The organism is Photobacterium halotolerans DSM 18316, from assembly GCF_000425165.1.
In the GTDB taxonomy this organism is placed as follows: Bacteria; Pseudomonadota; Gammaproteobacteria; order Enterobacterales; family Vibrionaceae; genus Photobacterium; species Photobacterium halotolerans.
This window is the reverse complement of sequence record NZ_AULG01000023.1, coordinates 57,294-103,297: the sequence shown is the minus strand read 5'-3', so window position 1 is coordinate 103,297 and position 46,004 is coordinate 57,294. Positions and strand designations below refer to the sequence as shown.

General features: G+C 53.9%; 43 protein-coding genes, 1 rRNA gene and 1 riboswitch (1 of these 45 only partly in view). Of the genes, 14 read left to right on the top strand and 30 right to left on the bottom strand.

Features of this window, described 5'->3' with window-relative positions:
- Window positions 1–149 (bottom strand): 16S ribosomal RNA (locus tag H511_RS0106350); the annotation flags it as partial.
- Window positions 150–718: 569 nt separating this feature from the next.
- On the opposite strand from H511_RS0106350, the gene H511_RS0106345 reads away from it, so the two are divergent.
- Window positions 719–1,162 (top strand): RNA recognition motif domain-containing protein, encoded by a 444-nt coding sequence (locus tag H511_RS0106345; protein WP_027251547.1) that lies wholly within the window; start codon window positions 719–721, stop codon window positions 1,160–1,162.
- Here the strand turns inward: H511_RS0106345 and murI are convergent.
- The 3 genes from murI to H511_RS0106330 form a co-directional block, all read right to left on the bottom strand.
- Window positions 1,143–1,937, bottom strand: a complete 795-nt coding sequence (gene murI, locus H511_RS0106340; protein ID WP_027251546.1) for a glutamate racemase — start codon at window positions 1,935–1,937, stop codon at window positions 1,143–1,145. The two genes, H511_RS0106345 and murI, sit on opposite strands and share 20 nt — an antisense overlap.
- A gap of 78 nt (window positions 1,938–2,015) precedes the next feature.
- Window positions 2,016–2,693 (bottom strand): Dph6-related ATP pyrophosphatase, encoded by a 678-nt coding sequence (locus H511_RS0106335; protein ID WP_027251545.1) that lies wholly within the window; start codon window positions 2,691–2,693, stop codon window positions 2,016–2,018.
- A gap of 39 nt (window positions 2,694–2,732) precedes the next feature.
- The gene (locus H511_RS0106330) at window positions 2,733–4,673 is read right to left on the bottom strand and encodes a TonB-dependent receptor (protein WP_051287946.1); all 1,941 of its coding nucleotides are present in this window, start codon (window positions 4,671–4,673) and stop codon (window positions 2,733–2,735) included.
- A 43-nt stretch (window positions 4,674–4,716) separates the two neighbouring features.
- A riboswitch (cobalamin riboswitch) is annotated at window positions 4,717–4,942 on the bottom strand.
- 147 nt (window positions 4,943–5,089) lie between these two features.
- Between H511_RS0106330 and trmA the strand changes: the two genes are divergently transcribed.
- Window positions 5,090–6,196 (top strand): tRNA (uridine(54)-C5)-methyltransferase TrmA, encoded by a 1,107-nt coding sequence (trmA, locus tag H511_RS0106325; RefSeq protein ID WP_027251543.1) that lies wholly within the window; start codon window positions 5,090–5,092, stop codon window positions 6,194–6,196.
- A gap of 68 nt (window positions 6,197–6,264) precedes the next feature.
- On the opposite strand, the gene H511_RS0106320 is transcribed toward trmA, so the two are convergent.
- The gene (locus H511_RS0106320; RefSeq protein WP_027251542.1) at window positions 6,265–6,642 is read right to left on the bottom strand and encodes a YijD family membrane protein; all 378 of its coding nucleotides are present in this window, start codon (window positions 6,640–6,642) and stop codon (window positions 6,265–6,267) included.
- 20 nt (window positions 6,643–6,662) lie between these two features.
- On the bottom strand, window positions 6,663–7,295 hold the full coding sequence (gene fabR / locus H511_RS0106315) for an HTH-type transcriptional repressor FabR (protein ID WP_027251541.1): 633 nt from the start codon (window positions 7,293–7,295) through the stop codon (window positions 6,663–6,665).
- Window positions 7,296–7,594: 299 nt separating this feature from the next.
- Between fabR and sthA the strand changes: the two genes are divergently transcribed.
- Window positions 7,595–9,010 carry a Si-specific NAD(P)(+) transhydrogenase gene (gene sthA / locus H511_RS0106310; protein WP_027251540.1) on the top strand — a complete coding sequence of 472 codons (1,416 nt, stop codon included), beginning with the start codon at window positions 7,595–7,597 and terminating at the stop codon, window positions 9,008–9,010.
- Between the two features lie 102 nt (window positions 9,011–9,112).
- Here the strand turns inward: sthA and H511_RS0106305 are convergent, their stop codons facing one another.
- The gene (locus H511_RS0106305; RefSeq protein ID WP_027251539.1) at window positions 9,113–9,964 is read right to left on the bottom strand and encodes a bifunctional allantoicase/(S)-ureidoglycine aminohydrolase; all 852 of its coding nucleotides are present in this window, start codon (window positions 9,962–9,964) and stop codon (window positions 9,113–9,115) included.
- Between the two features lie 168 nt (window positions 9,965–10,132).
- Between H511_RS0106305 and H511_RS0106300 the strand changes: the two genes are divergently transcribed.
- Complete coding sequence (locus H511_RS0106300) at window positions 10,133–11,008, top strand: LysR substrate-binding domain-containing protein (protein ID WP_027251538.1); 876 nt, start codon at window positions 10,133–10,135, stop codon at window positions 11,006–11,008.
- Window positions 11,009–11,077: 69 nt separating this feature from the next.
- On the opposite strand, the gene cysQ is transcribed toward H511_RS0106300, so the two are convergent.
- The 14 genes from cysQ to gspC form a co-directional block, all read right to left on the bottom strand.
- The gene (gene cysQ, locus H511_RS0106295) at window positions 11,078–11,911 is read right to left on the bottom strand and encodes a 3'(2'),5'-bisphosphate nucleotidase CysQ (RefSeq protein ID WP_027251537.1); all 834 of its coding nucleotides are present in this window, start codon (window positions 11,909–11,911) and stop codon (window positions 11,078–11,080) included.
- 12 nt (window positions 11,912–11,923) lie between these two features.
- Window positions 11,924–12,472 carry an ADP compounds hydrolase NudE gene (gene nudE, locus H511_RS0106290; RefSeq protein ID WP_027251536.1) on the bottom strand — a complete coding sequence of 183 codons (549 nt, stop codon included), beginning with the start codon at window positions 12,470–12,472 and terminating at the stop codon, window positions 11,924–11,926.
- 132 nt (window positions 12,473–12,604) lie between these two features.
- Window positions 12,605–13,363, bottom strand: a complete 759-nt coding sequence (locus tag H511_RS0106285; RefSeq protein ID WP_027251535.1) for a type II secretion system protein N — start codon at window positions 13,361–13,363, stop codon at window positions 12,605–12,607.
- Between the two features lie 2 nt (window positions 13,364–13,365).
- Window positions 13,366–13,842, bottom strand: a complete 477-nt coding sequence (locus tag H511_RS0106280; protein WP_027251534.1) for a type II secretion system protein M — start codon at window positions 13,840–13,842, stop codon at window positions 13,366–13,368.
- Entirely contained in the window at window positions 13,839–15,137 is a 1,299-nt protein-coding gene (gene gspL / locus H511_RS0106275; protein ID WP_027251533.1) for a type II secretion system protein GspL, read from the bottom strand. The genes H511_RS0106280 and gspL overlap by 4 nt, the downstream gene beginning before the upstream one ends.
- Window positions 15,106–16,125, bottom strand: a complete 1,020-nt coding sequence (gspK, locus tag H511_RS0106270) for a type II secretion system minor pseudopilin GspK (protein WP_027251532.1) — start codon at window positions 16,123–16,125, stop codon at window positions 15,106–15,108. The genes gspL and gspK overlap by 32 nt, the downstream gene beginning before the upstream one ends.
- Window positions 16,122–16,787 carry a type II secretion system minor pseudopilin GspJ gene (gene gspJ / locus H511_RS0106265; RefSeq protein ID WP_027251531.1) on the bottom strand — a complete coding sequence of 222 codons (666 nt, stop codon included), beginning with the start codon at window positions 16,785–16,787 and terminating at the stop codon, window positions 16,122–16,124. Before gspJ ends, gspK begins: the two co-directional genes overlap by 4 nt.
- Window positions 16,777–17,154 (bottom strand): type II secretion system minor pseudopilin GspI, encoded by a 378-nt coding sequence (gspI, locus tag H511_RS0106260; RefSeq protein WP_036758982.1) that lies wholly within the window; start codon window positions 17,152–17,154, stop codon window positions 16,777–16,779. Before gspI ends, gspJ begins: the two co-directional genes overlap by 11 nt.
- Window positions 17,151–17,726 carry a type II secretion system minor pseudopilin GspH gene (gene gspH / locus H511_RS0106255; RefSeq protein ID WP_027251529.1) on the bottom strand — a complete coding sequence of 192 codons (576 nt, stop codon included), beginning with the start codon at window positions 17,724–17,726 and terminating at the stop codon, window positions 17,151–17,153. The genes gspI and gspH overlap by 4 nt, the downstream gene beginning before the upstream one ends.
- An 8-nt stretch (window positions 17,727–17,734) precedes the next feature.
- Window positions 17,735–18,172 carry a type II secretion system major pseudopilin GspG gene (gene gspG / locus H511_RS0106250; protein WP_027251528.1) on the bottom strand — a complete coding sequence of 146 codons (438 nt, stop codon included), beginning with the start codon at window positions 18,170–18,172 and terminating at the stop codon, window positions 17,735–17,737.
- Window positions 18,173–18,195: 23 nt separating this feature from the next.
- Window positions 18,196–19,416: a type II secretion system inner membrane protein GspF gene (gene gspF, locus H511_RS0106245; protein WP_027251527.1), complete on the bottom strand. Its 1,221-nt coding sequence runs from the start codon at window positions 19,414–19,416 to the stop codon at window positions 18,196–18,198.
- Entirely contained in the window at window positions 19,416–20,912 is a 1,497-nt protein-coding gene (gene gspE, locus H511_RS0106240; RefSeq protein WP_081669207.1) for a type II secretion system ATPase GspE, read from the bottom strand. Before gspE ends, gspF begins: the two co-directional genes overlap by 1 nt.
- Window positions 20,912–22,930: a type II secretion system secretin GspD gene (gspD, locus tag H511_RS0106235; RefSeq protein ID WP_027251525.1), complete on the bottom strand. Its 2,019-nt coding sequence runs from the start codon at window positions 22,928–22,930 to the stop codon at window positions 20,912–20,914. The genes gspE and gspD overlap by 1 nt, the downstream gene beginning before the upstream one ends.
- 38 nt (window positions 22,931–22,968) lie before the next feature.
- Window positions 22,969–23,913: a type II secretion system protein GspC gene (gene gspC, locus H511_RS0106230; protein ID WP_237582885.1), complete on the bottom strand. Its 945-nt coding sequence runs from the start codon at window positions 23,911–23,913 to the stop codon at window positions 22,969–22,971.
- Between the two features lie 539 nt (window positions 23,914–24,452).
- On the opposite strand from gspC, the gene hslR reads away from it, so the two are divergent.
- The 4 genes from hslR (at window position 24,453) to H511_RS0106210 (ending at window position 29,977) form a co-directional block, all read left to right on the top strand.
- Window positions 24,453–24,857, top strand: coding sequence for a ribosome-associated heat shock protein Hsp15 (gene hslR / locus H511_RS0106225; protein ID WP_036758979.1), 405 nt, complete (start codon window positions 24,453–24,455; stop codon window positions 24,855–24,857).
- A 26-nt stretch (window positions 24,858–24,883) separates the two neighbouring features.
- The gene (hslO, locus tag H511_RS0106220; RefSeq protein WP_027251522.1) at window positions 24,884–25,762 is read left to right on the top strand and encodes an Hsp33 family molecular chaperone HslO; all 879 of its coding nucleotides are present in this window, start codon (window positions 24,884–24,886) and stop codon (window positions 25,760–25,762) included.
- Between the two features lie 309 nt (window positions 25,763–26,071).
- Window positions 26,072–27,706: a phosphoenolpyruvate carboxykinase (ATP) gene (gene pckA, locus H511_RS0106215; protein ID WP_027251521.1), complete on the top strand. Its 1,635-nt coding sequence runs from the start codon at window positions 26,072–26,074 to the stop codon at window positions 27,704–27,706.
- 252 nt (window positions 27,707–27,958) lie between these two features.
- Window positions 27,959–29,977, top strand: coding sequence for an AsmA family protein (locus tag H511_RS0106210; protein WP_027251520.1), 2,019 nt, complete (start codon window positions 27,959–27,961; stop codon window positions 29,975–29,977).
- On the opposite strand, the gene H511_RS0106205 is transcribed toward H511_RS0106210, so the two are convergent.
- From H511_RS0106205 to H511_RS22750, 3 genes are all read right to left on the bottom strand, one after another.
- Entirely contained in the window at window positions 29,932–30,852 is a 921-nt protein-coding gene (locus H511_RS0106205; RefSeq protein WP_027251519.1) for a bifunctional GNAT family N-acetyltransferase/hotdog fold thioesterase, read from the bottom strand. The genes H511_RS0106210 and H511_RS0106205 overlap by 46 nt on opposite strands.
- A 124-nt stretch (window positions 30,853–30,976) precedes the next feature.
- Window positions 30,977–31,414 carry a D-aminoacyl-tRNA deacylase gene (gene dtd, locus H511_RS0106200; protein ID WP_027251518.1) on the bottom strand — a complete coding sequence of 146 codons (438 nt, stop codon included), beginning with the start codon at window positions 31,412–31,414 and terminating at the stop codon, window positions 30,977–30,979.
- Window positions 31,411–32,403: a virulence factor BrkB family protein gene (locus H511_RS22750; protein WP_237582889.1), complete on the bottom strand. Its 993-nt coding sequence runs from the start codon at window positions 32,401–32,403 to the stop codon at window positions 31,411–31,413. Before H511_RS22750 ends, dtd begins: the two co-directional genes overlap by 4 nt.
- Before the next feature lie 200 nt (window positions 32,404–32,603).
- Between H511_RS22750 and H511_RS0106190 the strand changes: the two genes are divergently transcribed.
- Window positions 32,604–33,245, top strand: coding sequence for a DUF2959 domain-containing protein (locus H511_RS0106190; RefSeq protein ID WP_027251516.1), 642 nt, complete (start codon window positions 32,604–32,606; stop codon window positions 33,243–33,245).
- Between the two features lie 93 nt (window positions 33,246–33,338).
- Here H511_RS0106190 and typA read toward each other — a convergent pair whose 3' ends face one another.
- Window positions 33,339–35,168: a translational GTPase TypA gene (gene typA / locus H511_RS0106185; RefSeq protein ID WP_027251515.1), complete on the bottom strand. Its 1,830-nt coding sequence runs from the start codon at window positions 35,166–35,168 to the stop codon at window positions 33,339–33,341.
- 556 nt (window positions 35,169–35,724) lie between these two features.
- On the opposite strand from typA, the gene glnA reads away from it, so the two are divergent.
- From glnA to add, 4 genes are all read left to right on the top strand, one after another.
- Window positions 35,725–37,134: a glutamate--ammonia ligase gene (glnA, locus tag H511_RS0106180; protein WP_027251514.1), complete on the top strand. Its 1,410-nt coding sequence runs from the start codon at window positions 35,725–35,727 to the stop codon at window positions 37,132–37,134.
- A 430-nt stretch (window positions 37,135–37,564) separates the two neighbouring features.
- The gene (gene glnL, locus H511_RS0106175; protein WP_027251513.1) at window positions 37,565–38,629 is read left to right on the top strand and encodes a nitrogen regulation protein NR(II); all 1,065 of its coding nucleotides are present in this window, start codon (window positions 37,565–37,567) and stop codon (window positions 38,627–38,629) included.
- A gap of 75 nt (window positions 38,630–38,704) precedes the next feature.
- A complete protein-coding gene (gene glnG, locus H511_RS0106170) occupies window positions 38,705–40,120 on the top strand; it encodes a nitrogen regulation protein NR(I) (RefSeq protein WP_027251512.1) in 1,416 nt (471 codons plus the stop codon).
- A 163-nt stretch (window positions 40,121–40,283) separates the two neighbouring features.
- Window positions 40,284–41,285 (top strand): adenosine deaminase, encoded by a 1,002-nt coding sequence (gene add, locus H511_RS0106165; protein ID WP_027251511.1) that lies wholly within the window; start codon window positions 40,284–40,286, stop codon window positions 41,283–41,285.
- An 87-nt stretch (window positions 41,286–41,372) separates the two neighbouring features.
- On the opposite strand, the gene hemN is transcribed toward add, so the two are convergent.
- From hemN to H511_RS0106140, 5 genes are all read right to left on the bottom strand, one after another.
- Window positions 41,373–42,746: an oxygen-independent coproporphyrinogen III oxidase gene (gene hemN / locus H511_RS0106160; RefSeq protein WP_027251510.1), complete on the bottom strand. Its 1,374-nt coding sequence runs from the start codon at window positions 42,744–42,746 to the stop codon at window positions 41,373–41,375.
- 166 nt (window positions 42,747–42,912) lie between these two features.
- Window positions 42,913–43,395: a DUF2489 domain-containing protein gene (locus H511_RS0106155; protein WP_036758973.1), complete on the bottom strand. Its 483-nt coding sequence runs from the start codon at window positions 43,393–43,395 to the stop codon at window positions 42,913–42,915.
- A gap of 3 nt (window positions 43,396–43,398) precedes the next feature.
- On the bottom strand, window positions 43,399–43,935 hold the full coding sequence (yihI, locus tag H511_RS0106150) for a Der GTPase-activating protein YihI (protein WP_027251508.1): 537 nt from the start codon (window positions 43,933–43,935) through the stop codon (window positions 43,399–43,401).
- Window positions 43,932–44,576 carry a class I SAM-dependent methyltransferase gene (locus H511_RS0106145; RefSeq protein ID WP_027251507.1) on the bottom strand — a complete coding sequence of 215 codons (645 nt, stop codon included), beginning with the start codon at window positions 44,574–44,576 and terminating at the stop codon, window positions 43,932–43,934. The genes yihI and H511_RS0106145 overlap by 4 nt, the downstream gene beginning before the upstream one ends.
- A 166-nt stretch (window positions 44,577–44,742) precedes the next feature.
- Window positions 44,743–45,360, bottom strand: a complete 618-nt coding sequence (locus H511_RS0106140; protein WP_027251506.1) for a c-type cytochrome — start codon at window positions 45,358–45,360, stop codon at window positions 44,743–44,745.
- 158 nt (window positions 45,361–45,518) lie between these two features.
- On the opposite strand from H511_RS0106140, the gene yihA reads away from it, so the two are divergent.
- Window positions 45,519–46,004: the 5' portion of a ribosome biogenesis GTP-binding protein YihA/YsxC gene (gene yihA, locus H511_RS0106135; RefSeq protein ID WP_027251505.1), read on the top strand. It continues 189 nt past the right edge of the window; only the first 486 of its 675 coding nucleotides appear in the window; the start codon lies at window positions 45,519–45,521; the stop codon falls past the right edge of the window.

The following is a 46,004-nucleotide window of genomic DNA, read 5'->3' as shown; positions in this document are numbered from 1 at the left end:
TAAGGCATGTTCCCAGGCATTACTCACCCGTCCGCCGCTCGCCGCCCATGAACGCACCCGAAGGATTGTTCATGTCGCTGCCGCTCGACTTGCATGTGTTAGGCCTGCCGCCAGCGTTCAATCTGAGCCATGATCAAACTCTTCAATTAAAGTTTTGTTGCTTTCCCGAAGAAAAGCGGCTCAGTGATTACTGATGTTCCAACCGAAGTTGAAACGAATTGACTGTGCCGGTAACGCTTTCGAGAAAGCGCTACCAATTGGTCACTCAGTTCACTGATAAATCTTTTATGACTGTATCATTGTCGAGTGCCCACACAGATTGCATGGTCAAATTGTTAAAGAGCTTTTCCAGACTTGCCGTTGGCTTGTCGTGGACAGGGCGGCCATTCTAACGAATCAAACAAAGTAGTCAAACAATTTTTTATTTGCTTTCTTTGTGCCGCCTTTCATCAAAACCGGACTGATGTTTTCATCCGTTCCCGTCTTGGTGAGGCGGCATTATAGAGACTTGGAAAAGACTGACAACCCTTTTCTTAATAAAAAATGTTTAACCGGTCATAATTTCAACTAATGTAAAAATATGCGCCTTAAGTCAACATTATACGATCAATACATTCACTTTCTGGTAATCGTAAAACTATGCACGTACTATTAATGTGATTAATTTGTTAAATAAATCGCCTTCTAACTTTTCAATCGATGACACTGTAGCTTGCCTATGAAATTTTCCAACTCACACACTATGATCATTGCGCTGATAACTCTTATCGGTGCCATCATATTTAGCTTCATTTCTTCTACCGCTGCGATAGCCTTCGCACTGGGCGCCGTCTTATCCGGATTTGCCAATCATTACCTGAACACTAATCAGGATGAAAATATGATGGGCGATGAAAACCAGAGCAGTAAAACGCTCTATGTCGGAAACCTTCCCTATCGTGCTAACGAAAGTGAAGTCAAAGATTTATTCTCAGAGTACGGGGAAGTCTTTGCTGTTCGCTTGATGAAAGATAAACGAACAGGAAAAAGGCGGGGCTTCGGTTTTGTCGTCATGAGCAGTAAGGATGCTGACTACGCCGTCAGCAAACTTAATGAAAAAGAGTTTGGCCAGCGCACATTAAAAGTGCGTGAAGCCAACGACCCTAAGAATGAGGATAGTTAAGACTGATCACCTGACTCAGGTTCATGGCCAGTAAACTGTGGTTTAACGTCACAACATTGGCGTTCGCACCAGAATGATAGGTCAGGTTCTGCCATTGCGGTGACCTTTCTTTGGCCATGTCTCCTAACAATGAATTGACCCGGCTAGCGATTGCGCTACCGGAGTCAATCACATTCGTGGCCTGGACAAACACCTGACTGATTTCATCTTTTATCAGCGGAAAGTGAGTACATCCGAGTACAACCGTATCAATTGCTGTGTGAAACCAAGGCTGCAATATCCCGGTCAGCTCGTCCAGATCGACCTTAGCTCCCCGTAGTTTCATCTCTGCCATTTCAACCAGGCGCGTGTTGCCCAGCAAATGGACCTCGCAATCTGAAGCAAACTCCTGGATCAAAGCCTGGGTATACTGGCGTTTAACCGTAGCAGGAGTGGCTAACACGCCCAGGCTTTTTGTTTTACTCAGTAATGCCGCGGGCTTAATAGCAGGCACAACCCCAACCACGGGCAAACTCAGCGCAGCCCGCAGAGGAGGCAAGACGATAGTGCTGGCGGTATTACAGGCAATCACAACCAGATCTGCGTTATGTTTTGTGACCAGAGACGACACAATATGCAGGGTACGCTCAACCAAGACCGCCTCGTCCAACTCACCATAAGGGAAAGCCGCATCATCAAATGCATAGATGTATTGATAATGTGGCAGCTGGCGGTAAATCTCCTGGTAAACGGAGAGGCCGCCTACACCAGAATCAAAAATAAGGATGGTTTTCACAACGTCTTTCTGACTGCTCCAAGATAGAAGCCCTCATCATACTGGCTGACAGACAAAAGCCAACTACCACACATCAGTTTACTGTGAGTCTGGTACTGAGATCCGATAGCGAAGATGATGAAACCGGCCTTGATTGTCTATATGCAGAGGTTCAAGTGCCAACTGCCCTGAAAAACATGGGGCATGGACCACCAGTGTATGAAATTCGCCGTCCTCACCACAAGGATCCACCTCGTCAGGCAACCGTGCGAGTAATGAGTGATTAAACCATTTACCGCAGAACTCACCACTGAGCTGAGTGGTATCCACTGTGGTCAAAACCGTTTTTATCCCCCGTTGCAAAATTTCCTCGGCCAGCAGCTGGCTGTCCTCCCCCAGCAAAGGAAAGACACATTGCCAACCGGCCGGCTCAATATAACTGCGCCGATAGGTTTCAATACCATTACAAAACATATCGCCAAATGCCACGGCTTCAACGGCCAATCCGCTATTGCGAATGGCTGCCACCACCAGCGACTGGTACACGTCATTCGGAGGAAACACGTCAGGCAGCGGTATCTCAACCAGGGGGAGCCCTGTCAGCCGGGCCTGTGCCCGTACCACAGCGATTGGTGTTGCCTGAAACGGCACCTCGGTACCGACATAAGTGGTAAACAGCCCCACGACGTCATAGTCAGGGTTTTCTAATAAGCGTAACAGCGTCAGGGTCGAGTCTTTACCGGATGACCAACTGACTATCACTTTCTTTGGTTTCATTGTCGCCTCACGAAAAAGCCGCCCGAAGGCGGCTGAGGATTAGAATTGGTAATCTACTGATAGCATCGCTTTACGGCCATCTCCTGAGTAATAAGCTCCCCAAGAGTTCGCAGAGCTTGCGTAACTCTTATCAGCCCAATTATCCACTCGCAAAGACGCCTGCCAATTATTGGCGGTGTAGCTCACGGCTGTATTGAACAACCAGTAATCATCCACTTTCTCTTGCGAATTGGCGTTATCACCATCGCGATATTTTGATCCCGTATATACTGACTCCGCAAAAAGTTGCCAGTCACGCAGGAAAGCTAAGGTTCCGTAGACACGGCCAGTATGCGGTGCTACCCAAGACAGTTTTTTGCCTTCGTTAACACCTTTGGTAAATTCACCATCTACATAGTGATACTCAGTACCCACTGAGGCCACATCCGTTACATACCATATACCACTAATATCAATCCCCAATCGGCTCGTTGCATCGGCATTAACATTCGCTCCCGGAAAAGTTCCGCCATTGGGTGCGGGCGCACTACTGTCAAAGACAATCTCATCTTTCAGTTCTAGCCGATAAACATTCAATCTTGTCGTTACATCGCTATCAGAATATGACCATCCAGCTTCAATCGAATCACCAGTCTGTGGCTTCAAACCAACAATACCTGCAGGGGTATAAGCTTGCTCATCTACCTTTGCAAACCGAAAGTTTTGATCATACCGCGCATATAAACGCTGCTTATCGTTAACCAGATAATTAAGTGCTAACTCTAGCGCATGAGCATCGTTATCAATGGATTGCCCGGCAGGATAAGTCGTTTTATCTCGTAAAGTGTCTTCTACAGAAGTATATCGGCCTCCGATTGAAGCCGTCAGATCATCCCGTACCGGATAATTCACCAAACCATATGCACTAACGGTTTTCTGCTCATTGCCCCGGTCCAAAAAGCTACTCAGGTAGTCAAAGTCGCTATCGGTAAAATCAACACCGAGTAAAATATTCACTTCACCATGTTTAGATGGTAACCCTGACTCTAGCTGTAACGCACCGTATAGGTTATCCAATTTCTTAGTATTTTTCGCACTTGAAGAGATACCCCGTGTATCTGTCTCCTCATAACTGGCTTCAGCATTAATGTCCCAGTTTTCAGCGACACTTTGTCGATAGCCTGTTCGATAAATTGTTGAGATCTCGTGTGAATAGTCGTCTGGATTACTTGGATTCGCCTGTCTTGGATTATCATTAAATTGCTCTTCAGTCAGAGCACCTGCATATTCTCTATATGCATCCAAGTAATTAATCTCAAAGAAAAAACGCTTATCGCCCTTATTGAATTGCACTTTTCCCAGAATAGAACCGTCTTCGCTGGCATTATGCTTACGGTAGTTATCACTGTCTGTCTGATTTCCAGCAAGATAATAGTGCCAATCTTCATTAATACGGCCAAACACATCGCCTCTATAACCGTAAGTATCAAAACTGCCACCTGTCGCACCTAGGCTACCGCCCGTTGAATCCGGCGACTTAGTAATAATGTTAATCACACCACCGACTGCCTGATCGCCGTACAAGACACCTGCACTACCTGACAAAACTTCGACTCTCTCGACCTGACTCAACGCTAATGCATTCAGATTAGGCGATGAAAGGTCATTGCGATTAAGCTTACGGCCATCAACCAAGATCAATGTGTTACTGGCTGCCTGACCACCACTGAATCCGCGAAGTGAAAAGACAGGTCCACTATTGGTATCAGAAACCTGAATCCCTGCTCGCCCACGTAATAAAGCAGTAAGGTCTTGTGCACCAGACTCTTTTATTTCACTTTGACTAATGACGGTGACATTCGCGGGGATATCTTCGATAGAATTAACATTGGTACTTCGACCAATCACCACCATGGTCTCATCGGTGGTGGTCTGGGCGGAAACGAGCGAGGATTGCAGACACAAAGGTGCCAACGCCACGGCTAAAAGCGTTTTTTTCATTGTCATGGATACCTTAAATCGCGTTGAAATCTGGGCAGTCTCCATACTGCCTGTCTCGCTGGTCGGTCTTCGGACTTGAGAGCATGGTTGAACAACCGCCTAGGACAACGACTTCCCATTTCGGCTGGCCGGCATTGCGCTTGCCTGATGAAACAGTGTCTGGCTATCAGCCTTGTGTCTTTCGTTCTCTCTTACCGCTGCGCGTCAGTTACGGATTCTCACCGTATTCCCCGCCTGCGAACAGGCAAACCAGCGCAGCGGAATGCTAGTTTTCCCGGTCGGAATTGTCTAGTTTAGTTTGCTATTAGTCATGACAAATCTATCTGGCCTGCACTTTTCTCCCCCCTTTCTCTGGACATCGGTCAGCAATGCAATAAAATCTGCGCTCTTATTTTGAGCAGTTTTGAGGCAACACCATGGCAGCAACCCCAATCAACCCCGCCACCTACCAAGCACAACTGGACGAAAAGGCCGAGCGTATACAAGCGCTGTTTGCTGACGTAGACACCCCGGAGTTGGAGGTGTTCGCTTCTCCTGCTCAACACTACCGTATGCGCGCTGAGTTTCGTGTCTGGCATGAAGGTGAAGACCTGTATTACATCATGTTCAATCAGGAAACCCGCGAGAAGTACCGGGTCGATCAGTTTCCGCAAGCCAGCCGTCTGATCAATGATTTGATGCCGCTGCTGGTAGATGCCATGAAGCCTAACCGGGCACTGCGTCATAAGCTGTTTCAGGTCGATTTCTTATCAACACTGAGCGGAGAGATTCTGGTTTCCCTGCTATATCACCGTCAACTGGATGATCTGTGGGTCGCAGAAGCCAAAGCCCTGAAGCAAAGGCTAAATGATGAAGGGTTCAATCTCAACCTGATCGGCCGTGCTCGGAAACAGAAAATCGTGCTGGATCAGGACTATGTGATTGAGAAACTGACGGTTCACGATCAGACACTGACCTATCAGCAGGTCGAAAACAGCTTTACCCAGCCGAACGGCGAGGTGGCGCAAAAGATGCTGGAGTGGGCGGTAGACTGCACTCAGGACAGCGAAGGCGATCTGCTGGAGCTGTATTGCGGCAACGGCAACTTCTCGCTGGCACTGGCAAAGAATTTTGACCGGGTGCTGGCCACTGAGCTGGCCAAACCTTCAGTAGAATCGGCGCAGCACAACATTGCAGCGAACAAGATCGACAATGTGCAGATCATCCGTATGTCTGCTGAAGAGTTTACTCAGGCGATGGAAGGACAGCGCGAGTTTCGCCGCCTGAAAGACAACAACATTGATCTCAGCAGCTACAACTGCAACACCATTTTTGTTGACCCGCCCCGCTCAGGCATGGACGAGGATACCTGTCGCATGGTTCAGGCCTATGAGCGTATCGTCTATATCTCCTGCAACCCGGACACCTTAAAAGCCAACCTGGAGATCCTGGGTCACACCCATCGCATTACCCGGTTTGCGCTGTTTGATCAGTTTCCTTACACCCACCACATGGAAGCAGGTGTGATGCTGGAGCGCAAATAATCCCGAGCGGAAGCTGCAAAAACGAAAAAGGCGCCTGAGGCGCCTTTTCTGTATTCAGTGTTTACGCATTATGCGTCATCTTGAGATTTTGACTTAGGCTTCATCACGCCCATGCGGTAAGCCACCCACACCAGCAGCGCTAAACAGATCATCAACGGCAGGAAGTTTGATCCCATATCCGGTGCCTGCGCGCGCAGAAAGGCAGAATAGCCAAAGGCGCCGACCAGAAACAAAGCAAAGGCAATCACCGGGGTACCTTCCGCCATCGGGCGTGTCAGGTAGTCCTGATACATACAATACACAGTCATCACAAAAGCAATCACCGGAAAAATAGAAAAAGCGACAGCGCTGGAGGTAAATACTGCCAGCGTGGCGTTACCGCACAGTCCTGCTAACAGTGACAGGATTAAGGTCTTGCGTTCTGCTTTAACTTGTTGCTTGTCCATATCTTCACCAACATACTCAATTAAGGTTTATGCGCCAGCGTGTTGCGCTCACGCTCTTTACGATACCAGTAAGCTCCCTTGGCGATCATTCGCAGTTGCATGATTAAGCGCTCTGCATGTTCTGCCCGCGACTGACTGTCCAGATCCAGAGCATCGGCCCCTGAGCTGAACACCAAAGTGACTAACGCTTCAGCCTGGATATAAGCTTCTTCGTGCCGGCTCCCGCCTTTGGCTTCCAGATACTCAGTGAGTTCCGCCACGAAGTGCTGAATTTCTCTCGCCACAGCAGCACGGAATGCCGGCGAGGTGCCGGATCGTTCCCGTAACAGCAAACGGAAAACGTTCGGGCTGCTTTCAATAAATTCCATGAAGGTTTCAACAGAAGTGCGGATAACACTGCCTTCTTCCGCAATGCGCTGGCGAGCCTGACGCATCAGTTGGCGAAGCAGTAAGCCACCTTCATCAACCAATGTTAGTCCAAGTTCATCCATATCTTTGAAGTGACGATAAAAAGATGTGGGTGCTATACCAGCTTCACGCGCAACTTCGCGCAAACTGAGATTGGAAAAACTACGCTCAGCACTGAGCTGGTTAAAGGCTGCGTTAATCAGTGAACGCCGGGTTTTTTCTTTTTGTTGGGCCCTGATCCCCATGGGTTCCTGCTTCTGTTAAGTTGCCAGTTTGAGTCTCACTATACCCGCTTTCAGCCACTTGATCAGCGTCAATCCACACTTTGCCGGTGGGAATACTAACGGCCCTGTCAGGTGGAAGCAAAATCACAAACGTCATTTTCCCTGTCGGCTCACAAACTACTGCCTGCCCGCGATAAAAATGGGGGTTTCTTCTGCCACAACGTGATCCTACGCGCTCTATCGGGGAGTCGCGATTTTCCCTTCGGTTGGAAAGCGTTACACTCCGCACCACAGAAACAATCGGATAAATAAGGCGGCCCATGAGCACTCAACACCCCACGACTCCTTCTCACTATGATGTGATTATTATCGGCAGCGGACCCGGAGGCGAAGGGGCCGCCATGGGACTGACCAAAGCGGGTTTCAGCGTCGCTATCATTGAGCGCGAAAGCCGTGTCGGCGGCGGCTGTACCCATTGGGGCACTATCCCCTCTAAAGCGCTGCGCCATGCGGTCAGCCGTATTATCGAATTCAATAAAAACCCGCTCTACAGCAAGAACACCACCACACTGCACAGTACCTTCAGCCAGATTCTGGGGCATGCGCAAACCGTGGTCAGTAAGCAAACGCGAATGCGCCAGGGCTTTTATGATCGCAACAGCTGCCCCATCATTGCCGGTGAAGCCAGTTTTGTCGACCCACACACCATACGTGTTCGCCACCCTGACGGCAGTCATGACACCTATACCGCCGATAAATTCGTGATTGCCACCGGCTCACGTCCTTACCAGCCCAAAGATGTCGACTTCACCCACCAGCGCATCTACGACAGTGACTCCGTGCTGCGTCTGCAGCACGACCCGCGCCACATTATTATTTACGGGGCCGGGGTGATCGGCAGTGAATATGCCTCTATCTTCCGCGGCCTGGGGGTAAAAGTTGACCTCATCAACACCCGCCAGCGGCTGCTGGAATTTCTCGATAACGAGATCTCCGATTCGCTGTCTTACCACCTTTGGAACAACGGTGTGATGATCCGCAGCGGGGAGGCCTACAGCAAGATTGAAGGCACGGAAGACGGTGTGATCCTGCATCTGGAATCCGGCAAGAAAATGAAAGCCGACTGCCTGCTGTACGCCAATGGCCGGACAGGTAACACAGATCGCCTCAATCTGGAGGTGGTCGGGCTGACACCGGACTCACGCGGCCAGCTGTCCGTCGACCAAAACTACTGCACCGAGGCCGATAACATTTATGCTGTGGGTGATGTGATTGGCTATCCGAGTCTGGCGAGCGCCGCCTATGATCAGGGCCGCTTCGTGGCGCAGGCCATAGCAACCGGTCAGGCTCAGGGCCAGCTGATCGATCACATCCCAACCGGTATCTACACCATTCCTGAAATCAGCTCTGTGGGTAAAACCGAGCAGCAGTTGACTGCGGAAAAAGTGCCGTATGAAGTGGGACGGGCACAATTCAAACATCTGGCCCGGGCACAGATAGCCGGTACCGATGTCGGCAGCCTGAAGATACTGTTCCACCGCGAAACCAAAGAGATCTTAGGGATCCACTGTTTCGGTGAGCGGGCGTCAGAGATCATTCACATCGGTCAGGCGATCATGGAGCAGAAAAACGGCGGTAACAGCATAGATTACTTCGTCAATACCACTTTTAACTACCCGACCATGGCTGAAGCCTACCGGGTGGCAGCGCTGAACGGGCTGAACCGTCTGTTTTGAAAGTACCACTCCACAGCCGATGCTGTGGAGCGCTACACACCCTAAAAAACGGCGCTCTAGGCGCCGTTTTTGCGATTGGGACTTTTGCGATTGGGACTTTGCTTAGCGGCGGTTACCGCGATACGCCGGTGATGGGTTGAGTACCATGTGGCGGTTAATGTCTTTAAACAGCAGATAGCGGAAACGACCCGGGCCACCGGCATAACATGCCTGCGGGCAGAAAGCGCGTAACCACATATAGTCGCCGGCTTCCACTTCCACCCAGTCCTGGTTTAAGTGATAAACCGCTTTACCTTCCAGTACGTACAGACCATGTTCCATCACATGCGTCTCATCAAACGGAATGATGCCGCCGGGTTGGAAAGTCACTATGTTCACTTGCATGTCGTGACGCATATCTGCCGAATCAACAAAGCGAGTTGTCGCCCAGGCATCGTTGGTGTCGGGCATCGGCGTTGGCTCGATGTCATTCTCGTTGGTCACAAAGGCGTCGGGCACCTCAATGCCTTCAACAAATTCATAGGCCTTGCGAATCCAGTGGAAACGCACCGGCGCATCGCCATTGTTTTTCAGGCTCCACTTGGCTGAGGGCGGCAGATAGGCGTAACCGCCGGTTTCCATCTGATATTGCTCACCTTCCAGCGTCAGGGTCATCTCGCCTTCCACCACAAACAGCACGCCTTCCGCACCCGCATCCAGTTCAGGTTTGTCGCTGCCGCCCTGCGGGGAGACTTCCATGATGTAATGGGAGAAAGTTTCAGAAAAACCACTCATTGGCCGGGCAATCACCCACAGCCGGGTATTGTCCCAGAACGGCAGGAAGCTGGTCACGATATCACTCATCACCCCCTTAGGAATGATGGCATAGGCTTCGGTAAAAACCGCGCGGTCAGAGAGAATCTGGGTTTGCGGTGGCAGGCCACCGGTAGGGGCATAATAAGTATTCCGGGCCATTACATATGTCCTTTCATGTATAGCAGTATTACTGCGCCAATGGATAAGCAGAGTCTTGACGAGGCTGCTGTTTCAATTCTGAATTGTGTTGATTGTAGATCATGGTAATTTGATTTATAAATTAAATAACTTAATGCCAAGTAGTGGGATATCCACTGATAACAGATTATGAATCACAACAAGACGTTAGACCCGGTGCTGCTGCGCAGCTTTGTCGCCGTGGTCGACTCCGGCAGCTTTACCCGGGCTGCCGACAGCACCCACCTGACTCAGTCGACAGTCAGCCAGCAGGTTCGCAAACTGGAGTCCCAGCTCGGCTGCGAACTGCTGCACCGCAAAGGCCGCTATGTCACTGCGACGCTGGAAGGCGAACGGGTGCTCAATTATGCCCGCCGCATCCTGCAATTGATGAATGAAGCGGTCGTACAGACCAGTGTCAGCGCCGAACAGCAAAAGATCCGGCTTGGGGTACCGGAGGACTTTGCTACCCACGCCATCATGCCCACGCTGCATGCTTTCTCGACCGAGTTTCCGGGCATCCGGTTGGAAGTGAAAAGTGGCTTATGCAGCGATATATGGCGGAAATTTCAGAGTAACGAGCTGGATTTAGCCCTGGTCAAACAACGGCAGGGCAGTCTGCCGGGGTTAGCCAGCTGGCCGGAGCCCTTATGCTGGATTGATAGCCTGCACAGCAACAACCTCGACCGGCAGCCGGTGCCTCTGGTGTCTTTTCCTATTGGCGGCCTGTACCGCAATGAAATGGCCCATACGTTTGACAGCCTGGGCAGAAGCTGGCGTTTGGCCTACGTCAGTACCAGTCTGTCGGGGGTGTGCTGCGCCGTGGAGGCCGGTCTGGGAATTTCGCTGCTGCCGAGAAGGCTGGTGACCGAGCACCACAGAATTCTGGATGAAGATGACGGACTGCCGCCGGTGCAGGATATGGAAGTGACCCTGCATACCCAGGATAAGTTGTCGGCTCTGAGCAAAACCCTGGCAGAGCGACTGATCCGTACCTGCGATCGCATCTTTGAACATGAAGCCTGAGGCGGCTTTTTCCGAGCAGCGGGTAACATACCACGGCCTCTTCTGTCAAAAGAGGCCAGTTCAGCCCACTCAGCTGGCTTCCATCATCCGGTTGTCCGGGGTCAGGATATCTGCCCAGGGCAGGCTTTCATCGCCCAGCGTAATAAAATTCGGGTTCTCCAGCGTGTGGCGCTCATTGTAAGACAGAGGTGTCAGGTGGGTATTGAGAATGCGTCCGCCCGCCTCTTCCACAATACACTGGGTCGCCGCGGTGTCCCACTCGCCGGTGGGGCCCAGACGCAGGTAACAATCAACCGCCCCTTCTGCCACCAGGCAGGATTTCAGGGCCGCAGACCCCAGCGGTACCAAGTCGTAATTCAGTGCCGGATCCAGCCGGTTGGTGATCGCCCGGATATCCTGGCGGCGGCTGATAGCCACTGCTATCGACTGCGTCGGCCCTTCATGCTTGTGGGTTGAGATGGAGACAGTTTCACCTTCGGGGGTAATTTTCCAGGCCCCCTGCCGGCGGCTGGCGTAGTACACAACGCCTGATACCGGCGCATACACCACGCCCATCACAGGGTGATTGTTCTCAACCAGGGCAATGATTGTGGCAAAGTCGCCACTGCCGGCGATGAACTCTTGCGTGCCGTCGAGAGGATCGACCAACCAGTAACGATCCCACTGTTGACGTTCTTCGAGCGGAATGGCGGCATCTTCTTCGGACAACACAGGAATATCCGGTGTCAGTTCAGTTAACCTTTCCATCACCAGTTTGTGGGCAGCCAGATCTGCGCTGGTCACGGGCGTATTGTCCGTCTTGATCTGTTTCTCGAACTGACCGCGCTGATAAATATCAAGGATCACCTGCCCCGATTCCCGGGCAATTTCTATCACGGATGGAATTAGCATCGACAGCTCCATCTCACACTCCTGCTAGGATAAGTACTTCAATGCCAGAAACAAGGCAGTGATGCTTCTGGCTTCAGCAAAATCAAGATGGCTCAGTAATTCTTCGGCCTGCGACAATGGCCAGCGCACAATATCCAGCGGCTCAGGTTCATCGCCGACCAGCTTTTCGGGAAATAAATCCTGCGCGAGAAACAGCGTCATCCTGCTGGAAAAATAAGACGGCGCCAGCACCACTTCTTTCATCGGCACTAACTGCCTGGCACCAAAACCAATTTCTTCTTTCATTTCCCGGTTAGCGGCTTCATCGGCCGTTTCGCCGTGGTCTATCAAACCTTTGGGAAAGCCGAGTTCATAGCGATCTGTACCTGCTGAGTACTCACGCACCAGTAAGAGATCGCCCTCGGCCGTTACAGGCACCACCATCACAGCATGCCGGCCACTGGGTTTCATACGCTCATAGGTTCGGGTCTCACCGTTACTGAAACGGAGATCCAGAGACTCTATTTTAAACAGGCGGGATTGAGCCACTACCTCGGTTGCCAGAATTGTCGGTTTTTTATTCTCTGCCGCCATCTTGTTTTCCTGTCACTTGGTCTGTCTGCTATTAAATGGCATGGCGGTCATGAAATAAAGGAAAAATGCATCTTCAGACAGATTTGATTTTCCTCAACCCGCCAGACCACACGTCGCTGTGCAGCCTGTGGCTTACAGGCGACCTGTATAGCGAATAGGATAACGGCCATTGGCATCCGGGTTGCCCAGCCATTTCAGCTGTTCCTGTAGCCCTGATGGCAGCTCAGCACCCGGCTTAAACCAGCCGTTCAGGTTATAGCGCTGATCCGTGGTTAAGCCCACTTGCCATTCGCTGCTGACCTGGGCCGAAGCCTGATTGGCAGTCGCCGCCAGTTGCCCGTCATTACAGCTCAGCTCCGCCAGTACCTGACCGGGATCGACATCACCCAGCGGGGTGCCTATGCTGGCTCCACTCCACACCAGCCCGCCGTCCAGCGACTGGCAGTACGGCACCGCAAACCTGTAGTCACGAACAGTGAGTTCGAAGTTACCGCCCAGATTCAAAGGTACCGGAAGGCGTGCATACTGAATCGCCTGCTGGGCTGGCAGGGATAACAGCAAGTTCTGTGCATACAGGCCGCTGAGATCCGCGCCCATCAAACCTCGTCCTCTCAGCCCCAGATCACTGCCCTGGCCCAGCCGCACCGCAAACTCGGCATTAGCACTCAGCAGCTTCCACGGGCTGAGTTCCCAGTAAACCCGCCCCAGGTTCCATTGCTGCCAACGAACCTGACTCGCTGTCCCTTGCCAGGGTGTTCCGCTGATCCCGCTCACCGAGAGTCCGGGCACCTTGGGCACATACTGCCACACCCAGCTCGCCGGCAGATGCACCAGCAGGCTTACAATCAAGGCCAGCGCAAAACTCACCCCTAATAATATTCTGTACCTCACGCTTAGCCTCGTCCCAACTGTAACCGGTTGACTTCCACTACGCCTGTCTGATCCGTTTTTGATACATCCATAAACTGCGCTTCAATACCGTGTTCCTCACGTAAAAAAGCCAGCCAGTTAACTAATGTATTAAATGGCAATGGCTGTACCCATACCTGAACGGCCTCTTCACGCGGCTGCATTCTGATCAGTTCAATGCGAAACCGGCGCGTGGTTTCATTGACGACCTGATTCAGTCCCTGGGGGCTGACACTGCCGGTAGCGCCGGTTTTAGCCCGCAACGCAGTAATATCGTCGGCCTTCTCGCTGACCCAGCTCAGGAGCTGGCGCTCTGTCTGCAGGTTTTGCTCGGCGAATTCGGCCCTTTGTGCCATCGGCTGCCAAATCCCCCAATACAATACGGCAATCACCAGTGCGATTGCGCCGCCAATCACCAGACGCTGCTCGCGCGCGCTTAATGCTTTAAACCACTGATTCACGAACGTCTCCTCAGCACCAGCGCGCCACTTACCTGTTGGCCGTCACGGTTAAGCTGGCCCTGTTCTACTTCAAACTCTTCCACCAGCAAGACCCTGAGCTGCTCGAAATGCTGGAACTCACCTGCCACCGCCTGCAACCTCAGTTCATGGCGGTTATGATCGTATTTCAGATTCTGCACCGAGATCTGCGGCACTTTCAGTAACGCCGGACGCAGCTCAATCAGCCAGGGCAATACCCCCTGACCCGATTCCGCACCGCCCAGACGTGACAGTTCCTGATTCATCTGGCGTTTCAGGTAACTGCTGGTGGGAATATTATTAAATTGCGGCAGTACCTGGCGAAAGATACGCTCACTCTCGGTTTTATAGGCCAAGGCCTGATTTTCCATGCCCTGCACACGCACCACATATTCAGCCACCAGCACGCCCAGTACCAGCACAGCGGCAATGCCCACTTTTCGCCAGGGCTTGAGCGCTTTGTGCCAGGTCGGTTGCAGTTTATAGGGGCCGGACAGTAAATTGACTTTGCTGTCATCAGCCCCTTTTGCCAATAGGGCCATCACCAGTTCAGGGGCTTCGGCCTGCCAGTGTCCCGGCATGCCGGATGGTGCGGGGGTAAAATGGCGAATTCGGTGCTGACTGACCGAGTCTTCCGCGTCGTCCGTCAACGCCTCGGCCGCGGTTTGCGCATCGGCGCTCTGCGCTTCTGGGGATTCCTCTTCCAGCACCTGGCTGATTAATGGCACCTGCTGCGCCATCATCCAGCTCGCCAGCCATTCGGTATCGGCGCAAATGCCCTGGGTCGCCGACTGGCGCAATAACCACTGACCATCAATTTCGGCGGCACTGTAGCTATTGTCAAAGGCCGGCAAACAAAGACAGTCAGGAATGATTTTCCGTACCGCCAGCCCGGCATCGTCACATAACGACAACCAGTGCTGCATCTGCTGATGACCGACAACAGCAACGTCTGCTTTATCGGCTTCCCGCTTCAGCATATGAATGTGCAGGTCATCAACATCCTGCGCCAGTTCTTCTTCCAGCAGATACGGCAGTACCTGTGCCAGTTGACGCCCGGACCCGGATGGGATCGATACCTGGCTCAACAGCACATCGCTGCCTGATACCAGCAGATACACAGGCCGGTTTTCCCCGTATGCCGCCAGCTCGCCCAGCTGACCAGTGTCAGCCAGCTCACCCGAGGCAATCACTTCCTGTTGCTGTGGCGACCAGACCAGCCAATGTACCGGCCCGTCAGGACGGCTACTCAGCCTTATCGTCAGAAACTCGCTCACTCATTCCTCCATAACGGCGACGTACGACAGTCACCTTGTTCTCCCCGTCTCGTTTGAGCAGGGCTAATATTCGCAATCGCGCACGATCCACTGTCACTTCAGCATCGAGCTCAAAAAAATCACTTTTTACGGCCAGGTAAGATTTCGCCTGCTTGCGCGCCGCTTCAGTCAGCCGGTTAACGGCCCCTTCGGCCAGAAAGGCATCCACATCCTGCCAGCCGTCATAGGGGCGGTTCTCGATCAACTGGCGGGCATCATCCAGGCTCAGCTCCGGGCTGAATACGCCGACCAGCAACGCTGCCTGAGCTGGCTGGATCGTATTGACATTGATCAGCAGATCGGTCGACGGTAAGGCACATAATAAAGGGCGAGCCTGCTGGTACATAGCGGCACTCACGCCATTCACCGCGCGAAACTCGCTCACATCTGCCATCAGATTTCTGGGCGGCAGGTACGCCGGTGAAAACCCTTCATAGCTGCTGTCGCCTGCACCGTAGGCGCTGTACACTGTCTCGTCGGGATCGACGTACTCCCATACCGAATCCGCCGCCACTTCCGCTTCATAGCTTTCCGCTCCTGCTTCTTCTAACAGCGCCTGCAGAAAACGTACCCGGAACGGCTTCTGGCTGCGATCCTGCTCAGGTGCCTGACCCGACAAGGCATTCAGGTTATAGCACGCCTGCAGATCATAGATATTTCCCTGCACTTCGCCATTATCCAGCGGATAGGTCTGGCCTTCGGTTGCCCAGACCTGGCTTAAGTTAACAGTGTCACTGTCCGCCAGGCTCTGTTCTATCGCCACTTTGGCCAACTGCTCCATACCCTGGCTGTACCAGTAGGCCTGCTGGTTAAAAACCTGATTCTCAACCCGATAAAAATTCAGTTGCAGACGATCTGTCATCTGAACCGCCAGCAAAGTCATCATGGCTAACAGCAGCAGGGCAACAATCAGGGCCACCCCTTGCTGTCTGGCGGGAGATTGTCTCATGAGGCGGTGTCCTCATCCGGCTTTGCTGCGTCCGGTAATACCGCTTCCGGCAGCATATACACGCGTTCTATCTTGCCCAGATCTGTCAGTGTCAGGGTCACAGCAATGCCCTTGGGCAATCTGGTATTGTCTGACCAGGCTTCCTGCCAGCCTTGCGGGCCATAGTAGCTAAACGACAAAGCCGTCACCCCTTGCAGCACCTGACGCACCAAAGGCTCAGTGCCTACCACAGTATCGGGATAGCGAAACCACACCCGCTCGAGTTGTTCATCAATAATGCGATAGCCCACCCGGAGGATCTCACTGCGGGGGAACATTTGCTGCGGGTTCTGCCAGCCATCGCGGGTAAAAATAATGCCGTCGCTGGCGGAATCAAGCAGGTATTCGCCGCTCTGCAACAAAGGGCCGCTCTCGTTATTGCCCTGCTGCCTGACCTGACGGCCGATGATCTGACGAAAATCGTTGTCCAGCATCAGCATGGCCCGCTGAATTTCCTGTAACCGCTGGTTATGTTCCCGCGACTGCTCATCGCTGCGCTGCACCCCGTTCATGACCTGATAGGCCGACAGGCTGAACATAGCAAACACCGCAATAGCCACCAGTACTTCGAGCAGTGTAAATCCCGCGTGCCGTGATAAGGGCTGACGATGCTCAGTTCTCAATGTAAGTCCTTAAGGTCGCCACCCTGTCTTTCAGCGCTTCATCGGTAGCGACAACGATATCCAGGGCACGAAGGTAGCCATCTGCTGTGGCAGTGCTTTTGATTGACCAGTACCATTGCCGTCCGGCGAGCTCAGATTTGCCTTTCTTCTCGGCGGTCAGCCGCTCACCTGCAATGAGAATTCGGGCCAGCTCATTATCCGCTACCATGGTGGCAAAGGTTTTCTGCTCCAGGTAACCCATGGCGTTGATGTGCTGTCCGACCGCCTTCATCACACTCAGGGCGGCCGTCGCAAAAATGGCCATGGCAACCAGCACTTCCAGTAATGTGAAGCCCGTTTGAGAGGATAATGTCCGCCGGGAACTCATTGACCTGACTCCTCCCGGGTGGCGCCCGGTTCAAGCAGGTGCAGCTGTCCGACTTCATCGGCTTCGACTGTCCAGATATCGCCTTCTCCGCTGGCATCAAACGACACAGTAAAGGGCGTATACTCACCACTGGACATCACGATAATCTGCGGTGGTTTGGCTTGTTTATCTTCTTCACTGGCAAACAGGTCCTCGTCAAACAGCGAACCGGGTTCGAACAAACGATCCTCGTCCTGCCAGGCGTCACTGCCAACCTTGACTTCCATGCCTAGCGTATCGGGCAGAGTGACTTCGCTGAAGTAACGTGAATCCTTGAGGGGTTGCCAGCCTTTCGGGTCCAGCTCAAAAAACTGGTAGCCCTGCCTGTCCACCCGGACCCCGTAATCACGACCATTGAGCATGGCATCTTCACCCAGCAGTTGCACCAGATAATAAAATCGCTGTGATTCTTCTTTCAGCACCTCATTTTTAGGCGCCGGCAGCGTCATCACAACGGCTACAGCGCTGGTGGCCAGCAGCACCAGCACCAGCATCAGTTCAATCAGCGTAAATCCGGCAGCTGCACGTTTCATAGCTTGAATTAACGGTAATCCAGCATATTCCAGTTGCCGATATCGGTATTGACCTCTTCACCGCCTTCCTGACCGTCAGCACCCAGGCTGAAGACATCCACCGGGCCATGTTCACCTGGCATCACGTAGTTATAGTCATTACCCCAAGGGTCTTTCGGCAGACGCTTGATATAGCCACCGTTACGGTAATTACGTGGTTCAGGGCTTGACGAAGGCGCAGTTACCAGCGCATCCAGGCCTTGATCTGTGGTTGGATAAACACTGTTATCCAGCTTATACATATCCAATGCCTGCTCCAGCGCACCAATATCGGTCACGACTTTCTGCTGATCAGCCTTTTCTTTATTACCCAGCAAGTTCGGGACGACCAGACTGGCCAGTACGCCCAGAATCACGATAACCACCATGACTTCCAGCAGGGTAAAACCGCGTTGTTGACGTTGCATTGACACACCTCCAAAAGGGAAAACTACATGCCCACCATGTTATTCAGGGCAATGATTGGCATCAGAGTCGCGATGACGATAAACATCACCACCCCAGCCATTACTACAATCAAAAGGGGCTCAAACACCCCCAGTGCCATGTTGACCAAAGATTCGAAATCTCTGTCCTGATTATCTGCCGCCCGGGTCAGCATCTGCTCCAGCTCGCCACTGCGCTCACCACTGGCTATCATGTGGAGCATCATGGGCGGAAACAGCTTAGTCTGTTCCAGTGAGACGCGCAGGCTGGCGCCTTCCCTGACCTTATCGGCCGCCTCAAGGATTTCCTGATTCACCCAGGTATTGGTCATGACCTGAGAGGCCACCTTCATTCCTTCAAGCAAAGGAATGGCACTGGAAGTACAAATCGACAGCGTGCGGGCGAAACGGGATGTATTCAGGCCACGCGCCACTTTACCGATAACAGGAACGCCCATCATCCGCCTGTCCCAGCGCAGCCGCAGATCCGGACGACGCAATGCCATCCGGATACCAACAATCAGCAGCATGATGAGCAGCACGACGGCCAGCCCCCAGTGCTGAACAAAGTTACTGGCGGCCAGTAATACCTGAGTGATCTGCGGTAATTCCTGCCCCATATGGACAAACTGATCCACAATTTTCGGCACCACAGTGGCCAGCAAAAAAGCCACCACAGACACAGCGACCAGGGTCAGCATGGTCGGGTAAATCAGCGCTTGCTGCAGCTTGCTGCGCATTTTCTGCCGATTTTCAGTGTAATCGGCCAGACGGTTGAGCACGGTATCGAGATGGCCGGATTTTTCCCCGGCCGAGACCATGGCCCGAAACAGCTGATCAAAAATATGGGGAAATTCCGCCATGCTGTCTGCCAGGGTGTAGCCTTCAACCACTCTTGAGCGCACCGCCAGCATCATGTTTTTCAGACGGACTTTTTCGCTCTGCTCAGCCACCGCGCGCAAACATTCTTCTAACGGCATCCCCGCCTGCACCAGGGTCGCCAGCTGACGGGTCAGCAGGGACAACTCATTGGTGCTGATCCCGCGGCGAAACGCAATCCGCCCGCCGGCCTTGCGCTTTTCACGCTCGTGACTCTGGCTGACTTCAACCGGGATCAATCCCTGCTCGCGCAGTTGCTGGCGAAGCTGGCGGGCTGTGTCGGCTTCCATGACGCCTTTTTTCTGGCGTCCTTTGGTATCCAGGGCCTTATATTCAAATGCTGCCATCAGCCCTCCCTGGTCACTCGCATCACTTCTTCAAGCGTGGTGATACCCTGGCGGACTTTGGCCAGACCGTCATCGCGGATACTCGGGGTGTGCTGGCGGATCACTTTCTCTATCGCCTGCTCGCCGGCATCGGCATGGATCAGCTCCTGTACCTGTTCGTCCACCAGCAGCAATTCGTGAATCCCGGTCCGGCCACGATAGCCTTTGTTATTACAATGCTCGCAACCGACCGCATGGTAGAGGGTCAATGACTCATATTCCGGCACATCAAACAGCTTTTTCTGTTCACTGTCAGCCTGATAAGGATCGCGGCAATGAGGGCACAGTGTCCGTACCAGACGTTGCGCCAGTACCCCCAGCAAAGAGGAAGAGACCAGGAAAGGCTCGATGCCCATATCGCGCAGACGGGTCACCGCCCCAATCGCGGTGTTGGTGTGCAGAGTCGACATCACCATGTGGCCGGTCAGGGAGGCCTGCACCGCAATAGAGGCGGTTTCCAGGTCACGGATCTCACCGACCATCACCACATCCGGGTCCTGACGCAAAATCGCTCGCAACCCGCGGGCAAAGGTCATGTCCACTTTGGTATTCACCTGAGTCTGACCTATGCCATCGATATCAAATTCAATCGGATCTTCGACCGTCAGTATATTGCGCTCATGGCTGTTCAGCTCCTGCAGGCCGGCATATAAAGTGGTCGATTTACCCGAACCGGTCGGGCCTGTCACGAGTATGATGCCGTGCGGACGGGCAATCAGGTACTGGAAACTTTTATGAATACGGGGCGTCATGCCCAGGCTGTGTAAATCCAGCCGGGTCGCATTTTTATCCAGCAAACGCAATACGACACGCTCGCCGTGCGAGGACGGCATGGTTGACACCCGCACATCCACCGCCCGGCCGCCGATACGCAACGAAATACGGCCATCCTGAGGCACACGTTTCTCGGCAATATCCAGCCGGGCCATGACTTTAATCCGGGAGACCAGAAGCGGCGCCAGCTTGCGGCTCGGCGTCAGCACCTCGCGCAGCACGCCATCGACGCGAAAGCGAATCGACAAGGTTTTCTCAAAAGTCTCGATATGGATATCCGAAGCCCCTTCCTTGATCGCTTCGGCCAGCATGGCATTGATCAGCTTGATGATTGGCGCGTCATCTTCCGATTCCAGCAGATCTTCGGTTTGGGGCAACTCTTCAGCCAGCGAGAAAAAGTCATCACTGTCAGAGCCCAGATCTTCCATCAACTGACGTGCTTCCGACGAATCACGCTGATAGGCATCGGTCAGCCTTTGTTCAAAGGCATCCGGCTCCAGCGCTTCCACGCGGAAACTGCGGCCTGACACCCGGCGTACTTCCGCCAGCACCACCGCTTTCAGCGGGCCGTTATGATAAAGCACCCTGCCGTGTTCTCCCGTTTCAAGCACCACTTTATGACGCTTGGCGAAAGAAAACGGCAAACGGAACTGCACCAGATCGGCCGGGCGCAGCGTGTCCATCACTTCTCCTCCAGACGGGAGACAAATGCCCGTACTTCAGGGGGCAGAGAAATATCTTCGCCATATCTCGGCAATACCGGGCTTTTGCTCTCCGGCATCAGACGCAGGCCTTCATCGGCCTTATACAGCTGCTCAGCCCGGATATAGTTGTACTTACGCTGGGTAATACCATCTGCGGTCACGCCATCACGGATAATGGTCGGCTTGATAAATACCATCAGGTTGGTTCTGCCCTTGCTGGTATTGTTGGATTTAAACAGGTGGCCAAGAATTGGAATATCGCCAAGGATCGGGATCTTGGATTCATTCTCGTTGGTCTCGTCCTGGATCAGGCCGCCCAGGGCAATCATCTGTCCATCCTGAATCATCACAGAGGTGGTGAGTTGCCGCTTGGAGAAACGTACGTCAACCGCGCCGTTGGCGCCCAGCACGTTAGAGACTTCCTGCTCAATCTTGAGCTGGACGGAATCTCCTTCGTTAATCTGCGGGGTCACTTTGAGCTTGATACCCACTTCTTTACGTTCCACGGTCTGGAAGGGGTTATCGTTATTGGAGCTGGCCGTCGAGCCTGTCACCACCGGCACTTCCTCACCGACAATGAACGAGGCCTCGCCATTGTCCATCACGGTAATACTGGGCGAGGACAGGATGTTGGATTCACGATCTGTGGCCACGGCATTGACCAGCATGGTCCAGTCACCCATGATCAGGCCCAGCACCGCACCATTGGCCCCGGAAAGCACCTGACCCAGCGTTGTAAAATCGCCGCTTTCGGTGACTTCCACGTCAACCAGATTGTTATTGTTATCAAAACGCTGCTCGGTCCGGGTAGTATCCTGCGCCTCTTCCAGGCCAATCAGATATTGTCCGACCGGCACATTCGAGTTATTGAACTGCACTATCCCGTTTTCTCTCGAACCGTACTGAATACCGAAGTTAATCCCGGCCCCTTCAGACAATTCAACGATCATCGCCTCAATCAGTACCTGAGCTCGGCGGATGTCGAGCTGGGCAATAATATTTTCCAGCGCACGCATGATATCCGGCGGCGCCGTCAGGATCAGGGCATTGGTGTCGGCGTGCGCGGCGATCATCACGTCATTTTTCGGCGCGGCGGCGACAGCCTGGCCATTACCCTGCTTTTCAGCCTGCAGGTTGTCTGACACCCCTTTGAGTACATCGACCAGCTCTTCGGCGTTGGCGTATTTGAGGTAAACGACACGGTTATTGCCTGAGCTCGCCATTTCTTTATCTAACTGGCGTATCAGGCGCTTCAGGCGCTCACGCACTTTCGGATCGCCGGACAGCAGCACAGAGTTAGTGCGTTCATCCGCGACTAATTTAGGCTGCAGGAACTCAGGCGTCGACTTGGCATCGGCCGACTTGTTCAGGGCATCGACAATGCGCACCATCTCTGCGGCCGAGGCATTATTGAGTTCGACCACATCGATTTCTTTATCGCCGGCCCGGTCAACCCGCTCAATGATATCCGCCAGACGGTTCACCACAGCAGCACGACCGGTAATCATGATGATGTTGGCCGGATCATAGTGCACCACGTTCCCCGCGCCTGCGTTATCGTTGAGCTGACGCAACAGAGGAGACAGCTCCCTGACGGAGACATTGCGTACCGCCACCACCCGGGTCACCACTTCGTCACCCTGCGCCTGGGTTTTGCTGTCAACCACAGGAATAGAGGAAATTTTCGCGTCTTTGTCACGGATAACTTTCAGTATGCCGTTTTCCATTTCGACGACGGCAAACCCATACACTTCCAGTACGTTGAGGAAAAACTGGTAATACTGTTCGTCGTTCAGCAGATCGTAGCTGCGGACATTCACCTGCCCTCTGACAGAGGGATCTACAATGATAGTTTTCTGCAGATTACGTCCAACAATGTTGATAAACTCTTGAATATCAGTTCCTTTGAAACTGGCGCTGAATTCACTTGCCATCAGGGGAGTCGACAGCAAGCTGGCCGCCAGCCACAGGGTGCCCTTACCCATCCATTTTTTCACAAAAAACTCCTGCGTATGTACGCAATGTATTCGTGCCGCTATTGCAGCTCTATCAATATGTCATGTAACTGCCCGTCACGCTCTACTGTTAATGTCAGCTCAGTGGCAGAGGACAGCTCAGTCCACAACCGTGCCATCACGGTCGGGTCCTTCAAATCATTACCGTTAAGGCTCACTGCCAGATCTTCCGGCTGCAGCCCGACGGCATCAAAAAGCACACGGTTTTTCCCAGGATTAACCCGATAACCGATCAGCTCATCATCCTGCTTTACCTGCGATAAACGGATGTACGAGAAGAGGTTCTGCGGCTTCTCCATGATTTCTTGTTTTATCTGTGCCAGATCGTCTCCGGCTCCCTCAGACTCGGCAGCATCAGGCTGTACGGTCGGCTCGGGGGCCTGCCGTGCAACCGGTGCAGCAGAAGGGGCGGCCCCCTGAGAGCCATTCTGACCAAACTTCTGTCCATCCAGCATCAGGGTCTCATCGCGCCCGTTATTCCGGATAATGACCCGATCGACAAACACACCCTGCAAAGTCGCGCGCGTGCCGTCAATGGCTTCATTCAAACCATAGGTATTTTGCTTACCCCGGTTGGTGATTACGGCCAGACTGGTTTGCGGGTTGCTACTGGCAACCACCCCAACCAGTGTCAGGTTAAGTTTAGTCTCTGGCGCATCCTGTTTGACCGGTTGCTGAGGAATCACCTTAGGGGCATCCGCCCGATAGCGGCCAAACAGCTCCAGCGTCAGCAATTCAGAGACTTGCAGCCCCTGCTGATTGGTCCCGCCAGACTGAATGCTGGGGGCCTGCCAGGCCGGTGGCGCTTCTACCGGCTGCAATGCCGACCACACAAGACGCCCCAGCATCCAGGCCAGAACAACCACCAGACACCAGGTCACGATTCGGGTCAGAGACTGCATTGAGGGCATACGTTTTGCCGTCACTGCCTGACGCCAGTGCATTGTTACCCTAGCTACATCCATTTGCTGTTTTCTGCCTCATGACGCTTTGTAATCAATAATATGACAAGAAAAGCCCGGATTGAGTTCCGGTTATTTCAAGCGGATTTTTGCTTAGCACAATCCCGACGCTCATCTTGTTGCATGACAGGTTAATATAGCAAACCCACTCACTGAAAAAATACTACTCATTTAGCAGTGTGTTATTTCGTGTGAGGAAATTCCCATTGATTGTTGAATTTGCGATCCGGCATCACCATTTAATAACTACTGTGTACCTGTAACGCTGACTTTTTGTGCAACGAAACAAGGTCTAAGACTCTCTTCCCATGACGGCAAAACCCAACGCTGCACATGCAGGGTGTCAGAACGAACCAAAACCTGTGGGACTTTCCCCTGGCTTTTCGGGCCGTTAGCCAGAATGTGAAGCCGGTGATCTGCGGCTTACCCGGATGACCATCACCTTGGCTCAGAAACGATCCGGCAGGGAAACAGCCTATGCAGCTGACGCAGCATTTCCATTGTGATATTTTTAGCGCCCGTTTGGGTAAGGAGCCTATTTTATGAGTCGGCAACCCTCCGAATCCGATACAACAGAAGTGCGTCTGGACAAATGGCTGTGGGCTGCCCGCTTCTACAAAACCCGCTCGATCGCGCGAAACATGATCGACGGCGGAAAAGTGCACTATAACGGCCAGCGGTCCAAACCCAGCAAGCTTGTCGAGCTGGGGGCCGAAATCAAACTTCGGCAGGGCAATGAGGAAAAAACCGTCACTGTCCTCAAAGTGTCCGGTACGCGCCGTGGCGCCCCGGAGGCCCAAACCCTTTATCAGGAAACAGCAGCCAGCCTGACTCAGCGCGAGCAACAGGCACAAATGCGCAAGCTCAATTCGCACAATCCGCACCCGGACAAGCGCCCGGATAAAAAGCAGCGACGCGATATACTTAAGTTTAAAAGCAATCACTGACAGTGAGTGCCGGAGAAAACCAAATCATGACCAGCGATAATCTTTACCGTTACCTGTTTGACGATGTGTCTGTTCGCGGTGAACTCGTACAGCTCACCGAGACCTACCAGCACATTATTGCCAGCAAGGCCTACCCTGCGCCTTTGCAGACACTACTGGGCGAATTACTGGTTGCCACCAGCCTGCTGACTGCCACTCTGAAATTCGAGGGCTCCATCACGGTACAACTGCAAGGTGACGGCCCTGTGAAACTGGCTGTGATTAATGGCGATCACAACCAGCAGATGCGCGGTGTCGCACGCTGGGACGGCGAACTGGCTGCGGACGGCAACATCCACGATCTGATGGGCAAGGGCCAGATGATCATTACCATTACGCCGAACCAGGGTGAACGCTACCAGGGCGTGGTCGGCCTGGAAGGCGACACGCTTGCGGCGTGTCTGGAAAGCTACTTTGCCAATTCAGAACAATTAGCGACCCGGATCTGGCTGCGCACCGGTGAGGCCGGCGGCCAGGCCAAAGCCGCGGGGATGCTGCTGCAGATCCTGCCTGATGGCAAAGGCGATGCCAGCGACTTTGAGCACCTGGAACAGTTAACAGAGACAGTGAAGAATGAAGAGCTGTTCGGCCTGCCTGCTCAGGACGTGTTATACCGCCTGTACCACCAGGAGAAAGTGAAACTCTTCGATCCGCAGCCGGTGGTTTTCCACTGCGGCTGCTCCCGCGAGCGCAGCGCCGGTGCCATTAAACTGCTGGATCGCCATGAAGTAGAACGTATTTTGCATGAAGAAGGCAAAGTCTCACTGCATTGTGACTACTGTGGTACCAGCTACGATTTCGACAGTTTTGATATTACCAGCCTGTTCGAAACCGGCTCAGAAGCAGACAATTCGCAGCTGCATTAATTTTCAGCCATTATTAAGACTGAAAGTAAATTACATAAGCCAGCTACATGCTGGCTTTTTTTTTAACTTCCCCACACTTTTATGCTGCTTTCTGAAATGCAAGCACAGCTTATTCATGCTTAATTGGCAAGGAATATTAATCACTTACACTGGCATAAACCTTTCCAGACAGGGTAAAATTAGGCTAGGTACAGATAAAAATACTAGTAAGTAACCACATTTTGTAAGTGGTTACTATAAAAGTTACCTCCCTGTACGCAGGGTAAAAAAAGACAGCCTAACTACCTCTTACCCCCCAAGGAGTCGCTAATGACAGTCATGCACGCCGAAGATGAAAAGGTCAACCAACAGCTGGATTTATCTCAGTACGGTATCCATAACGTAAAAGAAGTCCTTCGTAATCCTTCCTACGAAGTGCTTTTTGAGGAAGAAACCAGACCCGGTCTGGAAGGTTATGAAAAAGGCGTAGTGACGGAGCTGGGCGCTGTCTCTGTGGACACAGGCATCTTTACCGGTCGTTCTCCAAAAGATAAGTACATAGTGAAAGACGACACCACCCGCGATACCCTGTGGTGGTCAGATCAGGGCAGCAATGATAACAAGCCGCTCAGTGCAGAAGTCTGGAACGATCTGAAAGCCCTGGTCGCCAATCAGCTCTCCGGCAAGCGGTTGTTCGTGGTCGACGGTTACTGTGGCGCGAACCCGGACACCCGTTTGTGTATTCGGGTGATCACTGAAGTGGCCTGGCAGGCACACTTTGTGAAGAACATGTTCATCCGTCCGAGTGACGAAGAGCTGGCCACCTTCACACCCGACTTTGTGGTGATGAACGGTGCCAAATGCACCAATGACAAATGGCAGCAGCACGGCATGCACTCGGAAAACTTCACCGTGTTCAACCTGACAGAGCGCATGCAGCTGATCGGGGGTACCTGGTACGGCGGCGAGATGAAGAAAGGCATGTTCTCTATGATGAACTACTTTCTGCCGCTGCAGGATATTGCCTCCATGCACTGCTCGGCGAATCAGGGAGAAAATGGCGATGTTGCCGTGTTCTTTGGTCTGTCCGGCACAGGTAAAACCACCCTGTCTACCGATCCTAAACGCAAACTGATTGGTGATGACGAGCATGGCTGGGACGACAACGGGGTCTTCAACTTCGAAGGTGGCTGCTACGCCAAAACCATTAAGCTGTCGAAAGAAGCCGAACCGGACATCTATCAGGCGATCCGCCGTGACGCTCTGCTGGAAAACGTAACCGTTCGCGATGACGGCACCATAGATTTCGACGACGGGTCCAAAACCGAAAACACCCGGGTATCCTATCCGCTGTACCACATTGATAACATAGTGAAACCGGTGTCCCGCGGTGGCCATGCCAACAAGGTGATTTTCCTCTCGGCCGACGCCTTCGGTGTGCTGCCTCCAGTCTCCAAGCTGACGCCTGAGCAGACCAAGTACCACTTTTTGTCTGGCTTTACCGCGAAACTGGCTGGCACCGAACGTGGCATTACTGAACCCACACCGACCTTCTCGGCCTGTTTTGGTAATGCCTTCCTGAGTCTGCACCCGACTAAATATGCGGAAGTGCTGGTCAAACGTATGGAAGCGGCAGGCGCTGAAGCCTATCTGGTCAACACTGGCTGGAACGGTACAGGCAAGCGTATCTCTATCAAAGATACCCGTGCCATTATTGATGCCATTCTCGACGGTTCGATTGAAAACGCTGAAACCAAGCAAGTGCCTATTTTCAATCTGACCGTGCCGACGGCCTTGCCGGGCGTGAATCCTGAGATTCTCGATCCGCGCGATACCTATACCAGCGAAGCGGAATGGCAAGCCAAAGCCATCGATCTGGCCAAGCTGTTCATTAACAACTTCGAGAAATACACAGATAACGCACAAGGCGCCGCATTGGTGGCCGCAGGTCCTCAGCTGGACTAAAATGCGCAGTCAAACCGGTCAAGCCCTGCACAGCAGGGCTTGCTTGTCTCTGAACCAGTCGCACACTCGTGCAACAAGCTTGGCTAAACGCTAAATAGCCGACAAAAATCAGCCGCATTCCTTGCCAAGCAGCCGCATTTCCTTCACTCTTTTTACACCGACCTGACCATGCCTTTTTCCCACGACTTTCATCACCGCCCGATTGCCCGGCAGCGGCCTAAACATGGTTTGGCGGCTGATATGGAGTTCGGCATGCGTTTCTTGGCAAAAATTCTGGCTACCCTGGTTATCCTGCTGCTGATGGCAGCAACCATTATTGTCATTCTGCTGCATACCCGCCACAGCGCCGCTCTGGTGAACACACTCTTAAGGGAAACCGGCTATACAGGAGCCCAGGTGGCCGGTGTGCAATATTCACTGCACAGCGATCCGTTTCATGTCCGCCTACTCCAGCCCCGCTGGCCGCAACACAATGCGCCCGTCCTAGCCGCTGAGCAGCTTGATCTCTGGCTGTCACCCGTCTCTTTCTATCAGCGGGGCTGGCATTTTGACAGCCTGTTGATCCAAGGCGTCAATCTTGACCGGCTACCGGCCACCGGGCTGGAAAGCGGGCGGCTCCACGCCCGCCGTCTGGCTGTGACCAAACTGACACTGTCTGTGCCCGGACTGCAGCTGGATAACGCCCGCCTCGAACTCGACAACTGGCAAAACAATGCGCAAGGCTGGGGAGACTTCAACGGGGACTTTCGCCTGTCAGCCGAACAGGCCAGCTGGCACGGGCAGTCACTGCAGCAGGTGCTCATTGACGGGGAGCGCGATGCCCGGACCTGGACTGTGTACGGTTTGTCATTGAACTGGCAAGGTGCCCGCTTCCACGGCCAGGCCGAATATCAGACCGACGCGCACAAACTGATCATCCACCAGCTCACTGCCAATGGCCTGAAGATAGACCAAGATTTCCCGATCCAAACCTTATTGGATCTGAGCGCACAGGCGAACGAGTCCGGGCTGAGCGTAGATTTACGCCGTCTGGATATCCTCGACAGCAGCCTGGAGCACGAAGAATACAGCGCCAACCATGCGAATCTGGCGCTTGAAAACTGGCACTGGCCCGGCACGCTGTGGCAACAGCAGGATGCCCGTCTGTCGCTGGGGGCCGATACGCTGCGCTGGCATGACCTGCTGCTGGACGCCCCCCTGACTGAGCTGCACTTCACCCCGGAGCAGATCAGCCTGAACGGCTTTTCGGCCCGTATGCTTGAAGGCTACCTGCGCGCTGAGGCCACCCTGACGCCCGAAGCCATGTTGCTGCATCAGCTGGAGCTCAAGGGTATTCGCTGGGTACTGCCCGAAGCGATCCAGGCCTGGCTGATGCACGACAGCGCCCCGCAGACACCTTTGCAGGAACAGTTCGAACAATGGTGGCACCAGCTGGACTCGCTGACCGTGGATCAGCTCTCTGTCGGCTACAGCCAGCTGACCGGCACCTATGCGCCGCTGCCTTTTCAGATCAGCGATATCAATCTGGACGGCACCGGGCTGGTGTTGTTGCGTCAGGGACAACCCGGACTGTGGCAGGGTGAACTCAATGCCAGCGCCGGTTTCACCCATCTCCGCCAAATCACCCTCCACGATCCGCTGCTGACCATGAGCAGCCAGGCCGGACACTGGCAAATCACGCGGTTAAACCTGCCGATTGAAGAGGGTCTGTTAGAAGGCCGCGCCGACATCCGGCTCAGCGAAGCGGGCTGGCCCTGGACACTGTCTCTGACCGGCGACAGCCTGCCGTCGCAGATGCTGAGCCACTGGTTAGGACTGCCGCTCCCGCTGCAGGGAAAGATGGATATCAGCGCCCAGGCAAGTGGCCTGGGGCAGTTTCACCGCGGGCTGGCTTACAGTTTGGACGGCCACCTCAATGCGGCCTTCCGCCAGCAGTCCCTGACCCAAAGCGAAGCCTCGCTGCTGCAGAGCTGGCAGAATAGTACAACACTGGCGGTGACTCCACTCAGTAGCGGTAAGCCCCCCGCCAAGTTGCCGGTCACGCTGAGCCCGCTAAAGCTGCAGGCGGATCGGGGACGCATTACCATGCAGCCGCTGACCCTGCAGGGCCAGCAGCTCACAGCAGAGTTACAGGGAGAATGGGATCTGGCGACCCCGTCCGAGCGTGATCTCCGGCTCAACGCCAGCGATGGCTGCCAGCAGCTCAGCAAACGCTGGCACAATCATCAGCAGGACATTTCAGTCTTGTCTTGCGAGCGAAACAGCATATAGGTTCCGGTGAAGGTCGCAGCATGGGATTCATCGCTGAACACCTGCACTTCCACCACCATCCGCCCTTTACGGCCATTGGCGATCCGGTCCAGATCGCCGGTGAGGGTTTCCACGCCCGCGACGGCGCGAGGGCGCGATTTAACCGGCGCAGAATAACGAATGTGGCTGTCAACCAGCATGATATCGGCCTCCAGCTGGCGCTCTTTCAGCAACATCCAGAGAAATCCCCAGCCGGCCAGCGTTGCCATGGTAAAAATACTGCCGGCAAACATGGTCGCCCTCGGGTTGAGGTTGGCATTCAGTACCGCACTGACTTCAAACCGGTAACCTGTGTACTGGCTGATTTTGACGCCCATTTTTTCACTGATCGGAATATGAGACTGCCAGACATCCTGCAGCTCCTGGCACCAGTCCGGATGGCGCACCACTTCGGTTAACGGATCCAGGTATTTCAGCATCTGCTGATGACGAACCGGGCCGCGTTCCTCACTCAATTCCCCCTGATTGGCAAAGCCGTTGATCTGATAAAAGCGGATGGCTTCTTCGCGGGCATTACAGACCAGCCGCTTGGCACCTTCCTGCCGGGCCAGCGATTCCAGTGCCATCAGCAGCAAGCCGCCCATGCCTTTATTGCGGTAATTGGGATCGACCGCCATATAGCGGATCTGACCGTCATTTTCCGGCGTCATATACAGCCGGCCAATCGCCACCGGCTGGCCGTCATCGTCAACTATCATCCGATGACAACTCAGGGCGTCATAGGCATCGCGTTCTGATCCCGCCGGCATATGCCAGGGCTGGCGCAACATCCGCCAGCGAAAGTCAAAATAACGGGCCAGTTCCGCCTCAGTTTGCGGGGTGATCAATCGAAACATAGCGTCCTTCTCCAGTCATTCAATTCCATTTGCGCACTCACACGCTCCGCCTGCTGGTCTGCATTGCTGCGCAAACGGCTGCTGTTTTTCAGGTAGCCATCTTGTTCACGCTATAGCATCAAGGCTAGCACTGCAGCCAGAAAGTGACAGGACCATCATTAAGAAGCGCCACTTTCATATCGGCGGCAAAGATACCCGTTTCGGTACGGATCGCACTTTCCTGGCAGGCCGCCACAAAATAATCGTACAAGCGCTCGGCGTCCGCCGGGTGTGCCCCGGTCGAAAAACTCGGGCGCATACCGCTGTTAGTATCGGCGGCCAGCGTGAACTGCGAGACGACCAGCACGCTGCCCCCCGCCTGCTGCACATTGAGATTCATTTTACCGGCATCATCCTCAAACACCCGGTAGCCCAGCACTCTATCGCGCAGCCGACGGGCTTTTGCTTCATCGTCACCTTTCTCTACCCCGAGTAAAACCAGTAACCCCTTACCAATAGCGCCGGTCACTTTGCCATCGACGGTGACACTGGCTTCACTCACTCGCTGTATCAGCGCAATCATTTTGTATCCTTGTACGTTTTCATGGTTTGCTGTTGTTCTGCCGTTTGCTCAGCACCGGATGCCTGCGCCTTTTCAAGCTCAGCATCCACTGAGGCCAGAGGCTGTTTGCCACCCACACCTGAGCCGTGCGGTGTTTTTGTCCGCACACGCCAATGCTGCTCTTCACACAAGCTGGCGGTGATTTCCGCGCCCAGCAATACAATACACCAGCACAGGTACACCCACACAAACAAAATCGGTACCACAGCCAGTGCGCCGTATATCAGCTGGTAAGACGGAAAATTGGTGATGTAAAGCGCAAAGGCTTTCTTGCTCAGCTCAAACAGGGCACTGGCAATCAGAGCACCTATCAGCGCATTACGCAACCGGACTTTGGTGTTAGGCACCAGCATATACAGGCCCAGAAAGGCCAGGGTCGACATCAGAACAGGCAGACCGCGCAACAGCTGCTGTACAAAGCCGTTCACGGTTTCGCTGCCCAAGATATTCAGCGAAGCCAGATAAGAGCTGATCGCCAGACTGGAGCCGACCAGAATCGGGCCTAAGGTCAGCACCATCCAGTAAATCGAGAAGGAGATCACCACACGGCGGTGCTGGCGAACCCGGAAAATATAATTCAGTGACTTATCAATGGCGGATATCAGCAGAATGGCGACCACAAACAAGGCCCCGATCCCCACGGCCGTCATTTTGCCGGCATTAGCGACAAACTGATTGAGGTAGTTTTGCACCACGTCCCCGGCGGTCGGCACAAAATTCTCAAACACAAAGGCCTGCAGCTGATCGCCCAGCGAGGCAAACACAGGAAAGCTCGACAGTGCTGACAGCACCACAGTGATCATGGGCACCAGCGACAGCAGCGTCACATAGGCCATAGAGCCGGCCGTGACCGTCAGGCGATCATGATCGATGCGGCGGTACAAATACTGTACAAATTGCCAAAGTTCTGTGACCGCCTGGCGCAAACCCGGCCTGGACGTTATTTTCATATCAGCCATATTGAATTAATCTTTGTTGTTTATCGTTCAAATACAAAACGACCCTACGCGCGACAAGCGTTAACCTCAGCCCTTTCAAATATGCCGCATTCTGGCTAAGCACAGCCGTGTCATGGATATTGGGGTATATCAACAACATAGTGCGTCCGGATGGGAATAACAACCAGCCCGATCGCCAGCCAGGAGCTTTTATGCCATATGCTTTTGCCCTGATACTGAGCCTGACCCTGCTGTCGGGTTGCCAGAGCGCCTACTATTCTGCCATGGAATCGGTCGGTGTTCATAAACGCGATATCATGGTCGACCGCGTCGAAGACGCCACTGAGGCACAGCAAGACGCCCAGGAACAGTTTACCTCAGCGCTGGCCGCTTTACAGTCACTGACCCGCTTTGAAGGCGACACGCTGGAAGAAACCTACAACCGGGTGAATGCGCAGTATGAAGCCAGTGCCGATGCCGCCGATAAAGTCAGCGACCGCATCGCGGCGATTGAAAATGTCTCACAAGCCTTGTTCGATGAATGGCAAGAGGAACTGAGCCTGTATTCCAGCGCGGCACTGCGCCGCGACAGCGAAGCCAAACTCAAGGCCACCCGCACTTCTTACAGCAAGATGATTGCCGCCATGCACAGGGCAGAAAGCAAAATGGCACCTGTGCTCGATACGTTGCGGGATAACAGCCTGTACCTGAAGCACAATCTCAATGCTGCGGCCATCGGCTCCCTGCAAGGCGAGTTCCGCTCGCTTGAACGCGATATCCAGCGGGCGATCAGCGATATGCGTGCCGCTATCAGTGAATCTGAGCGCTTTGTGGCCCAGCTGAACCGCCGTTAATCCGGTGTCGGCCTGAATAAAAAAATCCCCCGCCGGCTTAACCGGAACGGGGGATTTTTTACTGTGCACCCAAAGAGTGCACAGGTTCAGTTGTTACTTCGCACCACGGCTGGCGCGCTTACGATCGGTTTCGGTCAGCAGTTTCTTACGGATACGGATGCTTTCCGGCGTCACTTCCACCAGCTCATCGTCATCGATGAATTCCAGCGCCTGCTCCAGGGTGTACTTGATTGGCGTGGTCAGCACCTGCGCATCATCGGTGCCTGATGCACGGACGTTAGTCAGCTGCTTGCCTTTCAGGGCGTTGACCGTCAGGTCATTGTCACGGCTGTGGATACCGATCACCATGCCTTCGTACACTTCGACACCGTGACCGATAAACAGACGACCACGCTCCTGCAGGTTGAACAGGGCATTGGTCAGCGCTTTACCCGCGGCGTTTGCAATCAGCACACCGTTGTTACGCTGACCAATCTCGCCGCCTTTGTGCGGGCCGTAATGATCGAACGTGTGGTAAATCAGGCCAGAACCCGAGGTCAGGGTCATGAACTCGGTCTGGAAACCGATCAGACCACGAGAAGGCATGACGAAGTCCATACGCACACGGCCTTTACCATCCGGCGCCATGTCTTTCAGCTCGCCTTTACGCAGGCCGATTTTCTCCATGATGCCGCCCTGGTGCTCTTCCATCACGTCAATGGTCACAGTTTCAAACGGTTCCATCAGCTGGCCGTTTTCTTCTTTGACGATAACTTCAGGACGCGATACCGCCAGCTCGAAACCTTCACGGCGCATGTTTTCGATCAGAATCGACAGGTGCAGCTCACCACGGCCTGACACGCGGAATTTGTCCGGGTCTTCCGTTTCTTCAACGCGCAGCGCAACGTTATGCACCAGCTCTTTCTGCAGACGTTCCAGAATGTTACGGGAAGTCACGAACTTACCTTCTTTACCGGCAAACGGAGAAGTGTTCACCTGGAAGGTCATAGTCACAGTCGGCTCATCCACGCTCAGCGCCGGCAGTGCTTCCACTGCGTTCTGATCACAGATGGTGTCAGAAATTTTCAGCTCGCCCAGACCTGTGATCGCGATGATGTCACCGGCAGTCGCACGCTCAATATCGTGACGCTCCAGACCCAGGTAACCCATGACAGTACCGACTTTACCGTTACGGGTTTTGCCGTCTGCACCAATAATGGTCACTTGCTGGTTCGGTTTCACCGAACCACGGGTCACACGGGCAACACCGATAACACCAACATATGAGCTGTAGTCCAGCTGAGAGATTTGCATCTGCAGCGGGCCGTCAACGTCAACCGCTGGTGGCGCCACGTTATCAACAATGGCCTGGAACAGCGGTTCCATGTTCTCGCCGGTTTCGCCTTCTTCGCGCGTCGCCCAGCCATTCAGTGCTGAGGCGTAAACCACCTGGAAGTCCAGCTGTTCGTCGGACGCACCCAGATTGTCAAACAGATCGAATACCTGATCCATCACCCAGTCAGGACGCGCGCCCGGACGGTCGATTTTGTTGATAACCACAATTGGCTTCAAACCGTGAGCGAACGCTTTCTGGGTCACGAAGCGAGTTTGCGGCATCGGGCCGTCAACTGCGTCAACGATCAGCAGAACAGAATCCACCATCGACATAATACGCTCTACTTCACCACCGAAGTCGGCGTGCCCTGGGGTGTCCACGATATTGATGCGGTAATCATTCCAGTTGATGGCGGTGTTTTTCGCCAGGATGGTAATGCCACGCTCTTTCTCGATATCGTTGGAGTCCATCACGCGTTCTTCAACGCCGCCACGGGAGTCCAAGGTACCTGATTGCTGCAGCAGTTTATCAACCAGGGTGGTTTTACCGTGGTCTACGTGCGCAATGATTGCGATATTACGTAATTTATCGATCTGTGGATTAGACATGGATTTGGCATTCACTCAGATGTTGCGGCCCCCTGAAAAACAGGCAGCCACTGATTAAAAAAACGGCTCATAATCTACCAGATTTTACGTCAAAACCCAGCAAATATGTGATTTATATCATCACGCCGGAACGAAACTGACAGTAACAGCAAGAAAAAAGCGCAAAAAATCAATAAAAACAGTCAATTAAAAACAAAATCGCGCAACGGGCTTTTTTTGGTGCAATAAAGTGAATGCAATCCGCCGCGCAGACGATTGACAATTGATCAGCGTGGGCTAAATATAGCCGATGTCTTTGCATTCGGGTGAAACGGAGTGACAAAGAGGGAGATAATCCCCATTCGCACCATTATGGTGCACAAAATCACCATATCAGTGCAACGGAGCCCATGATTTTTTGCACTGAGCGCCATAACAGGGCGTAAATATGGCAATTTTGGGGATTTAAAAAGTTGGCATGGATTTCGCAAAGTTTACTGTATCGGAGCACATGCTTGTTCCTTTCCAAAATTTTTTGCGGCCAGTTGCCCAAATCTAACACCGGAGGTTACTTAAGATGTCAGTAGAAAACGTACTCGCGTTGATCCAGGAAAACGAAGTTAAATTTGTTGACCTACGCTTTACCGATACCAAAGGTAAAGAGCAACACATCTCTATCCCCGCTCACCAGATTGACGCAGACTTCTTCGAAGACGGTAAGATGTTTGATGGTTCTTCGGTCGCTGGCTGGAAAGGAATCAACGAATCAGACATGGTGATGATGCCAGATGCATCTACCGCTGTGCTGGACCCATTTACCGAAGATGCCACGCTGAACATTCGCTGTGACATCCTTGAGCCTGCCACCATGCAAGGCTATGACCGCGACCCGCGCTCTATCGCGAAACGCGCTGAAGAATACATGCGCAGCACCGGCATCGCCGACACAGTGCTGGTAGGTCCTGAGCCTGAGTTCTTCCTGTTCGACGACGTGAAATTCGCCACCGATATGTCCGGTTCTTTCTTCAAGATTGACGACATCGAAGCGGCCTGGAACACAGGTTCTACCGTCGAAGGCGGTAACAAAGGTCACCGTCCTGGCGTCAAAGGCGGTTACTTCCCGGTTGCACCGGTTGACTCATCACAAGATATCCGTTCTGCCATGTGTCTGATCATGGAAGAAATGGGTCTGGTTGTTGAAGCGCACCACCACGAAGTGGCGACTGCAGGTCAGAACGAAATCGCCACCCGTTTCAACACCCTGACCTCTAAAGCGGATGAAATCCAGATCTACAAGTATGTCGTTCATAACGTTGCCCATGCTTTTGGCAAAACAGCCACTTTCATGCCTAAGCCACTGGTTGGCGACAACGGCAGCGGTATGCACGTGCACCAGTCTCTGGCCAAAGACGGTCAGAACCTGTTTGCGGGCGACAAGTACGGCGGCCTGTCTGAAATGGCACTGTACTATATCGGCGGTATCATCAAGCACGCTCGCGCCATCAATGCGTTCGCGAACCCGTCAACCAACTCGTACAAGCGTCTGGTTCCTGGTTTCGAAGCCCCTGTGATGCTGGCGTACTCAGCGCGTAACCGCTCTGCGTCTATCCGTATCCCGGTAGTACCAAGCCCGAAAGCGCGCCGTATCGAAGCTCGCTTCCCGGATCCGGCGGCGAACCCGTACCTGGCATTTGCCTGTCTGCTGATGGCTGGTCTTGACGGTATCAAGAACAAGATCCACCCAGGCGAAGCGATGGACAAAGACCTGTACGATCTGCCAGCAGAAGAAGCGGCAGAGATTCCAAAAGTGGCAGAGTCACTGGAAATCGCACTGAAAGCGCTGGATGAAGACCGTGAGTTCTTAACCGCTGGCGGCGTATTCTCTGACGATTTCATCGATTCTTACATCGCCCTGAAATCAAAAGATGTTGAGCGCATCAACATGGCGACTCACCCACTGGAATTCGACCTGTACTACTCGGTATAAGTCGGAACACAGCGATTCACTGTTCAAGGCCTGCACATGCAGGCCTTTTCTTTATCGGGTTCACCAAGGCAGGGCAACCGCTCTCTGCACCCTGGCTGACAGCCCCAGGCTGGCGCAACCCCTTTCACCAAAACGAGTCATCCCGTTTCCCGCTGCCGGCACTCCTTACAGGCTTACTGAGGTTAACGGGGCCAGAAAAGACGGCAAGATTATTGCATTATTCTTCAGCGTTCACCGTCTTTATGCGTTGTCAGGAGTCAGTCTCAAAGCGGTTGCTGTCACCAATAGCCTAAAAAGGCTGGACTCGCTCACTTAGTGCTGCACAAGTAATAAAAGACGGGCTACACTGTAATGCACCAAAACAGTGCAATGCACCAGAGGTGTTTGCTCCGCCAGCGGGCACACTGGCCATAACCACAAGGATGAGACTGTGACTGCCGCTTTTACGCCATTGATCCTGAACAACCTGGTCACTGCGGTGATACTGCTCGATGAGCTGCTGAAAATTCGCTACGTCAATCCGGCCGCAGAGCAGTTGATGTCCTGCAGCCAGCGGCGATTGCTGGGCTGTCGCTTTCCGGATCTGCTCCAGCACAGCTCGCTCGATCTGGGCCTGATTCAGTCGACAGTGCAAAGCGGACAGGGCCTGACCGACGGCGAAGTAACCCTGGTGATTGATGGCCGCCACCATACTCTGGAAATCAATGCCAGCCCGGTCAGCTGGCAGAAAGATGTGCTGATCCTGCTGGAGCTCAAACCCATCGACCAGCAGCGCCGGATCAGCCAGGAAATCAGCCAGCACGCACAGCAGCAAGCCGCCAAAGAGCTGGTCCGCGGCCTGGCCCATGAGATCAAAAACCCGCTGGGGGGATTGCGCGGGGCCGCGCAATTGCTGGAAAAAGCCCTGCCGGATCCCAGCTATACCGAGTACACCCAGATGATCATTGAACAGGCCGACCGGCTGCGAAATCTGGTCGACCGCCTGTTAGGGCCACAAAAACCCGGCGTCAGAACGGTAGGCAATATCCATGTGGTGCTGGAGAAAGTGCGCCAGCTGGTGTCGCTGGATCACAGAGAGCAACAGCTGCGCATCCAGCGCGATTATGACCCCAGCCTGCCGGATTTCAGCATGGACCCGGAGCAGCTGGAGCAGGCCATCCTCAATATTGTCAGCAATGCCGCCCTGGCGCTGAGCCAGCAGCCGGGCGAAGGGGTCATTACCCTGCAGACCCGCACCGCGCATCAGGCCTTGATTCACGGCCAGCGGCACAGGATCGCGGCCAAAATCGACATCATAGACAACGGACCCGGCATTCCGGCCGACATACAGGACACCCTGTTTTATCCCATGGTCACGGGCCGTGAAGGCGGTAACGGGCTCGGCCTGTCCATCGCCCAGAATTTAATTGATCAGCACCACGGCAAAATTGAAGTGTCGAGCTGGCCAGGACAGACAACATTTTCCATTTATCTACCGATTCAATCAACAGAATAACAAAGCAGCCGGGCCTGTTCGCGTTTCCGCCATCACGCCCGGCATGCACACAAAGGACACAACGGAGGGCATGCGATGAGCAAAGGACTAATCTGGGTTGTCGACGATGACAGCTCCATACGCTGGGTACTGGAGCGCACCCTGAATGCAGCCGGACTGCGCTGCGAAACCTTCGCCGATGCCGACAGCGTCGTAGAAGCACTGGAGCGCAGCGTGCCGGATGTCCTGGTGTCTGATATCCGGATGCCGGGTACGGACGGCCTGACACTGCTGCGCAACCTGCATCATGATTACCCCACCCTGCCGGTGATTATCATGACGGCGCACTCGGATCTGGATGCGGCCGTTAACGCCTATCAGGAAGGGGCATTTGAATACCTGCCCAAACCGTTTGATATCGACGAAGCCGTAAGCCTGGTGGAGCGGGCGGTCACCCACAGCCAGGAGCAAAAGCGCCAGCAGCAGCCGGAGGAAATCACCAAGCAGGCCCCGGAGATCATCGGCGAAGCACCGGCAATGCAGGAAGTGTTTCGTGCCATCGGCCGCCTGTCCCGTTCGTCGATTTCCGTGCTGATCAATGGCGAATCCGGCACAGGTAAAGAGCTGGTGGCCCAGGCGCTGCACCGCCACAGCCCGAGACGGGAGAGCGAATTTATCGCCCTCAACATGGCGGCCATTCCCAAAGATCTGATTGAATCTGAACTGTTTGGCCATGAAAAAGGCGCGTTCACCGGCGCCAACAATATCCGCCAGGGGCGTTTTGAGCAGGCCAATGGCGGCACCTTGTTTCTGGATGAAATCGGCGACATGCCACTGGATATCCAGACCCGCTTGCTGCGGGTACTGGCTGACGGTCAGTTCTATCGCGTTGGCGGGCATTCACCCATCAATGTCGATGTCCGCATCATAGCCGCCACCCACCAGAATCTGGAACGGCTGGTGGCCAAAGGGGATTTCCGGGAAGATCTGTTCCACCGCCTGAATGTCATCCGGGTCCATCTGCCTGCCCTGAAAGACCGCCGCCAGGATATCCCGCAGCTGACCCGCCATTTCTTAAAGCGGGCCTCCGATGAACTGGGAGTGGAAATCAAATCCCTGCACCCGGACACAGAAACCCTGCTCACCAGCCTGAGCTGGCCGGGTAATGTTCGCCAGCTGGAAAATACCTGTCGCTGGCTGACCGTGATGGCCAGCGGCAACGAAATCCTGCCGTCGGATCTGCCGCCCGAGCTGACCGCGGTCGACAGCCAGCCGAAAGGCGACGGCAGCGAGCCGCACTGGCAACAGTCGCTGCAGCACTGGGCCCGCCAGGCATTGCAGCAGGGCAACCAGAATCTGCTGGGCGAAGCCATGCCGGAATTTGAACGCATTCTGCTCGATACCGCCCTGGAATTTACCCACGGCCACAAACAGGAAGCCGCCAAGCTGCTCGGCTGGGGACGCAACACCCTGACCCGCAAACTCAAAGAGCTCAACATGGCCAGTGACTGAAAACCCTGCCACTGCCGATGGATGGGATTGGTGATTTTTTCAACAGCGGAAGTAAACATCAGCCCGATCTTAACGATCGGGCCGGATCGTCGCCCTGAGTCTAATGATTGTCTTGATGTCTTTGCTTATACTGAGGCTACAGTTTTTCCGGGATACCATGATCATGATTAGCAAACACCTGCCACTGACCGATTTGCACCGTCACCTGGACGGCAACATCCGTATTCAGACCATTCTTGAGCTGGGCCAGCAGTTTGGCATGGCACTGCCTGCCAACGACCTGGAGTCGCTGCGTCCGCACGTTCAAATCGTGGAAGCCGAACCCAGCCTGGTCGCTTTCCTGTCCAAGCTGGACTGGGGCGTCGCGGTACTGGGTGATCTGGAGGCCTGCCGCCGTGTGGCCTACGAGAATGTCGAAGATGCCCTCAACGCACAGATTGACTATGCTGAGCTGCGCTTCTCACCCTATTACATGGCGATGAAACACCAGCTGCCCGTTGCCGGTGTGGTCGAAGCCGTGGTGGACGGTGTGCGTGCCGGTTGCCGCGATTTTGGCATCAAAGCCAACCTGATCGGTATCATGAGCCGGACTTTCGGCACCCAGGCCTGCCAGCAGGAGCTGGACGCGCTGCTGAGCCAGAAAGACCACCTGGTTGCCGTTGATCTGGCCGGCGATGAACTGGGCCAGCCGGGTGATCAGTTTGTCGGCCACTTCAGGCAGGTGCGCGATGCCGGCCTGCAGGTCACAGTGCATGCCGGTGAAGCTGCTGGTCCGGAAAGCATGTGGCAGGCCATTCAGGAGCTGGGCGCGGTGCGTATCGGCCACGGTGTCAAAGCGGTGGAAGATGCCAGACTGATGGATTACCTGGCTGAGCACAAGATAGGGATTGAATCCTGCCTGACGTCCAATATCCAGACCAGCACTGTCGAAAGCCTGGCCGGTCACCCGCTCAAGCAGTTTCTCGATCACGGCATTCTGGCCTGCCTGAATACCGATGACCCGGCCGTGGAAGGCATTGAGCTGCCTTACGAGTACGAAGTGGCTGCGCCTAAGGCGGGTCTGACGCCGGAGCAAATCCGCCAGGCGCAAAGCAACGGCCTGGAGCTGGCTTTCCTGTCTGACAGCGAGAAGAACGCCCTGCGTGAGATGGCTGCCAAGCGTTAATCCCGCCATCACCCGCACAACAAAAACGCCCCGCTTGAGATCACAAGCGGGGCGTTTTTTCTTTGCTGGACGTGATCAGCGTGAGATTCAGATCACCCGCGAAAACTGCTGCTGGCGGGCACGCTGGCGCAGATAGACATCAAAGCACATGCAGATATTGCGGATCAGCAACCGGCCCTTAGGGGCGACGGCTATCCGCTCATCCGTCACACGCACCAGACCGTCATCAATAAAGGTCTGCAGCAGCGATAAGTCTTGGGCAAAATACTCGGCAAAGTGAATCCCGTACCGCGCTTCAATCTCTGTTATCGAAAGTTCAAACTGGCAAATCAGGGTTTTAATCACCTCGCGGCGCAGCAGATCATCGGCGGTCAGGTTCACCCCTTTCCACAGCGCATGCTGTTGCGATTCAATGTCAGCATAGTAAGCCTTGAGATCTTTCTGGTTCTGGCTATAACTGTCGCCGATCATAGAAATCGCGGACACCCCGAGTCCCAACAGATCGCAGTCTCCCTGAGTGGTGTAGCCCTGAAAATTGCGGTGCAGCTTGCCTTTGCGCTGGGCCACGGCCAGTTCATCCTCCGGCAGGGCAAAATGGTCCATACCGATAAACTGATAGCCGGCCCCGGTCAGGGTTTCAATGGTGCTGTGCAGCATCGCCAGCTTCTCAGACGGCGCCGGTAAATCGGCGTCTTTGATTTTTCGCTGAGCAGCAAACAGTGACGGCATGTGGGCATAGTTAAACACAGACAAGCGCCCCGGTTTCATCGCCAGCACCTGCTCCAGGGTGTTAATAAAACGGGCATTGTTCTGTTTCGGCAAGCCGTAGATCAGATCCAGATTGGTCGAGCGGAAGCCCAACTCCCGGGCACGATTGACCAAAGCTTCAATGAAGTCTTTGTCCTGTTCGCGGTTGACCAGTTGCTGAACTTCTTTATCGAAATCCTGCACACCGATACTCAGACGGTTAAAGCCTTCCTCCCGCAGATGATCCAGCACATCCAGCTCCATCCGGCGCGGGTCGACTTCTATGCTGATTTCCGCCTCCGGCAGCAGGGTGAAGGAGGCGCGCAGCTGTGCCATCAGCCGGGTGATTTGCGGCTTGGTCAGAAAAGTGGGGGTCCCGCCGCCCAGGTGCAGCTGACTGACAGCCCGGCCCTGCATCAGGGCTGCACGCTGGCGAATCTCAATGTCCAGGGCCGCCAGATAGATGTCGGCCTTATGCGCATGCCGGGTAATGACTTTATTACAGCCGCAGTAATAACACAGGGTGTGGCAGAACGGAATGTGGATATAAAGCGATAAACGGCGCTCGGGATAGCGCTGGCAGGCGGCGGTGAAATCCACGGCGGTAAAGTCGGGCTGAAACTCGAGGGCCGTCGGATACGAGGTGTAACGGGGGCCTGAATAGTTATATTTTTCGATCAGGGCCTGATCCCAAATCATGGATTGCTCTGTCATCGCAGCGTTACCTCACAGACGTTCTGCCAAGTCAATCCGCCAAGCTAGCACGAGGCCGCCGCCCGATTATTGATCGATAACAAAAACCGCTCTGATTGTGCCGGCCGGCAAACAAAAAACCCAGTGGCGGGCCACTGGGTTTATCATGTCACTCGCAGGTGAAGAGTTACGCCTTTTGCGCCAGGATTTGAGTCAGCTCCGCCTGTATTGCATCAAACAACCGTGATTCGGCTTTCATGCGCAGCAGATCGTCTTTCATCCGCTCCTGCTTGGCCAGGGCTTTGCGTTCATCACCGCGCGGCATCTCTTCAACCACTTTATACAGCTCAAACAAAGCCGGATACTGGGCGGAAAAGTTGACGCTGCGTTCGGCCTGCAACACTGTCATCAGCTTATAGAGGCGAATGGCAATTTCCGACATGTCGCACTGCTCCTGCCGTCCGGCTTCGGCAATAATGTAGACACTTTCCAGAATATTGGCATTTCGCTGCGCAATCGCCTCGCTCTGTTGTTGCTGTGCGCGGGCAATAAAAGCCTTATGGCGCTGCTTTTGTTGATACAGCTGGTAGAGCAGATAAGCGGCATAGGCCGCCAGTGCCACAACAATCAGGCTTCCTGCCACTAACAACCAGAGTTTCAGATCCTGCAAGGCTTACTCCTTATCGAAATCGTCCCAACGGGTATTTTCAAAGTCATCGAGCAGATCTTCTTCGCTGCGGGCATCCCCGGCGGCGATTTGATCCTCGGCCTCATCCTGCTCGTCGTCGTACAGGCCCAGCTGTTTCATCAGCTGCTCAATACGATCCAGTTTCTGGTCGACCTGCTTCTGCAGCCCGGCACCCAGTTTTTCACCGGCATCCAGACGGTCCAGCAGCGCCATCAGCTGCGGATCATTCTCCAGCATCGCCAGCTCCTGCTCGGCACTCATACGACGGGCCTGCTTGGTTGGCTTCGGCTCGACAATCAGTGGCACCGGTTTTTTACTGCCGTGGCGAGGATCTTTCGCCTGTCCCTGACGGTGCGCACTCTGAGCATCCGCGTCTGAGTGACGGCTGCCCGCTTTCAAACCTTTACGCTTACGGGCTTTCTGACGGGCACGGCCATCCAGATCTTGCTGGCTGACACTCTTTTCTACGAACTGCGCCGGGCCTTCAGAGCCAGGTTTACGGCCTCTTTTCTTACGGGTCATGACTGATTTTTCCTCAGCATAATTACATCGTTACCAATAAATTCCACCGCCAGTCCATCTCGTTGTGCCAGATAACGGAACGTCTCCTGGCTGAAAAAACTGACGTGGGTGGGATCATTCTTGTAATGCCAGCGGCTGAACGCCTCGGCATCGGTTGCCAGCTTAGTCATCAATCCCAGCCAGCCGCCCGGCTTGACCAATGACAGCAGTAACTGCCATTCACGGGCCGGGGTATAAAAATGTTCAATCGCCTCGGTACAGGTGACAAAGTCATACTGAGAGGCCAGCGCTGCGGTATCCGGGGCAAAATACGGATCATAAACAGCCACCTGGTGTCCCTGCTCACGAAACATGCTTGCCAGAGCCGGGCCGGGGCCGCAGCCGAAATCCAGACCATCCAGCGGCCCTGGCGGCAAACGCGCGCTAAGCGGTGCGGCCAGCCGGCTGAGAAAACGGCGATACCCTTCATCTTCAACATGGTTTTCATGCTGATCGTAGACCGCTTTTTCCTGCTCAGGTGTCAAATGCGAGGCCGGATCCGCAAACACCAGACGGCAATCCCGGCATTGAAAATAGGCCCGCCGGTTGTCTTGATGATAAGCCTGAATGGCTGCGCTGTCGCATAAGGTACAAACCGTCATCAGCATCTCCTTGAGCCAGGGTCTCCGGCGCGGTCAAAATCAAGCCGCGTATGATAGCAGACCTGCGCCGATTGAGAAACGGACAGCGCGGTGCATCCCGGCCAGTAAAAAAGGCAGCCTGAGCTGCCTTTATTACACTGCGAAGCTTGCGATACTGAGTGTGTGATCAGTGAAGACCGCCAACATACTGTGACAAGGCGTCGATTTCCTTATCACTCAGTTTCGCCGCGACTGAACGCATCATAGCGTTCATGTCGTTGCTGCGCTGGCCTTCGCGGAACATGGTCAACTGTTTCTTGATGTATTCCGCAGGCTGTCCGGAAATATCCGGGAAACCAGACAGGCTGGTACCATTACCCCGCGGACCGTGACACGCCGTACAGGCCGCAATTCCACGGTCGGCATCACCCACACGGTAGAGCTGCTGACCGATTTCGATCGAACTCTCGGTTGTGGTGCCTTCTATCGCAGGCAGGGAACTGAAGTAAGCTGCCAGATCCGCCATGTCTTGTTCAGACAAAGGCATCGCCATGCCGCCCATCACAGGATCATTACGCCCTTGTTCACCACCTGTCGTCATCGCCAGCTTGAATTCCTTCAGCTGCTTCTCCAGATAACGTGGGTGCTGACCCGCAAGGTTGGGGTATTGTCCTGTGATACCTTTACCATCAGCGCCATGGCATGCTGCACATGTCGCTGCTTTTGCTTTTCCAGCTTCAACATCTCCCTGGGCCCAGCTTGTGCAACTGGCAAGAAGTGTAAATATCAATGCTAATTTCTTCATGACATTCCGTTTATAATTATTGAGCTTCCAGTACCACAAGTATTGCTTAGCAACATGGTATACAATGCACCACTAACCAAGCAGGGTTAGTGGTACATTTTACACACTTTCGCATAAAAGTAATTAGTCGACGACCAGAAGACTTGACGGAGTTAACAGTGAATTCCCCTCTCAACTACAGACAAACCCATTTTATTACCAGTGCTCCGGACATCCGCCACCTTCCTTTGGATAAAGGCGTTGAGATTGCATTTGCTGGCCGATCTAATGCCGGTAAATCAAGTGCTTTAAATCGTCTGACTGATCAGAAAAGCCTGGCACGTACCTCAAAAACTCCAGGCCGTACCCAGTTGATCAACATGTTTGAAGTCAGAACCGGCTGTAACCTGATTGACCTGCCCGGCTATGGCTATGCTCAGGTACCGCTTGAGATGAAAAAGAAGTGGCAGGCGGCACTGGGGGAATACCTGCAAAAACGCGAATGCCTGCAGGGACTGGTGGTATTAATGGATATCCGCCATCCGATGAAAGATCTCGACCAGCAAATGATTTACTGGGCAGTGGAAAGCCACCTGCCGGTACTGGTGCTGCTGACCAAAGCAGACAAACTCAAAAGTGGTGCCCGTAAAGCGCAGCTGCTGAAA

Bases quoted from the DNA above. Each gene is read 5' to 3' on its own strand.
- H511_RS0106345 (WP_027251547.1), top strand. From the start codon at position 719: ATGAAATTTTCCAACTCACACACTATGATCATTGCGCTGATAACTCTT.
- H511_RS0106335 (WP_027251545.1), bottom strand. From the start codon at position 2,693: ATGAAACCAAAGAAAGTGATAGTCAGTTGGTCATCCGGTAAAGACTCG.
- H511_RS0106330 (WP_051287946.1), bottom strand. From the start codon at position 4,673: ATGAAAAAAACGCTTTTAGCCGTGGCGTTGGCACCTTTGTGTCTGCAA.
- trmA (WP_027251543.1), top strand. From the start codon at position 5,090: ATGGCAGCAACCCCAATCAACCCCGCCACCTACCAAGCACAACTGGAC.
- H511_RS0106320 (WP_027251542.1), bottom strand. From the start codon at position 6,642: ATGGACAAGCAACAAGTTAAAGCAGAACGCAAGACCTTAATCCTGTCA.
- fabR (WP_027251541.1), bottom strand. From the start codon at position 7,295: ATGGGGATCAGGGCCCAACAAAAAGAAAAAACCCGGCGTTCACTGATT.
- sthA (WP_027251540.1), top strand. From the start codon at position 7,595: ATGAGCACTCAACACCCCACGACTCCTTCTCACTATGATGTGATTATT.
- H511_RS0106305 (WP_027251539.1), bottom strand. From the start codon at position 9,964: ATGGCCCGGAATACTTATTATGCCCCTACCGGTGGCCTGCCACCGCAA.
- H511_RS0106300 (WP_027251538.1), top strand. From the start codon at position 10,133: ATGAATCACAACAAGACGTTAGACCCGGTGCTGCTGCGCAGCTTTGTC.
- cysQ (WP_027251537.1), bottom strand. From the start codon at position 11,911: ATGGAGCTGTCGATGCTAATTCCATCCGTGATAGAAATTGCCCGGGAA.
- nudE (WP_027251536.1), bottom strand. From the start codon at position 12,472: ATGGCGGCAGAGAATAAAAAACCGACAATTCTGGCAACCGAGGTAGTG.
- gspK (WP_027251532.1), bottom strand. From the start codon at position 16,125: ATGAGACAATCTCCCGCCAGACAGCAAGGGGTGGCCCTGATTGTTGCC.
- gspI (WP_036758982.1), bottom strand. From the start codon at position 17,154: ATGAGTTCCCGGCGGACATTATCCTCTCAAACGGGCTTCACATTACTG.
- gspH (WP_027251529.1), bottom strand. From the start codon at position 17,726: ATGAAACGTGCAGCTGCCGGATTTACGCTGATTGAACTGATGCTGGTG.
- gspG (WP_027251528.1), bottom strand. From the start codon at position 18,172: ATGCAACGTCAACAACGCGGTTTTACCCTGCTGGAAGTCATGGTGGTT.
- gspF (WP_027251527.1), bottom strand. From the start codon at position 19,416: ATGGCAGCATTTGAATATAAGGCCCTGGATACCAAAGGACGCCAGAAA.
- gspE (WP_081669207.1), bottom strand. From the start codon at position 20,912: ATGGACACGCTGCGCCCGGCCGATCTGGTGCAGTTCCGTTTGCCGTTT.
- gspC (WP_237582885.1), bottom strand. From the start codon at position 23,913: ATGGATGTAGCTAGGGTAACAATGCACTGGCGTCAGGCAGTGACGGCA.
- hslR (WP_036758979.1), top strand. From the start codon at position 24,453: ATGAGTCGGCAACCCTCCGAATCCGATACAACAGAAGTGCGTCTGGAC.
- hslO (WP_027251522.1), top strand. From the start codon at position 24,884: ATGACCAGCGATAATCTTTACCGTTACCTGTTTGACGATGTGTCTGTT.
- pckA (WP_027251521.1), top strand. From the start codon at position 26,072: ATGACAGTCATGCACGCCGAAGATGAAAAGGTCAACCAACAGCTGGAT.
- H511_RS0106210 (WP_027251520.1), top strand. From the start codon at position 27,959: ATGCGTTTCTTGGCAAAAATTCTGGCTACCCTGGTTATCCTGCTGCTG.
- H511_RS0106205 (WP_027251519.1), bottom strand. From the start codon at position 30,852: ATGTTTCGATTGATCACCCCGCAAACTGAGGCGGAACTGGCCCGTTAT.
- dtd (WP_027251518.1), bottom strand. From the start codon at position 31,414: ATGATTGCGCTGATACAGCGAGTGAGTGAAGCCAGTGTCACCGTCGAT.
- H511_RS22750 (WP_237582889.1), bottom strand. From the start codon at position 32,403: ATGAAAATAACGTCCAGGCCGGGTTTGCGCCAGGCGGTCACAGAACTT.
- H511_RS0106190 (WP_027251516.1), top strand. From the start codon at position 32,604: ATGCCATATGCTTTTGCCCTGATACTGAGCCTGACCCTGCTGTCGGGT.
- typA (WP_027251515.1), bottom strand. From the start codon at position 35,168: ATGTCTAATCCACAGATCGATAAATTACGTAATATCGCAATCATTGCG.
- glnA (WP_027251514.1), top strand. From the start codon at position 35,725: ATGTCAGTAGAAAACGTACTCGCGTTGATCCAGGAAAACGAAGTTAAA.
- glnG (WP_027251512.1), top strand. From the start codon at position 38,705: ATGAGCAAAGGACTAATCTGGGTTGTCGACGATGACAGCTCCATACGC.
- add (WP_027251511.1), top strand. From the start codon at position 40,284: ATGATTAGCAAACACCTGCCACTGACCGATTTGCACCGTCACCTGGAC.
- hemN (WP_027251510.1), bottom strand. From the start codon at position 42,746: ATGACAGAGCAATCCATGATTTGGGATCAGGCCCTGATCGAAAAATAT.
- yihI (WP_027251508.1), bottom strand. From the start codon at position 43,935: ATGACCCGTAAGAAAAGAGGCCGTAAACCTGGCTCTGAAGGCCCGGCG.
- H511_RS0106145 (WP_027251507.1), bottom strand. From the start codon at position 44,576: ATGACGGTTTGTACCTTATGCGACAGCGCAGCCATTCAGGCTTATCAT.
- H511_RS0106140 (WP_027251506.1), bottom strand. From the start codon at position 45,360: ATGAAGAAATTAGCATTGATATTTACACTTCTTGCCAGTTGCACAAGC.